Source organism: Actinokineospora xionganensis (genome assembly GCF_014323725.1).
GTDB lineage: Bacteria > Actinomycetota > Actinomycetes > Mycobacteriales > Pseudonocardiaceae > Actinokineospora > Actinokineospora xionganensis.
Genome location: NZ_JABVED010000003.1, coordinates 1 through 55671, shown reverse-complemented (window position 1 = coordinate 55671; position 55671 = coordinate 1). Strand labels below are relative to the sequence as shown.

General features: G+C 69.9%; 58 protein-coding genes (1 of these 58 only partly in view). 23 read left to right on the top strand and 35 right to left on the bottom strand.

What is annotated here, in order from left to right; translation table 11 throughout:
- The 3 genes in view from GPZ80_RS06505 to GPZ80_RS06495 are tightly spaced (at most 37 nt apart) and all read right to left on the bottom strand, a layout consistent with a single transcriptional unit that may run on beyond the window.
- A protein-coding gene (locus tag GPZ80_RS06505) for a DUF350 domain-containing protein (RefSeq protein ID WP_312880160.1) crosses the window boundary here: on the bottom strand, nt 1–226 show its 5' end (the start). It extends 263 nt beyond the left edge of the window; only the first 226 of its 489 coding nucleotides appear in the window; its start codon is at nt 224–226; its stop codon lies beyond the left edge, outside the window.
- A gap of 37 nt (nt 227–263) precedes the next feature.
- Entirely contained in the window at nt 264–1430 is a 1167-nt protein-coding gene (locus GPZ80_RS06500; protein WP_187219118.1) for a glutathionylspermidine synthase family protein, read from the bottom strand.
- Nucleotides 1431–2057 (bottom strand): hypothetical protein, encoded by a 627-nt coding sequence (locus tag GPZ80_RS06495; protein WP_222718973.1) that lies wholly within the window; start codon nt 2055–2057, stop codon nt 1431–1433.
- Nucleotides 2058–2192: 135 nt separating this feature from the next.
- On the opposite strand from GPZ80_RS06495, the gene GPZ80_RS06490 reads away from it, so the two are divergent.
- Both GPZ80_RS06490 and GPZ80_RS06485 read left to right on the top strand, forming a co-directional pair.
- Nucleotides 2193–3167, top strand: coding sequence for a septum formation family protein (locus GPZ80_RS06490; protein ID WP_187219116.1), 975 nt, complete (start codon nt 2193–2195; stop codon nt 3165–3167).
- 4 nt (nt 3168–3171) lie between these two features.
- A complete protein-coding gene (locus GPZ80_RS06485) occupies nt 3172–3522 on the top strand; it encodes a metallopeptidase family protein (protein WP_091384298.1) in 351 nt (116 codons plus the stop codon).
- A 116-nt stretch (nt 3523–3638) separates the two neighbouring features.
- Here the strand turns inward: GPZ80_RS06485 and GPZ80_RS06480 are convergent, their stop codons facing one another.
- From GPZ80_RS06480 to GPZ80_RS06470, 3 genes are all read right to left on the bottom strand, one after another.
- Nucleotides 3639–4796, bottom strand: a complete 1158-nt coding sequence (locus tag GPZ80_RS06480) for a macrolide family glycosyltransferase (protein ID WP_187219114.1) — start codon at nt 4794–4796, stop codon at nt 3639–3641.
- Nucleotides 4797–4951: 155 nt separating this feature from the next.
- Nucleotides 4952–6130 (bottom strand): RtcB family protein, encoded by a 1179-nt coding sequence (locus GPZ80_RS06475; RefSeq protein WP_187219112.1) that lies wholly within the window; start codon nt 6128–6130, stop codon nt 4952–4954.
- A gap of 45 nt (nt 6131–6175) precedes the next feature.
- Nucleotides 6176–7075, bottom strand: coding sequence for an AurF N-oxygenase family protein (locus GPZ80_RS06470; protein ID WP_187219110.1), 900 nt, complete (start codon nt 7073–7075; stop codon nt 6176–6178).
- 154 nt (nt 7076–7229) lie between these two features.
- Between GPZ80_RS06470 and GPZ80_RS06465 the strand changes: the two genes are divergently transcribed.
- Nucleotides 7230–7769: a glucosaminidase domain-containing protein gene (locus tag GPZ80_RS06465; RefSeq protein ID WP_187219108.1), complete on the top strand. Its 540-nt coding sequence runs from the start codon at nt 7230–7232 to the stop codon at nt 7767–7769.
- A 130-nt stretch (nt 7770–7899) separates the two neighbouring features.
- On the top strand, nt 7900–8547 hold the full coding sequence (gene shbA / locus GPZ80_RS06460) for an RNA polymerase sigma factor ShbA (protein WP_187219106.1): 648 nt from the start codon (nt 7900–7902) through the stop codon (nt 8545–8547).
- Between the two features lie 26 nt (nt 8548–8573).
- On the opposite strand, the gene GPZ80_RS06455 is transcribed toward shbA, so the two are convergent.
- A complete protein-coding gene (locus GPZ80_RS06455; protein WP_187219105.1) occupies nt 8574–8936 on the bottom strand; it encodes a nucleotide pyrophosphohydrolase in 363 nt (120 codons plus the stop codon).
- On the bottom strand, nt 8936–9331 hold the full coding sequence (locus GPZ80_RS06450; protein WP_187219103.1) for a PASTA domain-containing protein: 396 nt from the start codon (nt 9329–9331) through the stop codon (nt 8936–8938). Before GPZ80_RS06450 ends, GPZ80_RS06455 begins: the two co-directional genes overlap by 1 nt.
- A 304-nt stretch (nt 9332–9635) precedes the next feature.
- Between GPZ80_RS06450 and GPZ80_RS06445 the strand changes: the two genes are divergently transcribed.
- Complete coding sequence (locus tag GPZ80_RS06445) at nt 9636–10868, top strand: MFS transporter (RefSeq protein WP_187219753.1); 1233 nt, start codon at nt 9636–9638, stop codon at nt 10866–10868.
- A 17-nt stretch (nt 10869–10885) separates the two neighbouring features.
- Here the strand turns inward: GPZ80_RS06445 and GPZ80_RS06440 are convergent, their stop codons facing one another.
- The 4 genes from GPZ80_RS06440 to pheA all read right to left on the bottom strand — a co-directional run bounded on the left by GPZ80_RS06440 (nt 10886) and on the right by pheA (nt 14326).
- Nucleotides 10886–11695: an ABC transporter permease gene (locus GPZ80_RS06440; protein ID WP_187219101.1), complete on the bottom strand. Its 810-nt coding sequence runs from the start codon at nt 11693–11695 to the stop codon at nt 10886–10888.
- A complete protein-coding gene (locus tag GPZ80_RS06435; protein WP_187219099.1) occupies nt 11695–12702 on the bottom strand; it encodes an ATP-binding cassette domain-containing protein in 1008 nt (335 codons plus the stop codon). Before GPZ80_RS06435 ends, GPZ80_RS06440 begins: the two co-directional genes overlap by 1 nt.
- Nucleotides 12703–12803: 101 nt before the next feature.
- Nucleotides 12804–13406 (bottom strand): histidine phosphatase family protein, encoded by a 603-nt coding sequence (locus GPZ80_RS06430; protein ID WP_187219752.1) that lies wholly within the window; start codon nt 13404–13406, stop codon nt 12804–12806.
- Nucleotides 13407–13411: 5 nt separating this feature from the next.
- A complete protein-coding gene (gene pheA / locus GPZ80_RS06425) occupies nt 13412–14326 on the bottom strand; it encodes a prephenate dehydratase (protein WP_187219096.1) in 915 nt (304 codons plus the stop codon).
- Nucleotides 14327–14436: 110 nt separating this feature from the next.
- Between pheA and GPZ80_RS06420 the strand changes: the two genes are divergently transcribed.
- The 3 genes from GPZ80_RS06420 (at nt 14437) to GPZ80_RS06410 (ending at nt 16768) form a co-directional block, all read left to right on the top strand.
- Entirely contained in the window at nt 14437–15039 is a 603-nt protein-coding gene (locus tag GPZ80_RS06420; protein ID WP_376771648.1) for a macro domain-containing protein, read from the top strand.
- Between the two features lie 166 nt (nt 15040–15205).
- A complete protein-coding gene (gene coaA / locus GPZ80_RS06415; RefSeq protein ID WP_187219093.1) occupies nt 15206–16141 on the top strand; it encodes a type I pantothenate kinase in 936 nt (311 codons plus the stop codon).
- 9 nt (nt 16142–16150) lie between these two features.
- Nucleotides 16151–16768 (top strand): response regulator, encoded by a 618-nt coding sequence (locus GPZ80_RS06410; RefSeq protein WP_187219091.1) that lies wholly within the window; start codon nt 16151–16153, stop codon nt 16766–16768.
- 70 nt (nt 16769–16838) lie between these two features.
- Here GPZ80_RS06410 and GPZ80_RS06405 read toward each other — a convergent pair whose 3' ends face one another.
- Genes GPZ80_RS06405 through GPZ80_RS06385 form a run of 5 tightly spaced genes read right to left on the bottom strand, consistent with a single transcriptional unit; the run spans nt 16839 to nt 23953 of the window.
- On the bottom strand, nt 16839–17198 hold the full coding sequence (locus tag GPZ80_RS06405; RefSeq protein WP_187219089.1) for a PLD nuclease N-terminal domain-containing protein: 360 nt from the start codon (nt 17196–17198) through the stop codon (nt 16839–16841).
- 46 nt (nt 17199–17244) lie between these two features.
- Nucleotides 17245–18366, bottom strand: coding sequence for a GAF domain-containing sensor histidine kinase (locus GPZ80_RS06400; RefSeq protein WP_187219087.1), 1122 nt, complete (start codon nt 18364–18366; stop codon nt 17245–17247).
- A 14-nt stretch (nt 18367–18380) separates the two neighbouring features.
- Nucleotides 18381–21470, bottom strand: coding sequence for a thiol reductant ABC exporter subunit CydD (gene cydD, locus GPZ80_RS06395; protein WP_312880157.1), 3090 nt, complete (start codon nt 21468–21470; stop codon nt 18381–18383).
- Nucleotides 21467–22474 (bottom strand): cytochrome d ubiquinol oxidase subunit II, encoded by a 1008-nt coding sequence (gene cydB / locus GPZ80_RS06390; RefSeq protein ID WP_187219085.1) that lies wholly within the window; start codon nt 22472–22474, stop codon nt 21467–21469. Before cydB ends, cydD begins: the two co-directional genes overlap by 4 nt.
- A gap of 9 nt (nt 22475–22483) precedes the next feature.
- Nucleotides 22484–23953 (bottom strand): cytochrome ubiquinol oxidase subunit I, encoded by a 1470-nt coding sequence (locus GPZ80_RS06385; protein WP_187219750.1) that lies wholly within the window; start codon nt 23951–23953, stop codon nt 22484–22486.
- A 97-nt stretch (nt 23954–24050) separates the two neighbouring features.
- On the opposite strand from GPZ80_RS06385, the gene GPZ80_RS06380 reads away from it, so the two are divergent.
- On the top strand, nt 24051–24638 hold the full coding sequence (locus GPZ80_RS06380; protein ID WP_187219749.1) for a TMEM165/GDT1 family protein: 588 nt from the start codon (nt 24051–24053) through the stop codon (nt 24636–24638).
- A 17-nt stretch (nt 24639–24655) separates the two neighbouring features.
- On the opposite strand, the gene GPZ80_RS06375 is transcribed toward GPZ80_RS06380, so the two are convergent.
- From GPZ80_RS06375 to GPZ80_RS06365, 3 genes are read right to left on the bottom strand one after another with little or no spacing between them, the layout of a single operon-like run.
- Nucleotides 24656–25333 carry a helix-turn-helix domain-containing protein gene (locus tag GPZ80_RS06375; RefSeq protein WP_187219083.1) on the bottom strand — a complete coding sequence of 226 codons (678 nt, stop codon included), beginning with the start codon at nt 25331–25333 and terminating at the stop codon, nt 24656–24658.
- On the bottom strand, nt 25333–26523 hold the full coding sequence (gene fahA, locus GPZ80_RS06370) for a fumarylacetoacetase (RefSeq protein ID WP_187219081.1): 1191 nt from the start codon (nt 26521–26523) through the stop codon (nt 25333–25335). Before fahA ends, GPZ80_RS06375 begins: the two co-directional genes overlap by 1 nt.
- Nucleotides 26520–27386, bottom strand: coding sequence for a hypothetical protein (locus GPZ80_RS06365; RefSeq protein ID WP_312880207.1), 867 nt, complete (start codon nt 27384–27386; stop codon nt 26520–26522). Before GPZ80_RS06365 ends, fahA begins: the two co-directional genes overlap by 4 nt.
- A gap of 68 nt (nt 27387–27454) precedes the next feature.
- On the opposite strand from GPZ80_RS06365, the gene GPZ80_RS06360 reads away from it, so the two are divergent.
- Nucleotides 27455–28627 (top strand): homogentisate 1,2-dioxygenase, encoded by a 1173-nt coding sequence (locus GPZ80_RS06360; RefSeq protein ID WP_187219079.1) that lies wholly within the window; start codon nt 27455–27457, stop codon nt 28625–28627.
- Here the strand turns inward: GPZ80_RS06360 and GPZ80_RS06355 are convergent.
- On the bottom strand, nt 28585–29685 hold the full coding sequence (locus tag GPZ80_RS06355; RefSeq protein ID WP_187219077.1) for a hypothetical protein: 1101 nt from the start codon (nt 29683–29685) through the stop codon (nt 28585–28587). The two genes, GPZ80_RS06360 and GPZ80_RS06355, sit on opposite strands and share 43 nt — an antisense overlap.
- Before the next feature lie 118 nt (nt 29686–29803).
- Between GPZ80_RS06355 and GPZ80_RS06350 the strand changes: the two genes are divergently transcribed.
- Together GPZ80_RS06350 and GPZ80_RS06345 are read left to right on the top strand one after the other, a co-directional pair.
- Nucleotides 29804–30565, top strand: coding sequence for a DUF2470 domain-containing protein (locus tag GPZ80_RS06350; protein ID WP_187219076.1), 762 nt, complete (start codon nt 29804–29806; stop codon nt 30563–30565).
- A gap of 10 nt (nt 30566–30575) precedes the next feature.
- A complete protein-coding gene (locus GPZ80_RS06345) occupies nt 30576–31382 on the top strand; it encodes a CPBP family intramembrane glutamic endopeptidase (protein WP_312880156.1) in 807 nt (268 codons plus the stop codon).
- Here the strand turns inward: GPZ80_RS06345 and GPZ80_RS06340 are convergent.
- From GPZ80_RS06340 to GPZ80_RS06335, 3 genes are all read right to left on the bottom strand, one after another.
- A complete protein-coding gene (locus tag GPZ80_RS06340; protein WP_187219074.1) occupies nt 31379–31597 on the bottom strand; it encodes a hypothetical protein in 219 nt (72 codons plus the stop codon). The genes GPZ80_RS06345 and GPZ80_RS06340 overlap by 4 nt on opposite strands.
- 9 nt (nt 31598–31606) lie before the next feature.
- On the bottom strand, nt 31607–31786 hold the full coding sequence (locus tag GPZ80_RS32015) for a hypothetical protein (RefSeq protein ID WP_222718970.1): 180 nt from the start codon (nt 31784–31786) through the stop codon (nt 31607–31609).
- An 85-nt stretch (nt 31787–31871) separates the two neighbouring features.
- Nucleotides 31872–32144, bottom strand: a complete 273-nt coding sequence (locus GPZ80_RS06335; RefSeq protein WP_187219072.1) for a hypothetical protein — start codon at nt 32142–32144, stop codon at nt 31872–31874.
- Between the two features lie 146 nt (nt 32145–32290).
- Here GPZ80_RS06335 and GPZ80_RS06330 point away from each other — a divergent pair, with 146 nt between their 5' ends.
- From GPZ80_RS06330 to ligD (GPZ80_RS06295), 8 genes are all read left to right on the top strand, one after another.
- Nucleotides 32291–33142: a helix-turn-helix domain-containing protein gene (locus tag GPZ80_RS06330; protein ID WP_187219071.1), complete on the top strand. Its 852-nt coding sequence runs from the start codon at nt 32291–32293 to the stop codon at nt 33140–33142.
- A 2-nt stretch (nt 33143–33144) separates the two neighbouring features.
- Nucleotides 33145–33318 (top strand): DUF397 domain-containing protein, encoded by a 174-nt coding sequence (locus GPZ80_RS06325; protein ID WP_187219069.1) that lies wholly within the window; start codon nt 33145–33147, stop codon nt 33316–33318.
- Nucleotides 33319–33448: 130 nt separating this feature from the next.
- Nucleotides 33449–33916 (top strand): hypothetical protein, encoded by a 468-nt coding sequence (locus tag GPZ80_RS06320; RefSeq protein WP_187219067.1) that lies wholly within the window; start codon nt 33449–33451, stop codon nt 33914–33916.
- 7 nt (nt 33917–33923) lie between these two features.
- Nucleotides 33924–34520: a DUF3558 domain-containing protein gene (locus GPZ80_RS06315; RefSeq protein ID WP_187219065.1), complete on the top strand. Its 597-nt coding sequence runs from the start codon at nt 33924–33926 to the stop codon at nt 34518–34520.
- A gap of 1 nt (nt 34521) precedes the next feature.
- Entirely contained in the window at nt 34522–35757 is a 1236-nt protein-coding gene (locus GPZ80_RS06310; RefSeq protein ID WP_187219063.1) for a hypothetical protein, read from the top strand.
- Between the two features lie 3 nt (nt 35758–35760).
- Complete coding sequence (locus GPZ80_RS06305) at nt 35761–36519, top strand: ESX secretion-associated protein EspG (protein WP_187219061.1); 759 nt, start codon at nt 35761–35763, stop codon at nt 36517–36519.
- Nucleotides 36520–36648: 129 nt separating this feature from the next.
- A complete protein-coding gene (ligD, locus tag GPZ80_RS06300; protein WP_187219060.1) occupies nt 36649–38103 on the top strand; it encodes a non-homologous end-joining DNA ligase in 1455 nt (484 codons plus the stop codon).
- The gene (gene ligD, locus GPZ80_RS06295) at nt 38093–39001 is read left to right on the top strand and encodes a non-homologous end-joining DNA ligase (RefSeq protein WP_187219058.1); all 909 of its coding nucleotides are present in this window, start codon (nt 38093–38095) and stop codon (nt 38999–39001) included. The genes ligD (GPZ80_RS06300) and ligD (GPZ80_RS06295) overlap by 11 nt, the downstream gene beginning before the upstream one ends.
- 124 nt (nt 39002–39125) lie before the next feature.
- Here ligD (GPZ80_RS06295) and GPZ80_RS06290 read toward each other — a convergent pair whose 3' ends face one another.
- Complete coding sequence (locus tag GPZ80_RS06290) at nt 39126–39656, bottom strand: DM13 domain-containing protein (RefSeq protein ID WP_312880155.1); 531 nt, start codon at nt 39654–39656, stop codon at nt 39126–39128.
- A 196-nt stretch (nt 39657–39852) separates the two neighbouring features.
- On the opposite strand from GPZ80_RS06290, the gene GPZ80_RS06285 reads away from it, so the two are divergent.
- Nucleotides 39853–41037 carry an arginine deiminase gene (locus GPZ80_RS06285; RefSeq protein ID WP_187219746.1) on the top strand — a complete coding sequence of 395 codons (1185 nt, stop codon included), beginning with the start codon at nt 39853–39855 and terminating at the stop codon, nt 41035–41037.
- Nucleotides 41038–41354: 317 nt separating this feature from the next.
- A complete protein-coding gene (locus tag GPZ80_RS06280) occupies nt 41355–41888 on the top strand; it encodes a ferritin (protein WP_187219745.1) in 534 nt (177 codons plus the stop codon).
- Between the two features lie 477 nt (nt 41889–42365).
- Here GPZ80_RS06280 and GPZ80_RS32475 read toward each other — a convergent pair whose 3' ends face one another.
- The 8 genes from GPZ80_RS32475 to GPZ80_RS06235 form a co-directional block, all read right to left on the bottom strand.
- Nucleotides 42366–46124, bottom strand: a complete 3759-nt coding sequence (locus tag GPZ80_RS32475; protein ID WP_312880154.1) for a M28 family peptidase — start codon at nt 46122–46124, stop codon at nt 42366–42368.
- Nucleotides 46125–46285: 161 nt separating this feature from the next.
- Entirely contained in the window at nt 46286–49018 is a 2733-nt protein-coding gene (locus GPZ80_RS06265; RefSeq protein ID WP_187219054.1) for an AAA family ATPase, read from the bottom strand.
- Nucleotides 49019–49115: 97 nt separating this feature from the next.
- The gene (locus tag GPZ80_RS06260) at nt 49116–49925 is read right to left on the bottom strand and encodes a hypothetical protein (protein WP_187219052.1); all 810 of its coding nucleotides are present in this window, start codon (nt 49923–49925) and stop codon (nt 49116–49118) included.
- A gap of 6 nt (nt 49926–49931) precedes the next feature.
- The gene (locus tag GPZ80_RS06255) at nt 49932–50381 is read right to left on the bottom strand and encodes a SigE family RNA polymerase sigma factor (protein ID WP_246476861.1); all 450 of its coding nucleotides are present in this window, start codon (nt 50379–50381) and stop codon (nt 49932–49934) included.
- 201 nt (nt 50382–50582) lie between these two features.
- Nucleotides 50583–50879: a hypothetical protein gene (locus GPZ80_RS06250; protein WP_187219048.1), complete on the bottom strand. Its 297-nt coding sequence runs from the start codon at nt 50877–50879 to the stop codon at nt 50583–50585.
- Nucleotides 50880–50989: 110 nt separating this feature from the next.
- Nucleotides 50990–51331 carry a DUF952 domain-containing protein gene (locus GPZ80_RS06245; protein ID WP_187219046.1) on the bottom strand — a complete coding sequence of 114 codons (342 nt, stop codon included), beginning with the start codon at nt 51329–51331 and terminating at the stop codon, nt 50990–50992.
- Nucleotides 51328–52284 (bottom strand): DUF5926 family protein, encoded by a 957-nt coding sequence (locus GPZ80_RS06240; RefSeq protein ID WP_187219044.1) that lies wholly within the window; start codon nt 52282–52284, stop codon nt 51328–51330. Before GPZ80_RS06240 ends, GPZ80_RS06245 begins: the two co-directional genes overlap by 4 nt.
- A gap of 64 nt (nt 52285–52348) precedes the next feature.
- On the bottom strand, nt 52349–53071 hold the full coding sequence (locus tag GPZ80_RS06235) for a glycerophosphodiester phosphodiesterase (protein WP_312880153.1): 723 nt from the start codon (nt 53069–53071) through the stop codon (nt 52349–52351).
- 26 nt (nt 53072–53097) lie between these two features.
- Here GPZ80_RS06235 and GPZ80_RS06230 point away from each other — a divergent pair, with 26 nt between their 5' ends.
- On the top strand, nt 53098–54282 hold the full coding sequence (locus GPZ80_RS06230; protein ID WP_187219040.1) for a cytochrome P450: 1185 nt from the start codon (nt 53098–53100) through the stop codon (nt 54280–54282).
- A gap of 45 nt (nt 54283–54327) precedes the next feature.
- On the opposite strand, the gene GPZ80_RS06225 is transcribed toward GPZ80_RS06230, so the two are convergent.
- Together GPZ80_RS06225 and GPZ80_RS06220 are read right to left on the bottom strand one after the other, a co-directional pair.
- Nucleotides 54328–55236: a DUF4328 domain-containing protein gene (locus GPZ80_RS06225; RefSeq protein WP_312880152.1), complete on the bottom strand. Its 909-nt coding sequence runs from the start codon at nt 55234–55236 to the stop codon at nt 54328–54330.
- A complete protein-coding gene (locus GPZ80_RS06220; protein ID WP_187219038.1) occupies nt 55237–55578 on the bottom strand; it encodes a rhodanese-like domain-containing protein in 342 nt (113 codons plus the stop codon).
- Nucleotides 55579–55671: the final 93 nt, after the last annotated feature.

Genomic DNA, 55671 nt, shown 5'->3' with positions numbered 1-55671 from the left:
CGGTCACGATGACCGCGTTGGGCCTGCCGGTGCGGACCAACTCGGACAGCTTGCCCGGCGTGGTCCAGTCGATCGCGTAGAAGCCGATCAGCATCAGGACGAGGCCGACGATGGCGTAGAGCGCGATGGCGCCGATGCCTTTGCCGAGGTCGGCGCCGAATCCAGCCGGAAGCGCATACTGCGCAACGCCGGATGCATTCGACAGTGCGGCGAGTTGACTGGTCACACGTCCTCCATGGGCTTGCATGTCTTGCTGTCGGAAATCATGACTGCGGAATCCGGTGGGGGACGAACGCCGCGCCGTCGTCGGTCACCAGGCCCGCGGTTTCACGGATGCCGAGCCCGGCCGAGTGGTCGCCCACGATCCACGCGCCGAGCGCGGGACGGTAGCCGTCGAACTCGGGCAGCGGGTCGAACGCCTGGTAGACGAAGCCTTCTCGGCCGTACACGCCGGTCGTCTGGGTCTCATAGCCTGGCGCCACGATCTGGATGTTGGCGCCCTCGCGGCCGAGTTTGGGCTTGCGCACGTACTCGGTCAGCAGCCCCGGGTCGTCAAGGAACGCCGGGAGCAGATTGGGGTGGCCCGGGTACATCTCCCAGAGCACCGCCAGGATGGCCTTGTTGGACAGGAGCATCTTCCAGAGCGGCTCGACCCACAGGGTGCCGGGCAGCGACTCGACGACGCGCTTGCCGAACTCCTCGTCGACGACCCATTCCCACGGGTAGAGCTTCATCACCGACTTCATCGACACGTCGGCGAGGTCGACGAACCGGCCGAGGTCGGAGTCCCAGCCGATCTCCTCGATCGCCAGGCCGATGGTGTCCAGGCCCGCCTCGGCGGCGGTCTCCTGCAGGTAGGCGGTGGTGATGTGGTCCTCACCGCTGGGGTCGGCCTGCGACCAGGTGAAGTGCACTTCCTTCGACGGGAGCTTGTCGGCGATCTCCGCCCACCGCTCGACCAGCTTCTCGTGGATGGAGTTCCACTGGTCGTCCTCGGGGAAGACGTCGGTCTTCCAGTACCACTGCACGACGGCGGCCTCGAGCAGCGAGGTCGGGGTGTCGGCGTTGTACTCGAGCAGTTTCGCCGGGCCCCGGCCGTCGTAGCGCAGGTCGAACCGGCCGTAGACGTGCGGGTCGTGCCGTTTCCACGACTCGGCGATGTGCGGCCACACCCACTCGGGCAGACCGAAGTCGCGGTACCGCTCGGTCAGGACGACGTGCTCGACGGCGTCCTGGCACATCGAGTGCAGCAGTTCGACGTCGGCTTCGACCGAAAGCACGTCGTCGAGTTCGAGGACGTAGTGCACGGACTCATCCCAGTACGGCCGGGCTCCGCCGACACCGTCGCGCGCGGGGGTGCCGAACACGAGCCCCTGCGAAGCGATCTTCTGCCGCCAGTCCGGCCGAGGCGTTGAGCGCTCACGACGCACTCAGCTGCCCCCGCTCTTGCCGCCGCCGCTGCCGCCGACCCCGAGGCCGCCGCGCGACACCGACTTGCCGGACGCGGTCCGGACCGGCGTGTTGCCCGACGGCGCCACGTAGGTGCCGCCGGTGACCTTCTGACCGGGCCTGCCGGTGCCGCCGTAGTTGTAGCGGTACGAGCTGCCGCCGATGAAGATGAAGCCGCCGCTGTGGTAGCCGCCGTGACTGCGCGCGTAGTCCTCGTCACACAGGTTCTCTTCGACGACCACGCCGTTGCTGTCGGTGCAGGTCGCGGTGACCGGATCGGGCGTCGCGGCGGCGTACATCACGGCCACGACGGCGACGACGCCGACGGTCACGCCTGTGCCGATGAGGATGCGTTTGCGCTTCTTGCGTTTGCGCTCGGCCTCGAGGTACTCGGCTTCGGCGGCCTCCCGCTCGCGGCGCCTGGCCACCTCGCGGGCGCGCTGGTCAGCGAGGGAAGGCGCGCGCGGCGCGGTCTTCCCCGGTTCCTGGTAGCTCACCGAGCCGCGCCTTGCCCCTACCGCCTCCGGTGGCTCCGGTGGCTCCGGTGGCTGGTAAGGCGGTGGCTGCTTTGGCGAGCCGTCGTCGGTCGGCTTGTCGTTGTCAGTCATGAACCACTCCCGGCGCGAACAGTACCGATCCGAACGCTGTGACGTCGCATGATTGTCCTGATCGCAACCTCACGTCCAGCTCGGATCGGTCCCCGGTGGCCGCGCCCCGGACCGGGACACGGCATCATGGAATAGATGTCTGGAAGCAGCGAATGGTTTCGACCAAATGACGCGACGGCGAAGACACGGCTGTTGATGGCCGGGGCCTTCGCCGGTGCGCTCATTTTGCTGTGCACGAGCATCGTCTTCTCGTGGCCGGTCGAGGCCGGTCGCAACGACCCGGTGGCCATCGCCCAGGAGGAGCGCCGCAAGGCGTTCGACTCCCCCGCGGGCAGTTGCCTGCAGTGGACGCCGCCGGAGGGCGCGGACATGCGCCGGGTCGACTGCGCCCAGGCCCACCTGTTCGAGGTCACCAGCAACGTCGACATCTCCGCCGAGTACCCGGAGAACGCCCCGCCGCCGGACACCGAGAAGTGGCAGGAGATCGCGGTCGCCAAGTGCACGCCGGGCGCGGTCACCTACCTCGGCGGCAACCTGGACCCGTTCGGCAAGTTCAGCGTGAACGCGCTCAAGCCGACCAACGAGCAGTGGGCCGAGGGAGACCGCAAGGTCCGCTGCGGCCTGCAGAGCGCGGCACCCTCCGGCGCGCTGCTCACGACGGTCGGGTCGGCGGCCCGCCAGGACCAGTCCAAGATCCACGAGCCGGGCACCTGTCTGGCCCTGGTCGGCCAGGAGATCGGCGACCCGGTCCCGTGCGACCAGGTGCACGCCTTCGAGATCGTCGGCAACGTCGACCTGGGGGCCGCGTTCCCCGCCGAGTACCCGGCCGTCGAGGCCCAGACCGAGCGGGCCAGCGACCTGTGCGCCGAGGTCACCACCGCGTACACGGGCGGCGCCGATCTCGCCAAGAAGGGCCTCACCCCGTACCCGGACACGCTGCGCCCGGAGAGCTGGGCGGCCGGGTCGCGCAAGGTCGACTGCCGGGTCGGCGCGAAGCTGCCCGACGGCAGCGGACTGGCGCCGGTCACCGGCAGTGTCCGGGCCGTGCCCGCCACGCCCCCACCCGCCACACAGCCGCCGCCCGGCGCGCCGACGCCCTCCGGCGGCTGAGCGGGTGGCCGTGGAGATGCCCCGGCAGCGGTTCGACGAGCTTGTCACCGACGCGCTGGACCTGATTCCCCCGGAGTTCGCGGCCGCGATGAACAACGTCGTGGTGCTGGTCGAGGACCGCGACGAGCACGACCCGACCCTGCTCGGCCTCTACCACGGCATCGCGCTGACCGAGCGCACGTCGATGTACGGCGGTGAGCTGCCCGACCGGATCTTCATCTACCGGGAGGCCATCCTCGACATCTGCGACTCCGAGGAGGACGTCGTGGAGGAGGTCGCCATCACGGTGGTGCACGAGATCGCCCACCACTTCGGCGTCGACGACGACCGCCTCCACGAACTGGGTTGGGGCTAGAACTAGTCCGCCTCCCCGGAATTCACAGTGGTCACCCTCCGTGATGCGTGCGACCGGCGGTGACCGTCGTCGGTTTTCGTCACGGTCCCTTGGACGGCGGTCTTGTCGGCCGGTCGCTAGAGCACCGACTCGATAACCTCGGCTGCCTTGGCTGCCCCTCCAGCCGCCCGGACCTCGTCGCGGACGGCCTTCACCCGCGCCGCGATGTCCGGGTCGGACGTCACGTGCAGCACCGCCTCGCGCAGCCGGTCGGCCGTGGCCTCCTCCATGGGCACGTGCGCGCCGAGGCCGAGTTCGGCGAGGCGGGCGCCGTTCATGAACTGGTCGACGGCCTGCGGGACCGCGACCATGGGCACCCCGAAGTACAGGCCCTCCATGGTCGAACCCATCCCCGCGTGCGTGACGAACGCGCTCGCCTTGGCCAGCACGCTGACCTGCGGGACCCATTGGACGACCTCGAAATTCGCCGGGACCTCGCCCAGCTCGGCCGGGTCGATGGACTTGCCCACCGACAGCAGCACGTGCCAGTCCAGCCCGGTGAACGCGCGCACGCACTCCCGGTAGAAGTCCAGGCGGTCGTTGTACGCCGAGCCGAGGCTGACCAGCAGCACCGGCCGCTCATCCGGCGCGGTCCACTCGCCGACCCGGGTGTCGACGCTCGGGCCGACGAAGGTGTAGTGGTCGGCGACCTTGTCGCCCTTGAGCTGCCATGTGCGCGCGATGGTGACCACGCACCGTTTCGGCAGGTAGATCACCTCGTCGCGGGTGAGGTCGACGCCTTGGGCGGCGGCGAACTCGTCAAACTCGGCGATCAGCGCCGCCATCTCCGGGGTGGGTTCGGCGTCGAGGTCGATGCCGAAGTCCTCCGCCATCCCGTCGTAGGCGACGAAGGTGGGTGAGAGCTGGATCGCCGGGATGTCCCATTTCGCGGCAAGGATGGGCGCGTGCCAGGCGCCGATGTCGTAGACGACCACGTCCGGGCGGTCACCCGCGTACGCGGCTTTGACCTGCGGGGTGACCGCGACCATCTCGTCGTGGAACATCCGCTGCGCGGAGGCCAGGTCGTCCGGCTCGTTGGCGAGCTTCTCGACCGCGGTCGAGAACGTCGACTTGTAGGCCACGACTTCGGCGCCCGCCGCGCGGACCTGTGCGGCGAACTCGTCGTTGATGGCGAAGGTGACCCGGTGGCCGCGGTCGACCATCTCGGCGACCAGGGCAAGGCTGGGATTGACGTGGCCGTGCGCGGGCACGGCCATAAAGGCCACATGTGGCATGGGAGAACTCCAGGATTCTGATGGGTGCGGATGGGCGGCACGAGCCGCGCGGGCTCGTGGCCGGTATCAGAGGTAGAAGACCTGGAACGCCATGCCGGGAAATGTACAAGCGGGTCTGGACCCGCGCATCCGAATTGAATCCGGACGCGCGGGTCTCAGCCCTTCACGCAGATGACCTGCTTGAGCTTGGCGACGACCTCAACCAGGTCGTCCTGGTTGCGGATCACTTCGTCCAAGTCCTTGTAGGCCGCCGGGATCTCGTCGACCACACCCGAGTCCTTGCGGCACTCGACGCCCTTGGTCTGTTCGATCAGGTCGTCACGCGTGTAGCGCTGCTTCGCCTTGTTTCGCGACATCCGACGACCGGCGCCGTGGGACGCCGACTCGAACGAGTCCGGGTTGCCGAGGCCGCGCACGATGTAGGACCCCGTCCCCATCGAGCCCGGGATGACCCCCAACTCGCCGCGGCCCGCCCGGATCGCGCCCTTGCGGGTGACCAGGACCTGCTCGCCGAAGTGCGTCTCCTCGGCGACGTAGTTGTGGTGCACCGAGATCGGCTCGTCGAACTTCACCTGCCAGAACTGCTTGCGCAGCACGTCGCAGACCAGGCGCAGCATGACCGCGCGGTTGCGCCGCGCGTACTCCTGCGCCCACGTCAGGTCGTGCCGGTAGGCCGCCATCTGCGGAGTGCCCGCGAGGAACACCGCCAGGTCCCGGTCGGGCAGGTCCTGGTTGTGCGCGAGCTTGCGGGCCACCTCGATGTGGTGCTGCGCCAGGATGTTCCCGATCCCCCGAGAACCCGAGTGCAGCATCACCCAGACCTGCTTGGCCTCGTCCAGGCAGATCTCGATGAAGTGGTTGCCGCCGCCGAGGGTGCCCATCTGCTGGTGGGCCTTGCCCTCGTTGCGCCGCACGACCGGGGTGAGGTCGTCGAACGCCTTCCAGAACGTGGGCCAGTCCGCCGCGTCGCGTCCGGTGAACGCCTCGGCCTTGTGCGCGGCGAACCCGACAGGCACGGCGGCCTCGATGTCGGAGCGCAGCTTGGCCAGGCCCGCGGGCAGGTCGTTCGCGGTGAGCGACGTGCGGACCGCGCTCATCCCGCAGCCGATGTCGACGCCGACCGCCGCGGGCGAGACGGCGTCGCGCATGGCGATGACCGAGCCGACCGTGGCGCCCTTTCCGTAGTGCACATCGGGCATGACCGCGACGTGCTTGAAGACCCACGGCAGCGCGGCGATGTTCTGCAGCTGCGCCATCGCCTGTCCCTCAACCGTTTCGGGCTGGGTCCACAGGCGAATGTCGACGTGCTTGCCGGGTATCGTGGTCGCTGACATGGGGAAAGCCTAAGCGTGCCTTGGGTTTTCGCCGAACGAATTACTTCAGCGCAGCAGATGCGCGCGGCGCAGGATGGCTTTCGACGGGCCGCCGACCATGCCGACGTCGGTCAGGAATTCCATCACCTTCTCCGCCATCCACCGCCGCGTCTCGTGGAAGTTCGGGTTGGCCAGCGCGGCGGCCCGACCTTCCCTGGGGTCGATCCCCACCGACAGGTAGACCCGCGGATTGATCAGCGAATCGATCACGGCGAAGGCCACCACGGCGGTCGCGAGCCGGTGGAACTCCAACTGCGCCCTGCTCAGGTTCGGCACCGAGCGGATGACCTCCTCGCGGGCGAACCGAACATGCCGGGCCTCCTCCACGACGTGGATTCGGTTGACCATGCGGATGAGCGGCTGCATCTCCGGGTTGTCCATTGTGGACCGTTGCAGCCGGTCGGTGGTCTCCTCGGCGACGAGCACCGCGGCGAACATCGACGGACCGCCCGCGATCGTCTTGTAGATCCGGCCGAGTTCGTGGATGGCCCGGCCGGGCCCGTAGACCGGGGCGCCGAACCGGGCGATCGCCTTGGCGAACATGATCGAGTGCCGGGTCTCGTCGCCGATCTCGGTCAGCGCGTACTGCGCGTGGGGGCTGGTGGGGTCCAGGTCGTAGGCGTAGCGCACGAGCAGCTGGATCAGGATGATCTCGAACCACAGCCCGACGCCCGCGATGCTGGCGATCTCGTGCTTCGACAGCTCGATCCGCTGCTCCTCGCTGAGCCCGCGCCACAGGTCGGTGCCGTAGAGGGAGACCCGCTCGAACGGCATGTAGGCCTTGCCCACGGCCAGCGGCGCGGCCCAGTCGATGTCGAGGTGCGGGTCGTAGCTGTTGCGGACGGATGCTTCGAGCAGCCGGGCTCCGACCTGGTCGGAGTCCTTGGGTTCGAGAGCACGAGCCATCGGTTTCCACCTCTCACGGCCGCGTCGCCGTTATCTGTTACGACTGGTAACAGTTACTTCTTCAGGCTGGCGCGGCCGCGCGCGGATGTCAAGACCCACTCGTCCGAGTGACGCGCGGTTGCGTCGTCGGCGCACCGCGCCGACGCTTCTTGGCATGCGAGCCACAGTTCTCGCCTTGGCCATGCTGGTGCTGTGGTCCGCGCCCGCGGCAGCCGAGGACGACACCGACGAGCAGTACCTGGCCGTCGCGATGCCCGCCGCCCGCTCGGTCGCCGCGGAATTCGCGATCCCGGCATCCGTGACTGCCGCGCAGTCCATTCTCGAATCGGCGTGGGGCCGCAGCCCGCTCGCGACGGGTTCCGGCAATTACTTCGGCTACAAATGCAAGGCCCCGGGCGACCCGGGCCCGATCGCGGTCGGCTGCGTCGAGCATCCGACCACCGAGTGCACGCCCGACTGTCACCCCACGGTCGGCGAATTCCGGGTCTACGCGTCGATGACCGACTCGTTCCGCGACTACGGCAGGCACCTCACGACCAGCCCGTACTACGCCGCCGCGCTCCCGCTCGCCGCGGATCCCGACGCGTTCATCACCGAGGTGGCCAAGCGATACGCCACCGACCCCAGCTACGCCGAAAAGGTCATCCGGCTGATGCGCAAGCATGATCTCTACCGCCTGGATGCCCCCCAGTGACCGCTTGAGAGCGCTCCGCTACCGAATCACGAAAATCCGCCCAATCGGTCAGAAAGAACCACCCGGCATGTATTTCGCGTGTCCTGCCCGGCTCTCTTAGGGGTGAGAGTCACTGGCGCAGGAGGACGCGATGTTGTGCACGGTGGAGCTTGACGACGAACTCGCGGAACTCGAAGCATCACTTCGGGCCGTGCGAACCAGACCGCGCTTCTCGGGGCCGGTCGACCGCCAGAACGTCGAAGAGGCCGTGGCGGCCGCCATCGCGGGCGACGGAGGTGCGACCGACGCGCTGCTGCTGTTCCTGCGGCCGCTCATCGTCCGCTACTGCCGGGTGAAGCTCGGCCGCATGCCACGCTCCTTCAGCAGCCCGGACGACGTGGCCCAGGAGGTGTGTGTGGCCGTCTTCCGAGCCCTGCCGGGCTACCAGCAACTGGGCCGCCCGTTCCTGTCCTTCGTCTACGGCATCGCCGCGCACAAGATCGCCGACGTCCACCGCGCCAACACCCGGGACAAGTCCGACCCGACCGCGGAGAACCCGGACGTCATGAGCCTTGACGACGGGCCGGAGCAGATCACCCTGCGCCACGAGCTGACCGAGCACACCGGCGCCCTGCTGCGCACCCTCACCCAGCGCCAGCGCGACATCCTGATCATGCGGATCGTGATGGGCATGTCCGCCCAGGAGACCGCCGACACGATGGGCACCACCGCCGAAGCCATCCGCGTCGCGCAGCATCGGGCGCTCAACCGCCTGCGCAAGACGCTCGCCGTCGCCTAGCGAATCGATTCACCGCACCGGCCGACTCAGCGGGTGGAGTCGCCCGGGACCCGGCGCAGGCCGCAATGGGCGCCGTCGCCCACCGGGAAGCGGTGTTCGTTCCGGTCGATCTTGGCGTTGGCGGCCTCGATCAGGTCGACGCCGAGGGTGTCGGCCAGGCGGACCAGGTAGAGCAGGACGTCGGCGAGTTCGTCGGAGATCTGGGGACGCAGCGCGGGGTCGGCGCCCGCCGCCGCGGCCTGCTCCGGGGTGAGCCACTGGAACAACTCGGTGAGTTCACCGACTTCGCCGGTCAGGGCCATGACCAGGTTCTTCGGCGTGTGGAACGGCTCCCACTCGCGGGCGGTGATGAACGCGCGCTGCCGCTCGGCGAGTTCCTCGAGAGTCACTAATCCCCCTTCTTCTTCGACCGCAGCAGGATCTTCTCGGTCTTCGCCACCATGGTGCCCGCCGCCGGGACCTGTTCGACTACCACCCAGTTGCGGTCCGACACCAGCAGCCTGCCCTGGCCGGTCGCGTCCTCCTCGGTGAGGTAGTAGAAGCCCGCCGCCTGCAGCGCGTCCTGGGCGGACTGGTGGTTCATGCCCACGACGGCGGGCAGCGCGGCCACGTCCGCGGGGGCCGGAGCGGGCGACGTGCCGGGGACAGGTGACTTGCCGGGGACGGGTGACTGGCTGGGGACGGCGGACGGGTCCGCGCTCACCGCGGGCAGCGGCTCCGGGGCCGAAGTCGTGCCGCACGCGGACAGCGCGGCGAGAAGGATCGCGATCACGGCAACGCGCATGACGTCTCCTGGGTCGGGGACGGTGATCTTCCAGTCTTGCAGTGATCACCAGCCCGCCGCGCGGTGACGCGCGCCCGGATCGTCTCCTTCCACCGCCCCGATATCCCCCTGACCTGCGACGAGTCGCGGCTGCGCCCGCGTCGGGTTACTTTCGGAATTTCCGGGCGGGCGGGCGCACGTGCGGACGTTCGGCGCAATCGCCGGGGAGGGACAACGCCCGTTCGGAGGTAGTAACCGCGCGTGAGCCCTCAGTAGCGTCCTCGGCATGGTGGGAACCAGCTCGGCACGATTACCCGTCGTGCCGATGGGGGGCGACGGAGTGAAGGACAGGCGACTGCGCTGGTTGCTGGGTTCCAGTGCGCTGTCCAACCTCGGCGACGGCATCGGCAAGGTGGCTTTTCCCCTGCTCGCGGCCAGTATCACCCGGGATCCGATCTTGATCGCCGGTCTCTCGGCGACGGCTTTTCTCCCCTGGCTGCTGTTCGCCACGGTCAGTGGAGCGCTGGTCGACCGGGTGGACCGCCGCCGGGCGATGCTGATCGCGAACCTCTCCAGAGCGGCGATCGTCGGCGGTCTGGGGTTGCTCGTCCTGGCCGACGCGACCACAATTTGGCTACTCTACGTAATGGCGCTCCTGCTTGGCGCCGTTGAGACCGTGGCCGACAACGCGGCGCAAGCGCTTGTCCCGGCGGTCGTGCCGCGCGATCAACTCGAGTCGGCGAACGGGAAGCTGCAGTCGGTCGAGATCGTCGGCCAGACCTTCCTCGGCGGCCCACTCGGCAGCCTCACCTTCGCCGTGTTCGCCGCCATGCCGTTCCTGCTGAACTCGGCGGGCTTCGCGATCGCGGCGGTCCTGCTCATCGGCATCAACGGCCGCTTCCGACCGGTGGCCACCGGCCCGACCCAGTCGCTGCGCGTGCAACTCGGCGAGGGCGTGCGCTGGCTGCGCGGCAACGCCCTGATGGTGCGGCTCGCCGTGTGCGCCGCGACCATGGCGCTCGCGACCGAGCTGGCGCAGGCCCTGCTGGTGCTCTACGCGCTGCAGGACATCCACCTCAGCGAGGCGACGTTCGGCGTGTTCGCGCTGGTCGGCGGCGCGGGCGGGATCATCGGCGCGTTCGTCGCGCCCCGGTTGACCCGGGCGCTGTCGCGGCGGACGGTGCTCGTCGGGTCGATCGTGGGCTGCGGGCTGGCGTTCACCGCGATGTCGGTGTCGAAGGACCCGGTGACGGCAAGCCTGCTGTTCGGCGGCTTCGCCGCGGCCGTCGTGGTGGTGAACGTGATCCTGGGGTCGCTGCGGCACGCGCTGGTCCCCGACCACCTTTTCGGCCGGGTCCTCGGCGTCTGGCGGACCGCGGTGTGGGGGGCGATCCCGGTCGGCGCGCTGCTCGGCGGCCTGCTCGCGACCTGGCTCGGCACCCGGGCCGTGTTCGCGATCTCCGGCCTGCTGCAACTCGCCCTCGCCGTGGCGGTGTGGTTCGCCCTCGCGGGACACCGCGGCGAGGTCGACAGCATGTCGGCGGCGGGCGCCCCGTAGGTCGCCCGCCGGACCGACTACTTGCTGGCCACCTTGCGGTACTTCGCGACCGCGATCGGCGCGAAGATCGCCAGGATGGCCAAGCAGGACACGATCGACCACAGGACGGAGTGCTGCGCGGGCCAGGAGTCCGACGTCGCCTGCAGGATGCCGGGACGCGGGTTGCCGAACAGGTCGCGGACCGCGTCGGCCACCGCGGTGACCGGGTTCCAGTTGGCGATGACCTTGAGCGGGCCGGGCATCGCGTTCGCGGAGACGAACGCCGACGACACGAACGTCAGCGGGAACATCCAGATGAAGCCCGCGCTCTGCGCGACCTGGACATTGCCCGACGCCATGCCGACGAACGCGCCGACCCAGGACATCGCGAACGAGAACAGCAGCAGGATCGCGTACGCGAGGACCGCGTCGAGGAAGCTGCCCCGGATCCGCCAGCCCACGAGCAGGCCGCAGATCGACATCACCAGCAGTCCCAGAGCGCTGACCGCGAGGTCCGCGGTGGTGCGCCCGAACAGCACGGCCCCGCGCGACATCGGCAGCGACCGGAACCGGTCGATGACGCCCTTCTCCAGGTCGGCGGCCATGCCGAGGGTGGTGTAGGCCGAGTTGAACGCGACCGTCTGGGCGAAGATGCCGCCCATCAGGAACTCGCGGTAGGCGTCCGGGTTGTCGCCGATGCTGCCGCCGAACACGAAGGCGAACAGCAGCACGAACATGATCGGCTGGACGGTGGCGCCCAACAGCAGGTCCGGCTGGCGCCGCACGTTCATCAGGTTGCGCCAGGTCACGACACTGCTGTCGCGGGCGCCCGCGGTGATGACACTCATCAGGAGGCCCCCTTCTTGCTCTTGCGGCCCTTGGGCTCGGGTTCCACTGCCTCTTCGGCGGCGTGGCCGGTCAGCGAGAGGAAAACGTCGTCGAGCGTCGGGCGGTGCAGCGCGACGTCGAGGATCGAGATGCCCTCCTGGTCGAGCCTGCGCAGGGCTTCGACCAGCGCTTTCGGCCCAGTGTCGACCTTGACCGACACGCGGCGCTGGTGGTCGTCGACCGTGGGTTCGCCCGAGCCGAGGCTGAACAGGATCTGACGGGCCTTCTCGACCTCGCCCGCCTCACCGACCACGACCTCGATGCGCTCGCCGCCGACGCCGTTCTTGAGCTGGTCGGGCGTGCCGCCCGCGATGACCTTGCCGTGGTCGATCACCAGGATGTTGTCGGCCAGTTGGTCGGCCTCTTCGAGGTACTGGGTGGTGAGCAGAACGGTCGCGCCGTCGGCGACGAGTTCGCCGATGACCTCCCAGGTGTCCAGCCTGCCGCGCGGGTCGAGCCCGGTGGTCGGCTCGTCGAGCACGACGACGGTGGGCTCGGCGACCAGCGCGCCCGCGAGGTCGAGCCTGCGCCGCATACCGCCGGAGTACGTCTTGGCCGGGCGCTCGGCGGCGTCCTTGAGCCGGAAGCGGTCGAGCAGCGCCCGGGCCCGGGCGCCGGAATCGGACCGCGACATGCCGTAGAGCCTGCCGACCATGTAGAGGTTCTCGTAGCCGGTGAGGTTCTCGTCCACGGCCGCGTACTGGCCGGAGAGCCCGATGCTGCGCCGCACCGCGGCCGGGTCGGCGAGCACGTCGTGGCCCGCGACGAACGCCCGGCCGGAGTCGGGTTTGAGCAGAGTCGTGAGGATCCGGACAGTGGTGGTCTTGCCTGCGCCGTTGGGACCGAGCAGACCGAGCACGGTTCCGGAGCGGATCTCCAGGTCGACACCGTCGAGGGCGCGGGTGGACCCGTAGGTCTTCACCAGCGCCTCGGCGTGCACCGCGACCTGGGACGCGGAGGGGGGCATGAGCGAGTCTCCCGTGCGTTTGGTCGAAGAATGAATCACTCGCGAGGCTAGACCGACCCGCCGACAATTCCCTCCGAATTTCGCACAGAGCTGGATTCGGGCTAGATGTCGACCCCAGTCCACTCGACACAGTGCCAGCCCGATTCGCGAGGTTCGAGCAGAACGTGTCCGGTATTGGGGATAAGGCCCGCATTGGCGAGCTGGGGTCCGACGTTGTCGGCGAGGTACTCGGCGATCAGCCGGATGACGCCACCGTGCGTGGCCACCACGACCACGCCGTCGGAGTGCTCTTCGCGGACCGTCATGACGGCCTTGAGGAACCGGTCGTGGATCTCCTGCCCGGTCTCGCCGCCGGGCATGGCCGCGGCCAGATCGCCCGCGGTCCAGCGCAGGAAGATCTCGCCGAAGCGGCGGATCGAGTCCGGGTCGGAGAGGCCCTCGAGGTCGCCGACCTGGACCTCGTGCACGCCTTCGAGCACGTCGACCGACAGGCCGTGGAACTTCGCGACCGGCTCGGCGGTCTCCTGCGCGCGGATCGCGGTGCTCGCGTAGACGGCGACGACCGGGTGGTCGGCGAGCCGGTCGGCCAGGGCCTCGGCCTGCCTGCGGCCGAGTTCGGTGAGCGGTGGGCCGGGTGGGCGGGAGTCGAGCACGTGCCGGACGTTGGACGGCGTCTCGCCGTGTCTGACCAACATGAGCCGCAGACCGCTCACTCGGACTCCCTTCTTCGCAGCGTGGCGAGCCACGCGGCGGACGCTTCGTAATCGGTGTCTTGCGAGCCGGGCACGGCGACCGATGCCGAGCCGTCGGCCTTCGGGTACGAACCGAGGAAGCGGACCTCCTGACTGCGGCGGTGCAGCGCGGCGAGAGCGTCGCCGACGCGGGCCTCGCTGACATGGCCGTCGAAGTCGAGGTAGAAGCGGTACTCGCCGAACCGGGCGCGCAGCGGGCGCGACTCGATGCGGGAGAGGTTGAGCCCGCGCAGCGCGAACTCGGTGAGCATCGCGGCCAGTTCGCCCGGCCGGTGCGACACCACGACGATGACCGACGTGCGGTCGGAGCCGGTCGGCTCGGTGGGGGTGCCGGGCGGGGCCAGCAGCAGGAACCGGGTGACCGCGTCGCCCTCGTCGGCGAGGTCGGAGGCCAGGACCGTCAGCGGGTAGTGCTCGGCGGCGACGGGCGCGGTGATCGCGGCGTCGAACTCGCCGTCGAGCACCCCGACGGCGGCGGCCGCGGTGGACGTCGCCGCGAGCTGCCGGGCGCCGGGCAGGTTCTTGCCCAGCCAGTCGCGGACCTGGGCGAGCGCATGCGGGTGGCTGGCCACGGTCCCGATGTCGGCCGCGGCGGTCCCCGGCCTGGTCAGCAGCGAGAAGCGGATCGGCAGCACGTGCTCGCCGATCGCCACGACCGGCTCGTCGGCGGCGAGGGTGTCCATCGTGGCCGACACCGACCCCTCGACCGAGTTCTCGATGGGCACACAGGCGAAGTCGGCCGCCCCAGCGCGCAGCGCGGCGACGACCGTAGGGATCGTGGACAGCGGCACGAGGTCGGCGTGCTCGTCGAACGCACGGGCGGCCTGTTCGGTGAACGTGCCCTGCGGTCCGAAGTAGGCGATTCTCGGCACGGCACCACAGTACGCAAGACCGGGTCGGCCAAGGCAAACCACCCGAACGTGTGGTGTGCCGGTCAAATGGCGGTTACCCGGCGGGCCGATCGGATGTCATGCTGGGAGTTGTGACCGCGGATTCGGAGACCGGACAGGTGACCGACCTACGACCGCGCGCCGACACCCTCGATCTGGTGCTGTGCGCGGTAAGCGACGCGATGGCCGAGGCATGGGCGACCGCGTCGGCGGGCCGGGCCGAGATCCGCCTGCACCGCGGCTCCATCGTGGACTCCGGGGCGGACGCGGTGGTCTCCCCCGCCAACTCCTACGGCTGGATGCGCGGCGGCATCGACGCGGTCTACGCCGACACCTTCCCGGCGATCGAGCAGCGGGTGCGCAGCGCGGTGCTGGCCACCCACGGCGGCGAGTTGCCGGTCGGCGAGGCGCTGATCGTCCCGACGGGGGCGGCGGCGCCCGCGTGGCTCATCAGCGCGCCGACGATGCGGGAGCCCTCGACGGTCCTGCCGCCGGACACCGTGCACCCCTATCTCGCCGCCCGTGCGGTCTTCCGCCTGTGGCGCGAAGGCGTCCTCGACGACGGCACCCCGGTGCGCGCGGCGGTCACGAAGATCGCGATGCCTGGCCTAGGGACCGGTGTGGGACGGGTGGACCCGAAGATCTGCGCCCGCCAGGTGGCGGCGGCCTGGGACGAGGCGTTCGCCGCCGCCTGAGCTGTTCGCGCAGCTCAGAGCACCTACCACATGATCCATCCATAACTCGCCGTCATGTGCGACACACCTTCTGTCCCTCAAACGGTGTAATCCGTCACAGCGAAAACCCCTCCGCAACGCCTACGTTTGCGCGGTAAGTCCTCACATCGCAGGCGAGGGAGTCCCTATGGCGCGGGTGCGCGAGCTGAGCCCGTACGTCGAACTCCGTCGCGAGCAGTGGCGGCAGCTGCGCAAATCGACGCCGCTGCCCCTCACCCTCGACGAGCTCGTACGGCTGCGCGGTCTTCGCGACCCAGTCGACCTCGAGGAGGTCGTCGACGTCTACCTGCCGCTGTCCCGGCTGATCTCGCTGCAGGTCGCGGCCCGGCAGCGGCTCTACGAGTCGACCACCGCGTTCCTCGGCGAGGACATCCACGAGGCGACGAAGGTCCCGTTCGTGATCGGCATCGCGGGCAGCGTCGCCGTCGGCAAGTCGACCACCGCCCGACTTCTCCGCACGCTGCTGGCGCGCTGGCCGGACCACCCGCACGTGGACCTGGTGACCACCGACGGCTTCCTTTTCCCGAAAGCCGAGCTGATCCGGCGCGGCCTGATGAGCCGCAAGGGCTTCCCCGAGAGCTACGACCGCCGGGCGCTGCTGCGGTTCGTCTCGGAGGTCAAGGCGGGCGCGGACGAGGTGCGCGCGCCGGTCTACTCGCACCTGCTCTACGACATCGTGCCCGGCGAGGAGCAGGTCGTCCGCCGCCCGGACATCCTGATCGTCGAAGGCCTCAACGTGCTGCAGCCCGGCCCCCGCCTGGCGGTGTCGGACCTCTTCGACTTCTCGATCTACGTCGACGCCCACACCGACGACATCGAGCGCTGGTACATCGACCGCTTCCTCGCCTTCCGTGGCACCGCGTTCGCCGACCCGGCGTCGCACTTCCACCACTACGCCGCGCTGAGCGACGAGGAGGCCCAGGAGGAGGGCAGGCGGCTGTGGATGCGCACCAACCAGCCGAACCTGATCAACAACATCCTCCCCACGCGCCCGCGCGCGACCCTGGTGTTGCGTAAGGGCGCCGACCACCGGATCAGCCGAGTGCGACTCCGCAAGCTCTAGGCTTCGCACATGATCCGGGTGCTGTTGGTCGACGACCACGAAGTCGTCCGCCGTGGCCTGCGCGACCTCATCAACAGCGAGGACGGCATCGAGGTCGTCGCCGAGGCGGGCTCAGTCGCCGAGGCCCTGGTCCGGGCAGGCGCGACCACCCCGGACGTCGCGGTCGTCGACGTCCGCCTCCCCGACGGCGACGGGGTCGAACTGTGCCGGTCGCTGAGGGCCATGGAACCCGCCCCCCACTGCCTGGTCCTGACCGCCTTCGACGACGAGCGAGCCCTGGTCGAGGCGATCATGGCGGGAGCGGCCGGATACCTGCTCAAGCAGGTGCGCGGCCAGGACTTGGTCACCGCGATCCGCGAGGTCGCCGCAGGCAGATCACTGCTGGACCCGGTGACCACCGCCCACGTCCTCGACCACATGCGTCGGCCCGACGACCTGGCAGGTTTGACCGACCGCGAGCGTGAGGTGTTGACGCTGGTCGGGGAGGGCCTGTCGAACCGGCAGATCGCCGAACGGCTGTTTCTGGCGGAGAAGACGGTGAAGAACTACGTGACGAGCGTGCTCGCGAAACTGGGCATGCAGCGCCGAACCCAAGCTGTGGCCTGGGTCGCACGGCGCAAGCCTTAGGCGGCCGAAGTCCGGACACCACCGGGCACGGCGACCGTCCGACCCGGCCCGGGCCGAACCCCCGACAGGTCTAAACCCCGTCGCCCTCGCGCCCCTTGCGTCGCTGCTCCTCAGCCCGCTCCCGGCACCGGCGAAGAAACTCCTCGTCATCGTCCGGACTCCCGGCGGCGAACCGCCCAGGCCGGTCGTACTCCGGGAAACGCGACGTCTCCCGCTCGTACGCCCCCCGCCGAACCCGCCCGGAAGTCTGCGGACGCCCGGCAACGAACCACACGATCGACCCCACGAGCGGGAACAGCAGCACCAGAATCAGCCAGCCGAACTTCGGCAGGTTGCGGCAGGACCCCTCGTCGGTCGTGATCACGTCCACGATCGCGAAGATCCACAACGCCAGTGTGATGATGCCGAGGAAACCACCCAGATAGAACATTTGACCCCACTCCCCAGTTCGGTGCGCCGAAATCTTGGCACAACGATCAAGGAACCGGAACCGCCCAGGTCACCGACGTGCCCGACCGCGGTGACGACCGCACCTCGCAGCGTCCGCCGACAAGTTCGGCGCGCTCGCGAAGGTTGTTCAGGCCGCGCCGGCTGACACCTTCCGGGATGCCGCAGCCGTCGTCGGCGACGGTCAGGCGCAGGATGCCGTCCTCCCGTCGCAGGTGGACGGCGACGCGCAGGGCGCCCGCGTGCCTGACCACATTGGACAGGGCTTCGCGCAGGGCGGCCCTGACGTTGTCGGCCACCGCTGGGGCTAGGTCGTCGAGTTCGCCGACGAGGTGGAAGGTCGGGGCGAAGCCGAGCAACTCTCGAGCCGTCTCGATCTCCGCGCGGGCGGAGTCGGACAGGCGCGCGGCGGGTTGTTCCGGGTCGGGTTGGCGCAGGGTGCGCACGACGGCACGGACGTCCTCGATGGCGGCGTCGAGCTGGTCGACGGCGTCGCCGAGGCGGGTCGCGTCGGGTTTCGCGAGCTTGCGCGACGGTTTGCGGGCGAGCAGGTCAAGCTGCATGCCTGCCGCGTAGAGCCGTTGCACGATGACGTCGTGCAGGTCGCGGGCGATGCGTTCGCGCTCCTCGTAGAGGTCGACGCGCTGGCGGGCGGTGGCGCCCTCGGCCAGCACCAGGACGAGCCCGGCCTGCGCGGCGAACGCGGTCAGGACGTCCACCGTGGCCGGGGTGAACGATGGCCCGCCGCGGCGGCGGTAGACCGTGAGCGCACCGAGTCTGCGCTCGCGCGTGCCGAAGGGCGCCGCCGCGAACGGGCCGTAGCCCTGCAGTTCGCGCGGCACGTACGGCGAGGTCCGCGGATCGGTGGTGACGTCGTCGGCGACGATCGGCACACCCCCGCGCGCGACCCGCGCCGCCGAGGAGCGCGGCGAGAGCACCAGCCCGATCGGCTCCCGGGCGCCGTGGGCGGCTTCGACCGTGAGCGAGCCGTCGGCGCCGCGGGCCATCACGAGGCAGAGATCGGCTTCGGCCAGCGCGGCGGCACTGCGCACGACGAGGTCGAGCACGGCCTCGGGATCGTCTCCGGACAAGGCGGCGGTGGCGATCTCGGTGGCCGCGGTGAGGGTGCGCGCGGCGAGGCTTGGGTCCATGGTCGAGTTCAACTTTAGGCCCTCACCAGCAGTTCGCCGTCGGTGATCTCCACAACCAGGTCAGCCGCCGCGGCTTCCTCCGGCCGGTGCGTGACGTGCACGACGGTGCCGCGGACATCCCGCAGCCCGGCCAGCACCCGCCCGGCGGTCGCGGCGTCGAGGTGCGCGGTGGGTTCGTCGAGCAGGAGAAGATCGGCGTCGGCGAGCAAGGCGCGCACGAGCGCGACCCGCTGCGCCTCGCCACCGGAGAGGGTGGCGGCCTGGGCGTCGAGCAGGTCGGGCAGGCCGACCCGGTCGAGCGCGGCCACCAACTCGGCGTCGGAGGCGTGCGGCTTGGCTAGCCGAAGGTTCTCCCGAACACTCGTCGCGACGAGCATCGCGTCCTGCGGACACCACGCCGTCGACGACGGCAGGCTGGCTTGCCCACGCTCTGGTTCGAGGAATCCGAGCAGCAGGGCGACCAGTGTCGACTTCCCAGCCCCGGACGGGCCCACCACCGCGACATGGGATCCGCCAGGCAACCGCAGATCGACCCCGCGCAGCGCGGGCACATCCGCGCCACTCCACCGGATGTCCGCGCCGACGAGGTGGACCTCGTCGAGATCGGGAACAGGGCTCTGGTCGCGGAGCGGCGCTCTCGGTTGAGTGCGGTCATCTCCCAGCAGCGAGGTGATCCGGCGGTGTGCTGAGCGCAGCGGGGTCAGGTGGGTCGCGGCGGTGGGGAGGGTGGCGAGCGCGTCGGAGAGCGCCAATGGGAGTAGGGCGACGATGGGGATCAGGACCGGGTCCAGCACGGGAATGGCCAGGGCGATGGAGGCGAAACCGGCCAGGCCGAGAGCCAGGGTGATGAGCGCCGTACCCGCCCCGGCGCCGAAGGCCTGGGTGCGGGCGCGGTTGGTGAGGCTGGTGTCCAGGGTCGCGATGGCGTTTCGTCGGGCGGTGTCTCGGCCGAACGCCGTGAGGTCGGCGGCGCCGTCCAGCAGGGTGAGGACTCCGGCCGCAAGCACGCGGCGGTCGCGGGCCATCGCCGTCGTGGCTCGGCGGTCGAGGAGCAGGGTCAGGGCCGGTGCGCCGATCAGGGCGACGAGCGCGGCGACCGCGAGGGCCAGTCCGGCGGCGGGCAGGATCGCTGTTTGGACGGTGACGGCGGCGGCCACCACGGCAACCGCGATCAGCGGTGGGACGAGGACACGCGGGGTCAGGTCCCGGACCTGGTCCACGTCGTCGACGAGTCGGCGTTGCCCCTCGTCGTTCCTGGGCAGCCGTGCGGGGCCGCGCGCGACCAGGGCGGTCCACAGGCGCACCCGCAGGTCCGTCGCCGTCCGGAACGCGGCGTCGTGGGTGACCAGACGCTCCGCGTAGCGCAGGCCGGCGCGGGCCAGGCCGAACGTGCGGACACCCACGATCGCCACGGACAGCACCAGGATCGGCGGTTGCTGCGCGGCCTTCGCGATCAGCCACGCCGACAGCGCCGTCAGGGCCACGCCGGAGATCAGGGCCGCCGCGCCCAGGGCCGCGCCCGCGACTGTGCGCCGGGTCAGCAGTGTCCACAGTGGAGCACCCGGGCGGTCGGCGGTGTCCGTGACGGTGACGGCCGCGCCGCTCACCCGGGTCTCGCCTGCCTCCACCGCGCGGTGGGTGGCGAGCAGCACCGCGACGCCGCTCTCGGCCGCGCGTTCGATCACCGACATCACCTGGGCGGCCGTGGCCGGGTCCAGATGGGCGGTCGGCTCGTCCAGGATCAGCAGCCGGGTGCCGGGCCGGGCCAGGGCGCGCAGCAGGGCGACGCGCTGGCGTTCGCCTGCCGACAGGTCGTCGACCCGCCGGTCCAGCAGGTGTGCGACAGCGAGGTCGCGAGCCAGTTCGGCCGGGTGTGGGCCTACCTCGTCGGCCACGAATGGCTCCGCGAAAGTCGGTCGCTGCGGCACCCAGGAGACGATTTGCCGCCATGTCGACATATCGACAGATGTCAGCGGCACCCCGTCTACCAGCACGTTTCCGGCGGTCGGGGACACAAAGCCGAGCAGCACCGCGAAGAATGTCGACTTTCCGCTACCGCTGGGCGAGTCGAGTCGGACGATCTCGCCGGGCCTGACCACCAGCGACAGCCCGTCGGGCGCGAACCCCTCCCGCCGCTCGACCCGGAGGTCCTCGACCCGGAGTTCGCCGAAGCCGGTCACCGCCGGTCCCTCGACGCCCGCCCGCTCCGGCACGGCGGCGACGCGGCGGACGGCCTCCACGCCGTCCTCAGCGGCGTGGTGCGCCGCCCCCGCCGCGCGCAGCGGCAGGTAGCACTCGGGGACGACGATCAGCACGAACAGCCCCACGGCGAGCGTGAGGTCGCCGGTCACCAGACGCAGCCCGATGACCACCGCGACCAGGGCGACCGACAGGGTCGCGATCAACTCCAGCGCGAGCGCGGAGACGAAAGCGGTCCTGAGCACGCCGAGCGTGCCGAGCCGGTGGGCCTCCGACGTGCGGCGCACCGCCTCGGCCTGGGCGGCGGCGCGTCGGAACGCGGTGAGGACCGGCAGCGCCCGGACCAGTTCCAGGAGGTGACCGGACAGCCGCTCGGTCGCGGCGGCCGCGCCCGCGACCCGGTCCTGGGTGTAGCGGCCGATGAGGATCGCGAACAGCGGGACCAACGGCACCGTCAGCGCGACCACCACCGCCGATGGCCAGTCGACGAACAGGATCACCGCGCCGACGCCGATCGGAGTCACCGCGGCGGTGACGAGCGCCGGGAGGTAGGTGCCGAAGTAGTCGTCGAGCGCGTCCAACCCCTTGGTGGCCAAGGAGGTCAGCTCGCCGGGGCCGCGCGCGGCGATCCACTCGGGACCGGTGGCGAGCGCCCGGTCGAGGAGCACCGCGCGCAGTTCCGCCTTGGCGCCCGCCGCCGCCCGGGCGGCCACGACCTGGGTCACCCAGCCGAGGAGGCCGCGCGTCACGACCGCGACGGCGAGGGGAGCGAGCGGTCCGCCCGTGATCGCGGACGCGAGTGCCCACGCCTGCCAGACGACGGCCGCGCCGGACGCCACGGCGAGCACGGCGCAGGCCGCCAGCGCCCGGCGGGCCGAGGCGGACAGCTCGCGAAGCGGCTTCACGGGACGTGCACCGGCGGGATGTGCGCGGCGCTCACCCGCTTGCGGAACACCCAGTACGTCCACCCCTGGTAGACCAGCACCGCGGGCGTCCCGAACAGCGCGACCCAGCTCATCACGGTCAGGGTGTACGGGCTCGACGCGGTCTGCGCGACCGTCAACGAGAAGGCCGGATCCAAAGTGGATGGAAGGACGTTCGGGTAGAGAGCGCCGAACAGTCCCACGACCGAAGCCGCGATGACCACGCCGAGCGCCGCGAACGCCTGTCCCTCGCGCCCCTTCTCCAGCCGCTCGAACGCGCTCGCCGCCGCCACGACCACCGCGGCGACCGCCAGCCACGTCCACACCGACCCCGAGTCGACCTGCACCCACACCAGCAGTGCGCCCAGCGGCAGCAACGCGAACGGGCCGAATCGGGTGGCCAGCCGCCTGGCCCGCAGCCGGATCTCGCCGTCGGTCTTGAGCGAGAGGAACACCGCGCCGTGCACCAGGGAGAACCCGGCGAGCGCCACCGCGCCGAGGACTGTCTCCGGCCGGACGGCGGCGAGCACCGAGCCGACCCGGTTCCCGTTCTGGTCCAGCGGCAGGCCGAACACCGTGGTAGCGATGATCAACCCGAAGCCGAGGGCGGCGATCCAGGAACCGGTGATGATCATCCGGTCCCACCCGCGCCGCCACCGGTCGGTGTCGACCTTGCCCCGGTACTCGAACGCGACCCCGCGCCCGATCAGCCCCAGCAGCACCACCAGCAGCGGCAGGAACGCGGCGCTGAGCAGGGACGCGTACCACCCGGGGAACGCGGCGAAGGTCGCCCCGATCGCGACGATCACCCACACCTCGTTGCCGTCCCAGACCGGCCCAATTGTGTTGATCATGACTCGGCGTTCGGTGTTGTCCTTGGCCAGCACCGGAAGCAGCATGCCGACGCCGAAGTCGAAGCCCTCCAGGAACAGGTAGCCCAGCCACAGCACGGCGATGACGCAGAACCAGACGACCGCGAGATCCATCGTCTCTCCTCAGTACGCGAACGCGAGCGTGTCGCTCGGCTCGTCGGGCTTGTCGGGCTTGTCGGGCATCACGCCAGCCACCCCGGCGCGCACGTAGCGCGCGATCAGGAACACCTCGACCGCCGCCAGCGCCGCGTAGACCAGCGTCAGCGCGATCAGCGACGTCAGCACCTCGCCGACGGTAAGTCCGGACACGGCGCGCGCGGTGAACATCCAGACACCGTCCACACCGGACGGGTTGGGCACGACGACGAACGGCTGGCGGCCCATCTCGGTGAAGATCCACCCCATGCTGTTGCCGATGAACGGGGTCGCGATGCCTGCCAGCGCCAGCCGCGGGAACCACTTCGTCCGCGGCAGCCTTCCCTTGCGGGTCAGCCACAGCACGGCCAGGCCGATGAACGCGGACACCGCGCCGAACCCGATCATCAGCCGGAAGCCCCAGTAGGTCACCGGCAGCACCGGCACGTAGTCGATCGGCTTGCCGGACAGCTCGCCGAGCCGCTCGTCGACGGGGTAGTTCGTGCCGTACTTCGCCTGGTACTCGACGACGAGGTCGTTGACCCCGCGGACCTCCGTGTCGAAGTCGTTGTGCGCCAGGAAGGAAAGCAGCGCGGGCACGGTGATCGACTTTACGCTCTCGCAGTCCGGCCTGCTCACGTCGCCGATCGCGAACACGGAGAAGCTCGCAGGCTGCTCGGTGTGGCACAGCGCCTCGGCGGCGGCCATCTTCATCGGCTGCTGCTCGAACATCAGCTTGGCCTGCATGTCCCCGGTGACCGCGAGCGCGGCGAAGGAGACGACGCCGACCCAGCTCCCCAGGCGGATCGACGCGCGCCACACCGGCTGGTCACCGCGGTCGCGCCACAGGTGCCAGGCCGCGATGCCGACCAGGAACGCCCCCGCGACCGCGAAACACCCCGCCACCGTGTGAGGCACGGCCGCGAGCGCGGTGTTGTTGCCCAGCACCGCCCAGATCGACGTCAGCCGCGGCCGTCCCTCGTCCATGACCACACCCACCGGGTGCTGCATCCACGAGTTCGCCGCCAGGATGAAGTACGCCGATGCGATCGTCGCCAGGCTGAACGCCCACGCGCAGGCCAGGTGTACCCGCTTGGGCAGCCGGTCCCAACCGAAGATCCACAGGCCGAGGAAGGTCGACTCGACGAAGAACGCGACCAGGCCCTCCATCGCCAGCGGGGCGCCGAAGACGTCGCCGACGAACCGGGAGTACTCGCTCCAGGACATGCCGAACTGGAACTCCTGGACGATGCCGGTCACCACGCCCATGGCGAAGTTGATCAGCAGCAGCTTGCCCCAGAACTTGGTCATGCGCAGGTACTTCTCGTCGCCGGTGCGCACCCAGGCGGTTTGCATTCCCGCGACGAGCACGGACAGGCCGATGGTCAGCGGGACCATGAGGAAGTGGTAGACGGTGGTGATGCCGAACTGCCACCGCGCGAGATCAAGTACGTCCACCAGCTCAGCCTCGGGCACCGACGGCCCGGCCGCCATGTCCCCGGGTCCTGCCTGACCGGGACCTAGGTCCCGGTTAGGGTAGGTCGTGGGTACAGCATTGATCGCCTTCGCGGCCGCGTTCGGCCTGGTCTTCGTCGTGGAACTGCCCGACAAGACGCTGGTCGCGACCCTGATCCTGACCACCCGCTACCGGGCGTGGCCGGTCTTCCTCGGCGTCAGCGCGGCCTTCGCCCTGCAGGTTGTGATCGCCGCCGCATTCGGTGGCGTGCTGACGCTCCTACCGGATCGGGTGGTGGCCGCCGTGGTCGCCGCCCTGTTCGGCATCGGCGCGGCACTGCTGCTGCGCGAGGGGTTCTCCAACCAGGACGAGGACGGCCTGGACGAGGCGGGCCCCAGCGTCCCGGTGTCGTTCTGGCGGGCCGCCCTGACCTCCTTCGGCGTCCTGTTCGCCGCCGAATGGGGCGACGCGTCGCAGATCGCCACGGCGGCGTTGAGCGCGCGGTACGCCGAACCGGTATGGGTGGGTCTCGGCGCCTGGGTGGCGCTCGTGTCGGTGGCGGGGATCGCGGTGCTGGTGGGCAGCAAGATCGCCGAACGGATCAAGCCACACCTGATCCAGCGGGTGGCAGGCCTGGTGTTCGCCGGATTCGCGCTGCTGGCCGCCTACCAGGCGATCTTCGGCTGAGCCAGGACATCCGCCCGCTACTTCAACGCCTCCGCCACCGCGGCAGCCGCGGCGATCACCTTCGGCCCGACGGTGGCCCCGTCCAGCGGTTCGAACGTGACCACGCCGACGCTGGCCCGCAGGCCCGGCACGCCCAGCACCGGCGCGGCGATCCCGTGCGCTCCGTGCTGTAGCTCCCCCGTGGTCCCGACCCAGCCCTGCTCCTCGGACCGGAGGCCGATCGCCTTCCCCGAGGCACCCTTGTGGAGCGCGTGACGGGTTCCGACGCGATAGGCGACGTGATAGGCCGTCCACGACGGCTCGACAACGGCCACCGCCTGCGCCTCGTCACCATCGGCCACCGTCAGGTGCGCCGTCGCGCCGACCTGCTCGGCCAGCGCCCGAAGCGCGGGCAGCGCGGCGATCCGCAGCTGGGGAGCCACCTTCGCGGCCAGTTGCAGCAGCCCCAGGCCCAACCGGACCCGTGACCCTTCCCGCCGGACCAGGCCGCGCGCCTGCAGTGGCACGAGCAGCCGGTAGATGGCCGCGCGGCTGGCGCCGATGGAGGTCGCCAGGTCGCTGATCGTCGGCGCCTCGGTGTCCGAGTCGGCCACCGCCTGCAGCAGCGCCAGGCCCCGATCGAGGGTCAGCGAACTCTCCTTGCTCGCCGGGTTCGCCTGGCGGGCTATCGGACCGGTCGACCGGATGCCGGGCATCAGTTCGCCGCCAGCACGGTTCCGGCGACCTCGGACAGGCCGACCACCGAACCCTCCGGGCCGGGCGCGGTCGCGGTGATGACCACGGTGTCGCCGTCCTGCAGGAAGGTGCGCTCGCTGCCGTCGTCGAGGGTGATCGGCTCCTTGCCGCCCCAGCACAGCTCCAGGAACGAGCCGCGCTGGTGCTTCTCCGGGCCCGAGATGGTGCCCGAGGCGAACAGGTCACCCGGCCGCACGGTCGCTCCGTTGACGGTCATGTGGGCGAGTTGCTGCGCGCAGGAGAACGCCATACCCGAGAACACCGGGCGGGAAACGACGGTGCCGTTCCACTCCACGGTCAGCGACACGTCCAGGCCCCACGGCTGGTCCTCGACGAGGTACTCCTGCCGGGGGTGGCCCGGGTCGGGCACGGGGATCCGCGCTGCGGCGAACGCCTCCAGCGGGGTGATCCACGCGCCGACCGACGTGGCGAACGACTTGCCGAGGAACGGGCCGAGCGGCACGTACTCCCAGGCCTGGATGTCGCGCGCGGACCAGTCGTTGACCGCGGTGACGCCGAAGATGTGCTCCGCCGCCGCCGAGGTGGACACCCGGCCCGCGACCGGCCCGCCGCAGACGAAGCCGAGTTCGGCCTCGATGTCGAGGCGGGTGCTCGGGCCGAACACCGGCGCCGGGTCGTTCGGCCCCTTGCGCTGGCCGTGCGGGCGCACGATGTCGGTGCCCGAGACGACGACCGTGCCCGCGCGGCCGTGGTAGCCGACCGGCAGGTGCGTCCAGTTCGGCAGCAGCGGTTCGCCGTCGGGGCGGAACATCTTGCCGACGTTCTCGGCGTGGTCGCGCGAGGAGTAGAAGTCGACATAGTCGCCGACGGTGAACGGCAGGACGGGACGCACGTCCGACAGCGGCACGATGACCGCTCCCTCGGGCGCGGTCGTCGCCGTCACCAGCTCGCGCAGCCGCGCGCGCAGCGCCGACCACGTGGGACGTCCCGCGGCGAGCAGCGGGTCCAGCGTGTCGGCCGCGACGAGCCCGGACAGCTCGCCGAACGCGGCCGCCATGGGCCGCAGGGGCAGCGCGTGGTCGCCCACGCGCACCGCGACGCCAAGACCGTCCAGGACGCCGTAGGGCAGCGTCTGGGGGCCGAAGGGGCGGTCCGTGGCGAACGCGGGGTCTTCGATCCAACTACTCACAGCAAGCCCAATCCCTCAAGGTCCTCGACCGGCTCGGTCAGCGAACAGGAGCCGTACGAGCCGAACACCGCGCGGACGGCGTGCGCCGCCTGGTCGGAGAGTTCGGCCGCCTCAGCCGCGAGCGCCTCGCCGTCGGTGATCGACAGCGCCTCGCGGACGTCGCCGCCGGAGAGCAGCCGGGCGGTCGCGACCAGCAGGTTGAGGAACCCGTGGTGGACGAACCCGGTCGCCTCGTCGGCGTGCCGCACTGCGTTGTGCAGGCCCGCGGTCGCCTTGAACGAGGCCTCCCCCGCGCTGATGACCGCCAGGAAGTCGGCGATCTCGTCGACGCTGGGGAACTGCTCGTGGCTCAGCCCGCCGCAGCGGATCTTGGGCCAGCTGCCGTGCTCGACGACGCGGCGGATGCCTTCGAGCCACTCAGGTCCGCCGCGGCGCGGCTCCACGACCCGGATGACGTCTTCCGGCACGAACTCGTTGACCCGCTCCAGCCAGACGTCGTCGACGTCGGCGGGGGCGGGCATCTCGACCATGCGCAGCGCGAGCAACTCGGCACGGGACTCGACGATCGACAGCGCCTTGGGCACGCCGCCCAGGCCGGTGTCGATGACGAGCGAAAGTGCGACGGGTTTGCCAGGCTTGGCCTTGATGAGCTCGGTGATCAGCTCTGGCAACCGCGAGGCCTGGCAGAGGAAGACGCCCATCACCCCCGAGCGTTCGCCGTCACGTCCGGCGAGGTGCAGACGCACCGCGTCGGGCATGGCGGCGTTGCCCGGTGGGAACAGGGCGGCGTCGTCGACAAGCCGCGCGAACAGGGGCGGGATGCCACGGGGACCGGGCGCTGGGAGTGGAACGGCGCTTGACACGGCTGACACGCTAGTAGTGTATCGGCAACTGAACAAAAATGTTCGGAGAACGAACGCCCGGAGGAGCAATGCCGTACTACCGCCGAGTCGGGGAAATCCCCCCGAAAAGGCACACCCAGTTCCGCTCACCGGAGGGCAAGCTCTACGCCGAAGAGCTCATGGGCGTAGAGGGCTTCTCCTCCGACTCCGCACTGCTCTACCACCGCCATCTGCCGACGGCGATCGTGAACGCCGAGGTCGCGGACGATTTCCGCGGGCCACTGGTGCCCAACCACCCGCTCAAGCCGCGCGCGTTCCGCTCACAGGACCTCAAGTGGTCCGGCGCGAACGCGGTGACCGGCAGGCGGACGCTGATGGGCAACTCCGACGTCGTCATCGGGTTCGTCGTGGCGACCGAGCCCAGCCCGCTCTACCGCAACGCGGTGGGCGACGAGCTGCTCTATTGCCAGGGGGGCACCGGCACCGTCGAAACGATCTACGGCGCCCTGCGCGTCGAGGACGGCGACTACGTCGTCCTGCCGACGTCGACCACCTACCGCGTGGTGCCCGACGACGAGCTGCGCCTGATGACCATCGAGGCGAGCGGCCACGTCGGCCCGCCCCGGCGTTACCTGTCCACCAAGGGCCAGTTCCTGGAGCACGCGCCGTACTGCGAGCGCGACCAGCGCGGCCCGACCGAGCCGCTGCTCGTCGACGGCGAGGATGTCGAGGTTCTGGTCCGGCACCGCGCGGGGCTCACGAAGTTCACCTACGCGAACCACCCGTTCGACGTGGTCGGCTGGGACGGCTGCCTCTACCCGTGGGTGTTCAACATCCGCGACTTCGAGCCGATCACCGGCCGCGTGCACCAGCCGCCGCCCGTGCACCAGACGTTCGAGGGCCCGAACTTCGTGGTCTGCTCGTTCGTGCCACGCAAGGTCGACTACCACCCGCTGTCGATCCCGGTGCCCTACAACCACGCGAACGTGGACTCCGACGAGCTGATGTTCTACGTGCGGGGCAACTACGAGGCGCGCAAGGGCTCGGGCATCGAGATCGGCTCGCTGTCGCTGCACCCCGGCGGGTTCACCCACGGGCCGCAGCCCGGCGCGGCGGAGGCCTCGATCGGCGCGGACTTCTTCGACGAGACCGCGGTCATGATCGACACGTTCCGCCCGCTGGAGCTCGGTGAGGCCGGGACCGAGAGCGAGGACCCGCGCTACGCCTGGTCCTGGGCCAGGCGCGGCCCCGACTGGTCCTGAAACACCGCGATCGTCAGGAACGGGTAGCCGGGAAGGCCGGCGGCGGCCTTGCCGTCGGTCGGTCCGGCTATCCACAGCAGGCCGGTGGCCTCGACGTTGGCGCGCAGTTCCTTGGCGCCGTGGCCGAGCTTGACCGTGGCGGTCTCGCCGTCCTCCAGGGTCGCCAGGTAGTCGTGGCCGTGGACCGTGACCGGCACAGAGCGCCACGGTCCGCTGCCGAGCAGGCGGTCCAGCGTGGTCCAGTAGCGCAGCTTGTGGATCCGCCACCCCAGCAGCGCGGCCAGGGCGAGCGTGCCGATGCCCAGTCCGATGGACGCGCCCAGGTGCGCGCCGTAGGCCCCGCGCTGCACCAGGTCGACGACCAGCACCAAGGCGATCAGCAGCAGGATCACGGGACCGAGGAGGTCGGTCTTCGCCCGGCGACGCGGGGTCGCGGTGGACTTGGCGACGACGGCGTCCGCGGCGGCCATCGGGGCCTTGAGCGGCGCCTCCTGCTCGACGGCGATCTCGTAGCCGTTGGAGACGTCCTCCTTGACGACCTGGGCCGGGCCGAGCGGCAGCGCGAGTCCGGCCGAGCGGATCGCGACCCAGCCGTCGGCGCTCGGGCCGACGATCCAGATCCGGCCGGTCCGGGCGAGGACCTGCTGGGCGGTCCACGGCAGGGCGTTGGCGCGCAGGCTCAACTTGGTCGTGCCGTCGTCGACCCGCATCTTGGTCCGCGGCAGGCCGCGGGAGGACCGGTAGACCTTCACCGACGCCTCGCGCCACGACTGTTCCCTCAGCAGTCTGTCGGCGGGCCGCAGCCAGGTGCCGACCAGGCTGAAACTGACCACCGTGGCGAGGAGGAACGCCAGCGCGATGGCCCCGAGGACCGCCGTGGCCACCCAGCCTGCCCGGAGGAAGATCGCCGGGATACCGAACACGACTGCGCCGACGGGCAGTCCGAGGAGCGGAAGGCGCAGGTCACGGTAGGCGCGGGCGGTGTGCGGGTCCGCCATGGCGGGGATGTCCGTCGGCGGTTCCACCGCGGGAGCCTCGCGCCGCTGTGCCTTGCCCATCGGTCCTCCGATCAAGTGGTGCCGAGCCGGCAGCGTAACCAGTTCGTGGGATATCCGGTGTAGGACTTCCCACCCGGCCACCCGAGAAGTTAGGGTTACCTAACTCAGGAGGTCGAGTGTGAGCAATCAGCGTCCCCCGGCACCACATCCAGCCGAGCGCGCCCGCACGATCGCCGCCCTGGGCGGGCGCGCCACACTGCTGCCCGCCTGCGGCGCCGACCGCATCACCCCGTTGCTGCACCACGTCCACGGCGACGGCGCGGTGAGCGTGCTGATGACCGACGACCACCCGCTCGTCGGCGCCGCCTGGCAGGCCCCGCGCGGGGAGCTGCCGACGATGGTCGAGATCGCCGACCAGGCGCCGGTCCCGCTGCGCGAACCGGTGCGCGGGCTGCTGTGGATCACCGGCTGGCTGCGCGCGCTGTCGGCCGACGAGGCTCGGGCGCTGGCGGTGCTGGTCGCCGAGGACCGGCCCGACCCGCGGCTGCTCGATCTCGGCCACGGCTCCACGCTGCTGCGGCTCGACCCGGCCACCATGGTCCTGGCCGACGCCGAGAGCACGCACTCCGTGCAGCTCGACTCCTTCGCCGACGCCACCCCCGACCCATTCGTCACGTTCGAGGCGGGCTGGCTGCGGCACCTGGAGATCTCGCACACCGACGTCGTCGGAGCCCTGGCCCGGCACCTGCCCAAGGAACTGCGCGGCGGACACCTGCGCCCGCTCGGCCTCGACCGGTTCGGTCTGCGCCTGCGGGTCGAGGCGATCGACGCCGACCACGACGTCCGGCTGGCCTTCTCCCGCCCCGTCAGCACCCCCGACGAGCTGAGCGACGAGCTGCGCAGGCTGGTCGGCTGCCCCTTCCTGGCGGCGCGCGGGTAACTTCCCGTCCGTGGCGAACCTGCGTGCCTGGCTGGCCCCGGAGCGACCGGGCGACGACCTGATCACCGACCAGCGCGAGCGGCGCATGGTGTGGACCGAGCTGGTCATCGTCTTCGCGGTGACCCTCGGACTCTCGGGCCTGAGCAGCCTGCTGTCCCTGATCGATGCGCTCTTGCAGCCGGTGGCGCTGAGCGACCAGACGGTGGCGATCAACGTCCCGCAGGCCGATCTCAGCCTCATCGACATGCTCAAGCAGTTGCTCGGCGCGGTCCGGCTGATCGCGTGGGGCGGCCTGGGCGCCTACCTGCTCTACCGTTCCGGGATGCGGCTCGCGGCCGTGGGACTCGACCGCACCCGACTGGGCGCCGACGCCGCCGCCGGGGTCGGCCTGGCCGCGCTGATCGGCGTGCCGGGCCTGGGCCTCTACCTGCTCGCCCACGCGCTGGGGCTGAACCTCGCGGTCGCGCCGTCCACCCTGGACGACACGTGGTGGCGGCCGATCGTGCTGACCATCCTCGCCGCGGGCAACGCATGGGCCGAGGAGATGCTGGTCGTCGGCTACCTGATCAGCAGACTGCGCCACCTCGGCTTCCGCGAGAACACCTCGCTGGTGACGGCAGCACTCGTTCGCGGGTCGTATCACCTGTATCAGGGATTCGGCGGGTTCATCGGCAACGTGATCATGGGCCTGGTGTTCGGCCGGATCTGGCAGCGCACCAACCGGCTGTGGCCGCTGGTCATCGCGCACACCCTGCTCGACTTCGTCGCCTTCGTCGGCTACTCGCTGCTGCGCGGCAAGGTGTCCTGGCTGCCCTAGGTGACGTTCGGACCGGTTGGCTCCGCGTCGGCGATCGCGACGCAGGCCGAGCACTTGGCGAAATCGCCTTGGGCCGCGAGGTCGGCCACCAGCAGCGCCCCGCAAATGGCGATGCCGACTCGGGTGTCGCTGGTGGTGAGGGTGCGCGGCACACCGTCGCGGGTCTGGCGGATGTGCCCGCGACGGGCGTCGAGGATCGAGCGTCCCCAGATCACGTGGTGCTCCTAAGCCAGTCGGTGCTGTCCATGCCAGGACAGTGCGGTGTCGACGGTGACGGCGAGCGCGGGACCGTCGGGACACAGCGGGCAGACGCACCACCACCGGCGCAACGTCAGTTCGGGGAACCGGACATCCTGGTGCTCGCGCCAGTCGTGGGCACCGTCATTGCAGCTCGCGCAAAGCATCGGATCTCCCGGTTCCTCGGGTGGCGCGGACGGTGTCGGCGGGGAAGGCACCGCCCGCGCCGCCAGTCGGGGCGGCTGTCGGGGGTCAGCCGCCTGGGGCGCGCACCGGGAGCAGTGAGTGGCTGATCTCGGTGCGGAGGCAACAGGTCTGGCCGCCGCACACCGTGCACCGGCCCGAGGTGTCGAGGGCGTGGTCGCGCAACGCTGCAAGAACGGCGCAGACGCGCCGATGCGTCTCCATCCGCGCCAATGAGAGAACCTGGCTGTCGCTGCCGCATTGGGTTCCCGTCAGCAGCATCGCCAAATGGGTGCGGACATTGTTGTCCAACACCAGTGCGGTTCGCGTATCGGCCACCATTTGACGCCCCCCGGATTCGGTGACATCAGCTTCACGGTTCGCGGCAATTCATTGCAACTGCACGAACGGGCGATCTTTCTTGGCGCACCGAACGTTCTCGGATAGCGTTTTGGTGTCACATTTTGCGCACATCGCAAGGGGGATTGGTGAATAGAATCAGGCTCGGCGTGAATTCCCGGGGTCTCGGCGCGGAACTGTGCCGCTACCGCAAGGACGCCGCGATGACGCTGGAGCATGTGGCGGAGCGGCTGGGCACGTCGGCGAGCACTATCTGCAGGTTGGAGACCGGGAAGCGGGAACCGACGCTGGAGGAAGTGTCGGCCATCCTGGCGATCGTCGGCGTGGTAGGGCCCGAACGAGATCGACTGCTGGGCCTCGCACTGGGGCGTTCGGGCGGTTCGGGAATGGTCGAGTACAGCAAGACGTCCGCCCAGAGCCGCTCGTATCTGTACTTCGAAAGCTACGCCACGGTGATCACGAACTTCCAGCTGATGCTGATTCCCGGTCTTGCGCAGACCGCTGATTACGCACACGCGGTGGTGTCAGCCATTCAGGTGGACGAAGAGGATGACGACATCGAGATGCGCATCGGCAAGCGGATGTCCCGCCAGAAGATCCTCACCCGCCGCACCCCGCCACGACTCGACCTGATCCTGAGCGAACACGCCCTGCGAGCCCCGATCGGCGGGCCGAAGGTGATGGGCCGACAGCTTCGACACCTGATCGACCTCGCTGACCGCGACAACGTCTCGCTTCGCGTGATCCCCCGGGAGGTCGCGGTTCACCCGGGTCTGATGGGGCAGTTCGTCATCCTCGACTTCGCCAAGGACCCGACGGTCGTGTTTGTGGAAGCCCGCACGACTGGTCTCTTTCGGGATGATCCAGACGAGGTCGCCCTCTATAGGCTGACCGTTGAGAGGCTGTTGGCGGTCGCGCTGGACGAGCCGAGCTCACTCGGGCTGCTGCGGTCCATCGCGGAGGACTTCGATGGAGGCTGAGTATGGAACTTCGCTGGCGCAAGAGCAGCTACAGCGGCAATGACGCCGACTGTGTCGAACTGGCCTTGGCTACCCCTCACGCCCTGGTCCGGGACTCCAAGAACCCAAACGCCGGGTTCCTGACACTCCCCACCTCAGCGTTCACCAACCTGATCCGAGTCGCCAAGACCCACTGAAACCCGGACGGCCCGTGCCACGTCAAAGTGGCACGGGCCGAACCATGTCGATTGCACAGTACGCAACGCAGCGGCTCCGCAGAGTGGGTAAACTCCCGACCCGGGAGCAGGCATGGGACGAGGGGGAACGATGCCTGAGGGCACAGAACCGGGGACAGTCGACCAACAACTCAACGCCGAGGTCGGCATGGGCCACGTGTACAACACCGTGGCCGAGACCATCGGCAAGCTGCCGTGGGTCAACACCCCGGCACACATCACCGCCGGCGGCGGCGGCGAAGGCGGCAAGTTCTACATCGCCAGCGTCGCCGAACTCGACTCACTCATCGCCCAGTGGACAGTCATCCGCGACAAGATCGACACCAGCGGCGAAAAGCTGCAGGATGCGGTGTTCCGGGTCGCTCCTCCTGCCGACGACGAGATGAGCCGCAAAGAGGCCATGGCCACAGAGGAAAGCCTCACCATGGCCATCGAGCACAACCGTGCGATGCGCGACTACGCCGAGGGCTACATCAACAAGCTCATTGATGCGCGACATAGGTACGAGAACACCGAAGGCCACAACACCTCAGCCGTGAAGCACTCGGACGGAGCCTGACAACGCGATGAACACTTCCACCCGATTCGCACTCGCGATCGCCGCGTTCGCTCTGGCCGGATGTACGACAGCACCGGGCACGCCGGTTCCGGCCAGCGAACCGTCGACGCCTACCTCCGCGAGCAAGCCGTCCAAGGACAAAGACAACGGTGCACCCGAGGTCGCAGACCCGATCGATGCGAAGAAGTTCATCGAAGCACCCTGCACCCTCCTGACTTCCGCGCAGACGACCAAGCTCGGGCTTGAGAGCAAGGGCAGCCAGGCCGGTGGAACGAGCGCTCCGTACTGCAGCTGGAATAACAACGCGGGTGAGAAATACGCCGTCGGCTTTCAACCGGACAACAAGGGTGGGCTTTCCGACAACTACCGAGCTGAGAAAGACGGCAAGTGGGAGTACTTCGAACCCACAACCGTGTCCGGCTACCCGGCAGCGTTCTTGGATGCCGTGGAGGGTCGGGATAGAGGATACTGCGGCCTCGTAGTGGGCGTTCGTGACGAGCTGACGTTCAATATCTCGTCTCGGGGCGGACCTGGGCGGCAGGCGTGCGACAAGATCAAGGAGATCGCCGGCGAAGTGATCGCGACCATGAAGGCGGGAGCGTGACATGAATGGCCAACAGATCTTTGAAAACTTCCACGCTGGTCGCGGGCCTGGGCAGCTCAACGAGGCTGCCGACATCATCCGACAGGTCGAGGCCGATTACGAGATGTGGGCCGCCGATGTTCGGGAGCTGACGGCCAAGATGGAGGCGGCTTGGTCGGGTGACGCGGGTGGGGCGGCGAGGCGGGGTGCCGGGCCGTTGGTGGTCGAGCATGAGTTGGCGCGCCCCGAGCTGACCACGGCGCAGGATCTCACCATCCGTCAGGTCGATTCCTATGACCAGGCCAAGAACTCCGTGCAGCCCATCCCGAACCAGCCGGAGAAGCCGGGCTTTTGGGACAACGTCACCTCCTTCGGTGGCGCGAGCGACGACTACGAGTCGCAGATGCGGAACTACAACGGCGCGAACGACCAGAACGTCCAGGTCATGCGCCAGTACGAGGACTCTTCGAACTACAACGCCTCGGGCATGCCCCAGTCGTACGGCAACCTGACCCCCGACCAGTCCGAGATCGTCATCGGCAGCGAGCCCAAGACCCCGCCGCCCGACGATGGCAAAACGCCTCGACAGTGGGAACCGCCGCGCGTCAACGGCACTGACACGGGCGGAACCAACAGCAACACACCTCCCGGGAGCTGGAACACCCAGCCGTCGCAGACGACCACCCCCAATGGGTGGACACCGCCGCCCTCGACGTTGCCGGGGCAGCCTCCCGTGGGAACGCCTCCGGTCAATACCCCGCCGAACGTCGGGCCGGGTTACCCGCCGCCCGGCGGTTGGCCGCCTGGGACTCTTCCGCCCGGTTCTCGGCCTCCTGGCAGCCAGCCGCCGGGTTCTCGCCCGCCGGGTGGCGGCGGGCCGCGCGTCGGTCCTGGATCTGGTGGGACCGGCGGACCTGGCTCCGGTCAAGGCATGCGCGGCGGCGGCGGCGGTGGCGGCTTCGGGCCCGGTGGATCCGGTTCCGGCGGCACCGGCGCGGGCGGTGGTCCCCGTTCGGGCGCCATGGGCGGATCCGGTGGCATGTTCGGTGGCGGCGACCACCACGCCAACCAGGGCCGAGGCGGCGCCGGGGCCGGTGGCCGTGGTGGCGGCGGCATGCCGATGGGCGGCGGTGGCGGCGCGGGCGGCCGGGGCGAGGACGACCTCGAGCACCAGTCTCCCTCGTACCTGGTCGAGAACGACCCGGACGCGATCTTCGGCACCGACGAGATCACCGCTCCCCCGGTCATCGGGGGTTAGCGGGTGCTCGACCGACCTGTCACCCTGCCGGTGTCGGCATTGGCCCGCACGATCCGCTCCAACAACCTCGGCGAACTCCACATCACGCTGGCGCCCACCGCCTCGTGGGCACCGCGCGAAGCTGAACAGGCCGCCGACGATCAGGCACGCGCCGAGATCGCCCGGCTCGGTCTGATCGACCGGCGTGGGCGGCTCGACGCCGATCTGGAAGCCAGCCTCACCCTGCTCTGCAAACCCCGCGCCGAGTTCTACGGGTGGATCAACGAGGGCGACAACACCATCGGCGTCCTGGCCGCGGCGACAGGCCGCGACGCCATCCTGGCCGCGCGCGACGGCGACACGGTCCACCTGGCCCAAGCCGAGCCGGAGCGACTCCCGGACTTGCTTGTCGCACAGACACCGCAGGTCGCGCCCGCGCGCGGGCAGGCGATCACCGTGGCACTGGCCGACCTGCGGCCCGCGTCGATCGGCCGGATGACGGTGGGCGTGGGCACCCGCCAGGGCTCGGCCGAGTCGCGGCTGGCCGAGCGGATCATGGAGACGCCGACGACCGGCGGCGGCCAGCTCTACACCGCTGTGCGGGACAGCATGGGGCGCAGGCTTTCCGTCGACCACCCACTGCGGTACGCCGACACGATCCACGGCCGCTGGCTCAACCTCACCGTCGCGGGATCCGAGCCGCGCGTGATCATCGCCCCGGCCGACCGCCGTGCCCTCGTCGGGCGGCTGCACGACCTGCACGTCGGACTCACCCGGCGCTGAGCCGCCGGCCGAGCACGCCATCGAGAGCCGGCGGGACGCCACCCGCGCCTGCAAGATCACGCCGTTATGTAACGTCGTTTCCATATGTTTGTGTGGCAGCGACGCCCGCACCCAGGTACCAATGACGGCATGGCAGGCCTCGGCGAATACCGCCGGAAGCGGGACGCCGGGCGGACGCCCGAGCCGATCCCGACCGACGACGCCCTGCCGACCGGGAACAACGACACCTTCGTCATCCAGGAGCACCACGCCAGCCGCCTGCACTGGGACGTCCGGCTCGAACGCGACGGCGTGCTCGTGTCCTGGGCGGTGCCCAAGGGACTGCCGACCGAGCAGGGCGACATCCGGCTCGCGGTCCACACCGAGGACCACCCGATGGAGTACGCGACCTTCGAGGGCGAGATCCCGAAGGGCGAGTACGGCGGCGGGAAGATGGTCATCTGGGACCGGGGGCGCTACGAGACGCTGAAGTGGAGCGACCGCGAGGTGGCGGTCATCTTCCACGGCGAGCGCGCCGAGGGTCGCTACACGTTCTTCCACGGCGGCAAGTCGGCCAAGGACTGGATGGTCCGCCGCTCCGAGCCCGCGCGGCGCACCGACGGGGAGCCGCTGCCCACGACGCTGCTGCCGATGCTCGCCACGGCCGGATCGCTGCCGCCGACCGACGACGACGAGCTGTGGGCGTACGAGTTCAAGTGGGACGGCGTGCGCGCGCTGGCGCGGGTCGAGGGCGGGCGGATCCGGCTGCTGTCCCGGGTCGGCAACGACGTCACGAACAGCTATCCCGAGTTGCGCGCGCTCGGCGAGGAGCTGGGCAGCACGCGGGTGTGGCTCGACGGTGAGATCGTCGCGTTCGTCGACGGGAAGCCGTCGTTCTCAGCGCTGCAGAAGCGGATGCACGTCTCCGATGAGCGGTTGGCCCGCAGGCTGGCGACCGATGTGCCGGTCACGTACATCGTGTTCGACGTGCTGCACCTCGACGAGCACCCGTGCGTCAACCTGCCCTACAGCGAGCGCCGGGAACTGGTGGAGCGGCTGGAGCTGCGCGGGCCGCACTGGAACATCTCGCCGAGCTTCCCCGGGCAGGGCGCGGCCGTGCTGGAGACCGCCCGCGAACAGTCCCTCGAAGGCATCGTCGCCAAGCGGATGAGCTCGCGGTACTACCCCGGCAAGCGCTCCGGGGAGTGGGTCAAGATCGCCGAGGTCCGGCCGCTCGAAGTGATCATCTGCGGCTGGCGGCCAGGCGAGGGGCGGCGCAGCGACGTGTTCGGCTCGCTGATGCTGGGGCTGCCGACACCCGATGGCCTGCAGTACATCGGGCAGGTCGGCACCGGGTTCACCGAGGAGATGCTGCGCTCGCTGACCGCCAAGCTGCACAAGCTCGAGCGCAAGAAGTCGCCGTACCACGGCGAGGTCCCGCGCGACCGGGCCAAGGGCGCGCACTGGGTGAAACCGGAGCTGGTCGGCGAAGTCGTGTTCCGCGACTGGACCAACGACGGCAGGCTCCGGGCGCCCGCCTGGCGCGGGCTGCGGCCGGACAAGCGGCCAGAGGACGTCGAAGGGCGGGATCCGGATGGCCGGTGACGTGCTGGTCCAGGTCGAGGGGCAGCGGCTTCGACTGTCCAATCTGGACAAGGTGCTCTACCCGGAGGACGGGTTCACCAAGGGCGAGGTGATCGACTACTACAGCCGGATCGCGCCGGTCATGCTGCCGCACCTGGCCGAGCGGCCGGTCACGTTCCGCCGTTTTCCCGATGGCGTGGGGAAAGCGGGATTCTTCGAGAAGAACGCCTCCCGGCACGCGCCGGAGTGGGTCCGCACGGTCACGATCGACACGCCGGGCAGCAGCACCGGGGCGGAGAGCCTCGATTTCGCGGTTCTCGGTGATCTCGCTTCGCTGGTGTGGGCGGCGAATCTCGCCGGGCTGGAACTGCATGTTCCACAGTGGACGGTCGGGGCGCGCGGCGCGGCCCGGCGGCCGGACCGGCTGGTGTTCGACCTCGACCCCGGCGCGCCCGCGACGATCGTGGAGTGCGCCGAGGTGGCGCTGCGGCTGCGTGAGTTGCTGGTGGAGGACGGGCTGGAGGTGGTCGCGAAAACAAGCGGGTCCAAGGGGATGCAGCTCTACGCCTCAGTCACCACGTCCTCGGCCGAGCGGACGTCCGACTACGCCAAGGGGCTCGCCGAGCGGCTCGAGGAGGAGCTGCCGAAGCTGGTGGTGTCCCGGATGGCGAAGGATCTGCGGCGACGCAAGGTGTTCATCGACTGGAGCCAGAACAACCCGAAGAAGACCACCGTGGCGCCCTACTCGCTGCGCGCCCGTCCCAAGCCCACCGTGTCGACCCCGGTGACCTGGGACGAGGTCGCCGCCTGCCGCAAGCCCGCGGACCTGTCGTTCAGCGCCGACGAGGTCCTCGACCGCGTCGACGACCACGGCGACCTCTTCGAACCCCTGCTAACCAAAGGCCCCAAACTCCCCTAACCCCCACTCGCGAGTCCGACATTGGGAACATCACGCCGCGGCGCGATCTCGCGAACGTTGGTCTCGATGTTCTGAATGTTGGACTCGTTGTCCTGAACGTTGGACTCGCGACGCTTGGGGCGGGTCAGAGGGGTAGGGGGGCGGCGCCGAAGGCGACGTTGAAGCGGTCGCACCAGATGACGACGCTGGACAGGCCTGCCAGGTCCGTGCCCGCCGGGATCTCGTAGTTCTGGTTGCCGTCGGTGGCCTTGAGCTCGCCGAGCTTGACGTAGCGGCCGTCGTCGAAGGCGCCCTCGGCGGCGCCCGCCTTGGCGTCGCTGAGCCAGACGTGCACGTCCGGGCCGTCGGAGGTCGAGAAGCCTTCGAGCCGGAGCAGGCGGGTGCCGTTCTGTTCGAGGACCCGCGCGGTGCCCGCGGTCGGGTGCTCGTGGCTGACGAACGCGCCCTCGGCCAGGACCTTCGGGCCTGCGGGAGGCGGCGTAGTGGTGGGCGCAGTCTGCTCGGTGCTTGCGGGGGCCCGCTGGGTGCTCGTCGCGGCGAAGCCCGCCGGGAGCGCTTCGTCGACGGTGCTGCGGGTGAAGATCTTCCAGGGCTGGAACGCCCACAATCCGCCAGTCAACAGCACCAGCGCGGCGACGAGCACCACCTTGGTCACCCTTCGACGCAACAAGTCGCGCATCAAACCGACCTTTCGCTTAACGTTTCGAGTACTCAAACCGCGATGCCTGGCGTTCTTCTCCATTCTGCCCGTTCACGGGCCGCATTTTCCTTACCGAGTGGTTACGCTTCGACTTGTGACAGGTCAGATTCCGGACGTCCCCGACGCCGAGCAGGTGGCCCCCGCGCCCCGCGTGGACAGCGAAGTCGGCCCACTGCGGGCCGTGCTGCTGCACCGGCCGGGCAACGAGCTCAAGCGGCTCACCCCGCGCAACAACGACCAGTTGCTGTTCGACAGCATCCCGTGGGTCGACCGCGCGCAGGACGAGCACGACGCGTTCGCCGACATCCTGGGCGGCCGCGGGGTCGAGGTGCTGCGGCTGTCCGACACCTTGGTCGAGGCCCTCACCGACGAGCGGGCGCACGCCGCCGCCGCCGCGACCGCCGTCGACCGCCGCAGGCTGGGCAACGAACTCGCCGAGTCGCTCGCCGGATATCTGTCCACAGTGGACGCCAAGGGCCTGGCCGACGTGCTCACCGCGGGCATGACCTTCGAGGAACTCCCCGCCGCCGAGGGCGCGTCCCTCGTGCGCAAGATGCATCACCCACACGACTTCGTCGTAGATCCGCTGCCCAACCTGCTGTTCACCCGCGACTCGTCGGTGTGGATCGGCAACCGGGTGGCCATCGCGTCGCTATCGATGCCCGCCCGGATGCGGGAGACCGCGCTGCTGGACCTCATCTACGCCTACCACCCGCGCTTCCGGGCCGCGGGCCGCGCCTACGGCGCCCACTCGGCCCCGGTCGAGGGCGGCGACGTGCTGCTGCTCGCGCCCGGTGTGCTCGCCATCGGCGTGGGCGAGCGGACCACCCCGGCGGGCGCGGAATCCCTTGCCCGGTCGGTGTTCCACGACGGGCTGGCGCACACGGTGCTGGCGGTGCCGATCGCCCAGGACCGCGCCACGATGCACCTGGACACCGTCTGCACGATGGTCGACCGCGACGCGGTGGTCATGTACCCCGCCGTCCGCGACACCCTGGTCGCCTACTCGATGCGACCCGACGAGTCGGGCGGCGTCCACGTCGAGGGCCCCACCCCGTTCCTGGAGGCGGCGGCCGCCGCGATGGGCATCGATCGTCTCCGGGTGATCGACACCGGCCTCGACCCGGTCACCGCCGAACGCGAACAGTGGGACGACGGCAACAACACGCTGGCGGTCGCACCGGGTGTGGTGGTCGCCTACGAGCGCAACGTGGAGACGAACTCAAGGCTGGAGGACGCGGGTATCGAGGTCCTGCGCATCAGCGGCTCGGAACTCGGCACCGGCCGCGGCGGCCCACGGTGCATGTCCTGCCCGGTGTCCCGCGACGCGATCTAGACCGGTGAAACGCAGCGCGACACCACGGTGACCTTCTGGAGTTGAAGGGTTGTCGTGGCGCGCGCACCGGCTACGGGGTGATCAACCCAACAGTGCGCGAATCACCAGGAATGTCACCACGCCGAACACCGCGAGCAGCGCCAGCACCGCCCCGGTTTGTGCGGTACGCATCATGAGCGCCAGTCCGTCACCATGGGAAACCTCCGTTGTCCGGCCGATCGTGGCACTCGGTGGGAGCCCGCGCCGGACGGAACGGTTCCCACGATTCGGTGAATCCGGTGAACGCGGTGGGTGAGCGCCGGGCGTATCGTCTTGTCATGACTTCCCAGTTCCACAAGCTGCTGCAGGCACAGATCCGCAACGAGTTCACCGCGTCCCAGCAGTATGTCGCCCTCGCGGTGTGGTTCGACAGCCAGGACCTGCCGCAATTGGCGAAGCACTTCTATCGCCAGTCGCTTGAGGAGCGCAACCACGCGATGATGATCGTCCAGTACCTGCTGGACAACGACATCCCCATCACCATCCCCGGCGTCGACGATGTGCGTAACGAGTTCGAGGAAGCCGCCGAACTGATCGCCCTCGCCCTGGAACAGGAACGCGGCGTCACTGATGACGTCATCGCCTTGGCAAAGGTCGCCAGGGACGAGGACGACTACAAGGGCGAACAGTTCATGCAGTGGTTCTTGAAGGAACAGGTCGAGGAAGTCTCGTCCATGTCCACCCTGCTCAATGTCGTCCGACGAGCAAACGGCAATCTGTTCGACGTCGAGAACTACCTGGCCCGCGAATCGGTCGGTCCCCAGGCGCCGGACCCGTTGGCCCCTCGCGCGGCAGGTGGAACAGTCGCCTGACGATCAGAACCAGATCCACCCGGATCAAGGACAAACCCACCGCGCGGCCGCCCACCCCGGACGAGCGAGCCCTCGGGAATGCCCTTTCCCAGCACCCCCGGACAAGCGAACCTTCTGGAACAGGCCGTTGCCCTTGAGCTCCGGACGGGGTCACTTGCAGCGACGGCTCTTCGCTCCTGCACTTCCCGTTGCCCCTCGTCCTGGCCGCTTCAATTCTCGATCATCGCTGAGTCAAACGATCGAGTCAGACGGGCTCACCCCGACATGGCCCCGAGTTCTTGTCGGCACCAAAGGGAAGCCTCAGGGGACAGAGCAGGGATCAAAGCCAAAGCCAAAGGCCGCCAACGCAACTCCTTTCGGTGGTCGGGCGGGGCGGCTTGGCAGGTGCTGGGTGTGGGCGAGTGTGCGAGGTTTTGTTCCCCGCAAAGCAAAAGCGCCGCCACCCGAGGGTCGGGGTGGCGGCGCTCTTGCTTGTCGCTAGAGGTTCAGCGACCAGTTGTTGATGCGACCGGTGTCGTTGGTCGCGATGTCCTGCACCCGCAGCTTCCAGGTGCCGTTGGCGGTTTCGCCGGACAGGTTGACGGTGAAGGTCTGCTTCACATCATCCGCACTGTCGTTCGAGCTGGAGTTCTTCAGCCTGAACGTGGTGCCGTCCGGTGCGACCAGGTCGATGACCAGGTCACCGCGCCAGGTGTGGGTGATGTCGACCGGGATGGTGGCCGTTGCCGACGGGGTCGACGAGCAGCCGGAGATCACGATCGAGCTTTCCACCGTGGTGTTGTCCGCGATGGTTACCGGCGTGGTGTTGCTTGCGGTGCAGCCCGGGGGCGGCGGGGTGGTGGTGCCGCTGACGGCCTGCTTCCACAGGGTGTACGCGATACCGTCAGCCGCACGGTTGAGGTGCGTGGCGCTGACATTGCTCGTGGTGTCGCATGACTGGTGGTAGCAAGCGTCGTATGCGGCGCCGGAGGTGCCGCCCCACTTGGTGGCCTGCGCCGAGGTCTTGCGGGCGCTGGCACCCATGGCGTAGCCCGATGTCGGGATTCCGCCCTGCTGGAACGAGTAGTCGTCCGAGCGGCCCTGGCCTTCGGTGTTCTCCTCAGGCTGCAGGTTGAGCGAGTCGTAGTACGCCTTCATCGGGGCGGAGGCGGTGGAGTTCAGGTTGTTGATGAAGTACCCACCGTTCTTCGACCCGATCATGTCGAAGTTGTAGTAGGCCTTGATCTTCGCCTTCTCCGTCGACGACAGGTTGTTGACGTAGAACTCCGAACCGTTGAGGCCCTGCTCTTCGTCGGTCCACCAACCGAAGCGGACCCGGTTGGTCATGGTCGGGTTCTTCTCCGCCAACACGAGAGCGGTCTCCAGCAGAGCCGCCGAGCCCGAGCCGTTGTCGTTGATGCCCGCACCAGCCGAGACGCTGTCGAGGTGCGCGCCGAACATGTAGACGGTGTTCGCGTCACCGTTCGGCCATTCGGCGATCAGGTTGTTGCCCGAGCCGCTGGTGCAGCCCGAGGTGCAGGTCTGCTCGGTGACCGTGTAGCCGGCCGCCTGCAGCTTGCCCTTCACGTACGCCACCGACGCGCGGTAGCCCGCACTGGTCGAGCGGCGGTTGCCGCCGTTGTTGGTGGCGATGGTGTTGAACTCGGTCAGGTGCGCCTGCACCTTGGCGATGTCGATGTCGGGGATGCCCGGCGTCGGCGTGGTGCCGGTGACCGTCAGCGAGTAAGACGCGGTCTTGGTGACCGAGCCGGTGCCGGTGATGGTGATCGGGTAGGTGCCCGCCGCCGCGGCGGCCGTGGTGGCCAGCGTGAGGGTGGACGAGTTGCCCGAGGTGACCGTCTGCGGGCTGAAGCTCGCGGTCACACCCGTGGGCAGGCCGGACGCGACGAGCGAGACGTCCTGCGCGCTGCCGCTGGTGGTGGTCGTGGAGACCGTGGTGGTCGCCGAAGCGCCCGCCGCCACGCTGCCCGAGGTGGGCGAGACGGCCATGGAGAACTCGTTGGCGGGCGTGCCGGTGCCCAGCGTCAGCGACCACGTGTTGATGCGGCCGACGTCCTGCGTCGCGATGTCCTGCGCCCGCAGCTTCCAGGTGCCGTTCGCCGTCTCGCTCGACAGGTTGACGGTGAAGGTCTGCTTCACGTCGTCCGCGCTGTCGTTCGAGCTGGAGTTCTTCAGCCGGTAGGCCGTGCCGTCCGGGGCGACCAGGTCGAGGACCAGGTCACCGCGCCACGTGTGCGTGATGTCCACGGGGACCGTGCTCGACGCCGAGGCGGCGCCCGAGCAACCGGAGATGGTGATGGAGCTTTCCACCGTGGTGTTGTCCGGGATGTTGACGTCGGTGTCGTTCGTGCCCGAGCAGGTGCCGCCCGGGTCGCCCGAACCGATGGTCAGCGCGAACGTCGCCGTCCGGCTGACCGCGCCCGCGCCGGTGATGGTCACGTTGTACGTGCCCGCCGCGGCCGCCGAGGTCGACGTCAGCGTCAGCGTCGACGAGGAGCCCGAGGTGACCGACGTCGGGCTGAAGCTCGCGGTCACACCGGACGGCAGGCCGGAGGCGGAGAAGTTGACCGTCTGCGCGGTGCCCGAGGTGGTGGCGGTGCCGATCGTGCTGGTCACCGAGCCGCCGCCGGCCGGGATGGTGCCCGAGGTGGGCGACGCGCTGATCGAGAAGTCGTTGCTCGGGGTGCCCGTGCAAGTCGGCTCACCGGTCTGCGCCGGAACCGAGACCGCCAACCACGCGTCCTTGGTCCGGTTGAAGTTGGTGCAGTCGTTCGGCCACAGGTTCTTCGCGGCGTTCAGCGTGGCGACGCGCGCCTTGGCGTGGGTCCACGACGAGGTCTTCGCGAGCAGACCGTTGTAGAAGATCTTGCCCGCGTTCTGGATGCCGATGCCGGTGACCGAGGCCGGCCCACCGGAGCAGATCGGGCTGGCGGGCTTGCCCGCTGGGGCGGAACCCTCGGCCAGCAGGTAGAACCAGTGGTTCTGCGGACCGGCCGCCGCGTGCACCGCGGTGTTCGGGATGGACGACGAGTAGCAGTTCGGGTGGTTCTTCTGCGACGGGTCGTACATGTTGCGGATCGGGCCGTTGCCGCTGACGTTGACCATCTCGCCGACGAGGTAGTCCGGCGCGTCGTTCGGGTGGTTGACGTACTGCTCCAGCATGGCGCCGAAGATGTCGCCGGTGGACTCGTTGAGGCCACCCATCTCGTTGCCCGAACCGGATCCACCCGGGGTGGTCTGGAAGATGCCGTGGCCGTACTCGTGGCCGACGACGTCCATGACGGTCAGCTGCTTGGTGTTCGCGCTGTTGTTGCCGAACTGGGTGCCGCTGCCGGTCCAGTAGGCGTTGACCGCGCCCAGCTTGACCTCGGCCTGGAAGCCGCGGCCCGAGCCGTCGATGCCGTTGCGGCCCAGCCACTCCGACAGCATTCCCCACTGCTTCTGCACGCCGTAGAGGACGTCGACGCAGGCGGTTTCGCCGTCGCCGGCGCTTCCGTTGCCCCAGCTGTTGTCGGTGCCGGTGTACGTGGAGCCCTGGTACGGCTTACAGGTGATACCCGGGCGGTTTGGGTCGGTCATCGAGTACGACGTGCCGGAGCCCGAGGTGTCGATGGTGACGTTGCCGTAGTGGTTGCCGTTGCCGTCGCCAGCCTTGACCTCGTCGTACTCGTCGATGACGTAGCCGGTGAGGGCGTCGACGAACACGTGCAGCACGCTCGGGTCGGTGGCGGTGCTGCCTGCGAGCACGATCTCCCAGGCCAGCTTCGGCGTGCCCCAGGCCAGCACGACCAGGCGCGCGTCCCGCTCGCTCTCGACCCGCGGCAGGTGCCGCTTGGCGGTCGCGCGCGCGGCGTCCACGGTGATCCGCGGAGCGACTGCGACGTTGAGCGGACGGTCCTGCGCGACGCTGGAGCTGACGACGTTCGCGCCCGCGTTGGTGACGACGACGAAGTCGCCGCCGACGACCGGCAGGCCGCGGTGCTTGCGCTCGTAGGCGATGTAGTTGAGGCCGTTCTGGGCGCTCGTGACACCGGTCTGGAGGATCTCGTCGTCGTTGGTGGCGTGGTACCGCGCGCGGTTCGCCGCGATATGCGCGTCAGCCGCCGACGCGGCGGCGGCTTGCGCCTGCTGTGCCTGGCTCTGCGGCGGCGGCGCGGCCCCAGCGGGCAGGGATACGACGAGCGCCCCGGCGGCCACCACGGCCGCCAGGAGTGCTGTCGACATGCTTCGTCTCACGACTTACTCCTTTCACCCGGTGTGCCGGGTGATCAGGTGTGCAGGGTCGGCGGGCCGGTCTCGTGTTTCCCTCGCGTGACCGAACCCACCGTGAGCGAAGCTATTGACAGCCATCGGGACAGGGATGCCGGGGAAACCCTTGGCCAATTCCCATTTGATGTTCAGTGAACGTGGATATGCCGTATCAGCTGAGCCCTGGACCGAATTCCCAGTTTCCGGTAGATGCGCGTGAGTGTCGCTTCCACAGTTTTACGACTTAGAAAGAGCTGGTCGGCGATCTCCTGGTTTGTCGCGCCCTCACCCGCCATCGCCGCGATCCGGGCCTCGGACGCGGTGAGCGCGCCGCCCGTGTCGCCGACCTCGGCGAGCCGGACGAGCAGGGCGTTCGACTGCTCGATCCACGGTTTCGCGCCAGCCGCGGTGAACAGCTCCTGCGCGGCCTCGGCGGCGACGCGCGCCGCCGTGTAGTGCCTGCGTCTGCGCTCGATCTTGGCCTCCACGAGCAGGCAGTGCCCTTGCTCGATCGGCTGCCGCAGCACGGCGAACGTCGTTTTCGCGCTGGTCAGCAGTTGCGTCGCGGCCGGGTAGTGGCCCTTGGCCGCGGACACCGCCGCCTCCGCCCGGTCGAGGGACGCCGCCACGCCCGGGCCGTGCGGACGGGCGGCGATCGCCTGGCGCACCGACGAGATCAGCTCATCGGCTTCCTCGGGCTCGCCCAGGGCGATCAGCCCGGCGACCAGATCGCCGTGCCCGCGCAGCGTCGCCGGGTCCTCCCAGCCGTGCGCGCGTTCGAATTCCTGGATACGCCGGAGAGCGTCCACTCCGCCCGCGGTTTCGCCACACCGCAATTTGACCTGGGCCAAAAGGTGTAAAAGTCTGCGCTCATAGAGCACATCGGCTTCCTGCCGGGACGCGACGATTCCGCGTTCGGCGTAGGACCGCGCACGAATGAGACTTCCGCCCGCCAGTTCGGCTATCGCGCCCGCGCACCAGGCGGGGCCCGGGCTCAGCCCCGCCTCACCACTGAGGTGGATCGCACGATTCGCGAAGTCGAGGGATTCCCGACAGCGGCCGAGTTTGGCGGCGACCTCGGCGAGCCCGCACAGCACCGCGACGAGTTCCTCGGCGGCACCCGACTCCGCCAGCGCCAACATCCCCAAGAGGTCTTCGCGGGCCTCGTCGAGCCGGTCTTCGAAGGTGGCGAACCGGGCCGCGGCGCACCGCGGCCCCAAGTGCCGATAGCCCTCGACGGAGAGCGCGGCAAGCCTCAGGCCGCAGTCGAGAAACGTCCGGTAATCCCCGTGTCCCAACAGGTTCCGTGCCTGGGCACGCACCGCGTAGGCCATCGCCTCCGTGCCCGCCTCGCCCGCGGCCCGCGCGTGTTCGACGGCGAGGGCGGCGTCATCGTCGGCCGCGCGTGGCGCGCCGCCGATCACCGAAGCCCACGACCGCCAGAGGTGGATCAGGGCGGTGGCCGCCGGGTCGCCCTCGGCGTCGGCGAGCGCGGCGGCGACGGTCTCCTCCAGCAGCCCCACCCCCTGCCCGGCCACCGACATCAGCGCGAGCCGCGTGCGAAACCGCTGCGCGGGCCCGGCGCCCGCGCCGAGCACGGCGCGGGCGGCGTGGCGCACGATCTCCGGCACGCCCGCCGAAGCCCCGACCTCGGCCGCGGCGACCAGCCAGTCGGTCCGCAGGTTCGCCAGGTCCGGCGGGGTGCGGTCGGCGGCGAGAAGGTAGAGCTCGGCGGCCAGGCCGCGAGCGCCGCCTCGCAGGGCCACCACGGCCGCGGCGACCAGCGACCGAGCCACGGTCTCGTCCGGGTCGGCGCAGGCGAGCGCGCGGTGCCGCTCGGCCTCGGCGCCGGAGATGGCCACCTCGGCGAGGTGGAGGTGAAGCCGGGAGCGGTGTGCGGCCGGGGCGCCGCGCGCCACCACGGTCGCCGCGTCGGGCGGGGTGAAGCGGATGTCCACACCGTCGGACACCACCAGTCCGGCTTCGGCCGCGGCGGCGATGTCGGCTTCGGCTTCCGCACGGCCCGCGCGCAACAGCAGCCGCATCGACGGGCGCGCGGCCAACGCGCAGACCAGCAGCGTCGCGCGGACCTGGTCGGACACCCCGCGCAGTTGGTCCTGGATCAAGGCCGACAGCCGCGGGGAAGCCAGTGCGGCCGGACGGCCGTCCGCGGCCAACGCGAGCGCGAGAGCGGGATTGCCCGCGGAATCCGCGTGGATCTTCATGGCGGCGCGGGCGGACAGGCCGTGCGGGTCGAGCAGTTCGGCGAGGTCGTCGGCGTTCAGCGGCGGCACCGTCGCCTCGGTGACCGGCGGCGGGACGAGCGCGTGCGGCCGGTGGCCCGCCTCCGACCCGCGGCCCGCGAGGACGATCCGCACCGGGAGCCCTTCAAGCCTGCGGGCCGCGTAGGCGAACACGTCGGCGGTGGCCGCGTCGAGCCAGTGCGCGTCGTCGATCAGCAGGAGCACCGGGGTCCGCGCGGCGCTCTGGGTGAGCAGCGTTTGCCAGGCAAGCCGCCGGACCACCCGGGCGCGGCCGTCGCCGCCGGACCGCTTCCCGCGCCGCACCGCCCGCAGCGCGAGCCGGTGTTGGCTGTTCAGCGCACTGAAGTGCTCCTCGGGCACTTGGCCGAGCAGGTCGGCCAAGCCCTGGTAGACCATCCACCGCTCCGACTCCGCGCCCGACGCGCGCAGCACCAGCTCGCCACGGGCGCGGGCCGCGGCGCCGATCGCGTCGAGCACGGCGGACTTGCCGATGCCGTGCGGCCCGTCGAGCAGCAGGCTGTCACCGGCGGCGAGGCATGCTTCGAGGAGCACCAGCAGCTCGTCCCGGCCGACCAGCGGTCGGCCGGGCGGTCTCGCGGATCGAAGCGTTGGCGTCACAGGGTCGACGGTCCGTCTCACTCTTCGCTGGGCGGAAGCGTCGACACAGTACAGATGTGCGCATATGTGCATCAAGGGATGTGAGTACTGCTCACAATCAGACGTAGCAGTCCTGAACCGCGAGTTCCAGGCGCATCGCCGAGACCTTGCCGTCGCGCACGAGGAACCAGTACCGCTTGTCCTCGTGCCCGGGGACCTGCGTGACCCATTCGCCGACCGCCCCATGGCTGCCCGCCGACGTGGGATACGCCTTCTTCATGTCGCTCTCGGACGACCCCAGAATGAGCGACTCGGCGGTCAGCGGTCGCGCGGGCCCGTTGGCGAGGCGGACCAGGCCGTACTTGGGCGAGATGACGACGGCGTAGCGGGCCGCCTCCTTGGGCGCGCCCTTGTAGTCGTACCCCTTGCAGCCCTTCGACGAGATCGGCTGCACGTTGGGCGTGATCAGCCCGGTGGCCTCGGCCTGCTCGGCGGTCATGCCCAGACGCAGCGCGAGATACCCGTCGGGGCCGAACGGCATGGTTCCATCGAAGCCGTTTTCCGGCTGCGAGCCCGCGGGCGTGGAGGTCGTCGGCTTCCCGGTGACCGAACCGACGCGCGTGCCGCTGATGCCCGGCGCCTGCACGGAGGTGGGCGCGGGCTCGTCGCTTCGCTCGGTGGCCGTGACCTCGGCGGTCGCGCTGACGCTCGCGCCGGGCACCGACTGCGTGGGCCCGGGCTTGACCAGCATGATCGCCGTGCCCGCCAGCAGGCTCAGCGCGGCCGCGCCGCAAACCGCGCCCGTGGCGATCCGGCGCCTGCGGACCCGGCGCGCGCCTGCCACGACAGCCTCCGTGGCGCCAGGGCGAAGGGGGACGTCGAGGCGCTCGTCAGCGAACAACCGCTGGAGTTCGTCATCGAGGTTCACGACCGGTTACCTGCCTTCGACTGTCGCGGCGAGTTTCGTGCGCAGCGTGGCCATCGCCTTGCTGGCCTGACTCTTCACCGTGCCCTGGCTGACGCCGAGGGTCTGGGCGATCTCGATCTCGGACAGTCCTTCGTAATACCGCAGCACGACCACAGCGCGCTGCCGCGGCGGAAGGTCACGCAACGCGTGCCAAAGCGGCTCATCCTCGAACGCATAACGCTCACGGGTTGCCGCCGTGTCAGGGATATCGGAGACCAGGCTCTCGCGCCTCGACCGCCGCCAGCGGCTGACGTGCGCGTTCGCCATCGCCCGCCGCGTGTAGGCCAGCGGGTCACCCGTCTTGCGCACCACCAAGCTCCACCGCGACCCGATCTTCTCCAGGACTCCCTGGACAAGATCCGCCGCGTCGTGCGGATTGCCGGTCAGCGCGTGCCCATACCGAAGCAGTCCGGGCATGGCCGCGCCGACGAAATCGGCGAAGTCGTCCACCGTCGCCGTACCTTTCCCCCAGTCGACGCCACTGAACCACGTGGCGCCCCCAATCAACTCGGGGGAAATCGTAGCCATCGGTGGGCCTCCTCCCCTCGGTGTGTGCTCGCAAAGTCCACGCCCGGAGGAGGCGGCCGGTTGCCTCCCCCAGGGAGTGATCTGGGTCACTCAGCCGAAGCGGTCCTGGTCCTGGACCACCAGCGACATCGAACTGACGACACCCGTGGCCGCGTTGTCGACCTGGAAGAGGTACTGGGTGTTCGCGCCACCGGGCGCGGCCACGATGTACGCGTTCGGGTTCTTGACCAGGGCGCGATAGGCCTGCTTGACCTTGTCGATCGAGTCGCCCTCGGCGATGCCCTCCGGGTGCGGACGCCCGCGGGCGCGAAGACCGTCACGAGGCCCGGCTTCGGCGAGACGTAGACGCCGCTCTCCGGGTAGCCGACCATGTCGTGCACGCCGCACGAGGTGCCTGCGGGAGTGCTCGACTTGGCATCGATCTGGCCGGTGGCGACCGCGTCGGCGAGCTTCATCCCGATCTTGAGCTTGCCGAACCCTCGTGATCCAAGCGAGATCTAGCGTTTGGCGAGCGACTCCGGAAGCTCGAAGTTCCCGGTCGGCCCCGGCACGAAGTCATGCACCGCGACCACGGCCTCCGCCGGAATCGGGCCGTAGACATGCGGGAACCACGGCCCGTTCTCGATCGCGGGCACACCGGGCTCCCACCGCACCGGAACACCGAGCAGAGCCGGGTCGATCTCCAGGAGCACCAGGTCGGTCCGACCGGCGAAGATCCGGTTCGCGGGCAGGTGCACCGTGCCGGGGTCGGAGCAGTGCATGAACCCCTCGGACTCCAGGCTCGCCGCCGTGATCTCGGCGGCGGGCCAGGAGTCGCGAGGGAGGATGTGCAGGATCAACGGATGGTGATCTGCCTGCCGAGCAGACCGTCGCGGGAGCGGCGCTCCGCGACGGTCAGGGGCTCGGCATCGAGGGAGGCGAGGGCGGTGTCGAGACGCTTGCCCAGGTCCTCGGCGCCCGCGACCCACTCGCGGGCGTGCAGCTCGCGGTCGAGGTCCCAGACCGGGACGAGCAGGCCGTGCGCGCGGAACGACCCGGCGTAGCGCGAACCCTCGCCGAGGGTGAGTTCCCCGCGCGCGGCAAGGCGGGCCATGGCGGCGAGCAGCTGCTCCTCCGGCTCCGGCCGGACCCAGCGCAGGTGCGCCTTCTCTCCCGCGTCCACCCAGTAGGCCGACGGGCCGATGCGCTCGGTCGGCAGGATCGCGCTGTTGGCGCGCTCGAGCGACAGCGCCACCTCGCTGGTGGGCTCGGTGCCCTCCGGCATCCACCAGGTGAAGTCGGCGTGCACCTCCGGCTCGAACGCGGCGTCCGGGTCGATCAGGTCCTGCAGGCGCTCACGGTCCTCGACGGCCTCGGTCTCGGGGCCGACAACCGGCAGCACGTCGCCGGGTTTGGCGTCGAGCACCCAGCGCAGGGCGCGGGCCAGGTCGCGGCTGATGTCGTTGGACCGGGTCTGCACCTGCAGCCCGATGAACGCCACGTCGTCGGCGCGGACCAGCGCGGCGGCGGCCATCGGCAGCACGGTCGCCAGGATGACCTCCCGGCCACCGTCCTTGAGCGTGAGCTTCGCCGTGCCGGACGGGACGAACTCGCGCAGCGCGATCAGCTCCGTCTCGCCCGCGAGTCCCTCGAACGGCCGGGCGACCGGGACGTCGACGACGCCGCCCGCCAGACCGTGACAGGCCTTGTAGCGCTTGCCCGAACCGCAGGGGCAGGGTTGGCGCGGGTTGATGCCCGATGAGTCCTCTGCCTTGACCTTGCGGGTGTTCTTCACCGCGGTACGCCTGGACATCGTCGAACTCCTTGCCGGCCGGTCAATTGATGCGCTGGACGCTACCCAACCGTCCGCACACCGATCAGGCCAGGGCGGTGCGGGCGGCGGCGGGGTCGTTGGTGGCCAGCCACCGCACACCGATGTCACGGCAGAAGCGGATGTCCTCGGGGTCGTCCACGGTCCAGACGTAGGTGCCATGACCGGCGGCGGCGGCGCGGGCGACGTAGCCGGGGTCCGAGCGGACCAGGGACAGACCGGGGCCGGTGTAGTCGGCGAACGCGGGCTGGGCGCCCGCCCGCAGCCACGGCCACATGCGGTCGATCAGCAGGACGGTGGGCACGCTCGGCGCGAGTGTCCGCATCCGCCGGACGGCCCGGGTGGAGAACGACATCATCACCACGGGCGAGTCGTCCTTCGCCTGCTGGTCGGTGAGCCCATGCTCTTCGAGCAGGGCGACGAGCTTCGTCTCGACCTGGCCGGCGAACCGCACGGGGTGCTTGGTCTCGATGAACAGGCCCGCCTTGTGGTCGAGGGCCAACTCGACGAGCGTGCGCAGGGTGACGACACCACGCTCGCCACCGAAGTCGAGCTCGGACAGCTGCGCGAGGGTGAGTTCGGAGACGACGCCCGTGCTGCCGGTGGTGCGGTTGACGGTTCGGTCGTGCACGCAGACCAGGTGGCCGTCGCTGGTGAGCCGGACATCGCACTCCAGCGCGTCCGCCCCCTGTTCCAGGGCGAGTTCGAACGCGGCGAGGGTGTGTTCGGGCCGGAGGGCCGACGCGCCCCGGTGAGCGACTAGCTGCACGCGAGGGATCATGCCACCGTGGCGGCATGACGTTCGACCCGAGCGACCCCGCCTTCGTCGCCGACCCCTACCCGGCGTTCGCCGAACTGCGCGCCCGAGGGCAGGTGCACTGGCACGACGGCCTCGGCATGGCGGTCGCGGTGTCGCACGCGGCGTGCTCGACCGTCCTGCGCGAACGCGCCCTCGGTCGGCTGTGGACGGACGCGGCACCGGCGGAGGCCTTCACGGCGTTCAACCTGGTGCACCGAAACTCGTTGCTGGAGAACGAACCCCCGACCCACACCCGGCTGCGCAGGCTCATCTCGACGGCGTTCGCCCGCGGACACACCGAGCGCCTGCGACCGTGGGTCGAAGACCTCGCCGACCGCATGGTCGCCGACCTGGCGGCGCACATCGACGCCGACGGGCACGCCGACCTGCTCGCGCACGTGGCGGCCCCGCTGCCGATCGAGGTCATCGGCGAACTGCTCGGCGTGCCCACGGCCGACCGCGGGCTGCTGGGCCCGTGGTCGAACGCGATCGTGAAGATGTACGAGTACGGGCTCACCGACGAGCAGACCCGCGCGGCGGAGGCAGCGGCCCAGGAATTCGTCGACTACCTGCGCTCGCTGGCCGACGAACGCGCCCGACACCCGGGCGACGACCTGGTCAGCGACCTTGTGTCGGTCCGCGACGGGAGCGACCGGCTCAGCCAGGACGAACTGGTGGCGACCGCCATCCTGCTGCTGATGGCGGGGCACGAGGCGACGGTCAACGTGATCGGCAACGGGGTGTACGCGCTGCTGACTTCCCGGGACCAGTGGGAGCGGGTGGTCGCGGATCCTGGCCTGGTGCCCACGGCGGTCGACGAGATGATCCGGTTCGACGCGCCTTTGCAGCTCTTCGAGCGGACCGCTACGGAGAGGGTTTCCGTCGCCGGGTACGTGGTTGAGCCCGGGCAGAAGATCGCCGCGCTGTTGGGGGCCGCTGCGCGCGATCCTGGGGTGTTTGATTCGCCGGATCGGTTTGAGGTGGGGCGTTCGCCTAACCCGCACTTGGGGTTTGGGGCGGGGATTCACTACTGCGTGGGGGCGCCGCTGGCGAAGGTGGAGATCGCCGCGGCTTTGGGGGCGTTGCGGCGGCGGCTTCCGGGGCTACAGGTTGCTGGGGAAGTGGTTCGGCGGCCTGAGTTCGTGATTCGGGGGCTGCGGTCGTTGCCGGTCTCGGTTTGAGAGTGGTGCGGCGAGAGTGGCGCCGCTGACGCCGATATGTTCTTTCTAGCGCGTCGAGCCCGGCTGTCGTGATGTTCGCAGTGGCGGGGCGGGGGCTCCCTCGACCCGGACCACTCGCATCAACCGTGCCGATGCGGTGTCGACCGGGGCGAGCAGCGCCGACAGCCTGGCCACCAGCGCCACCGTCATCCCGGCGAACACCGCCGCCGCCACGTCCGTCGCCGCCGTCAGCAGCACTCCGTCCGCCAACGCCTGGACGCCATCGCGTAGTCGCCACAGCAGGGTTGCGACGAACAGGGCTCCGCTGACACAGAGAGTGGCCCACCACCAGCGGACCAGTGCGCTCGGTGCCGGCCGTTCGTCCGCGGGCCGTCGCAGGGCGGCGTGTTCGAGTTCGGCCGCGGCGGCGCCGGGGACGAGGAGGTTCAGGCCCGGTGTCAGCAGGGCGAGGGCCACGTGGGTGGCGGGACGGGCGGACTCGTAGCCGGAGGCTTCCGCGGCCGCCTGCCTTGCGGGTACCAACCACCACAGGGTGGCCGCTATCGCCGCGGCGCCGAGGAACAGGGTCAGGTAGGCGCCGGTGATCACCAGGCTGTCGGAGACGTCCACTGTCCCGCTGCGCAAGGCGCTGGTTCTGGCCTCGACCAGCAGGACGTAGCGCCAGATCTCGGCGGCGGCGGTGAGCACGGCGAAGACCGACAACATCGTCAGCGTCACCACCGCGAGCCTGGCCCGGACGCGCAGGCGTTCGGCGACCGGGGCCGCTTCGGTTCCGGTGGGCACCGTTGTCGGCCAGCGCCAGGCGAGGGCCGGGAAACCCCAGCGTGGCGGGGTTCGGTACGACGGCGGGCCGGTGTACCGGGTGAACCGGCGCGGCGGTGCGGGCAGCGGCGGGCCCGGTGGCGGGGTGGCCACCCAGTCCATCGGCATCCGTCGCGGCGGTGGGTACTGCACTTAGAGGACCTCGGGCTCCTGGTCGGACGCGCACTCCATCGGCCTGCTGCTGTGCGCCCACGCCTGCATTCCGCCCGCGACGTTGGTCGCGTCCCAGCCGTTGGCGTTGAGGTACTGGGTGACCCTCGCCGACCGGCCGCCGGAGCGGCAGATCACGTAGACGGCGTTGTCCGCGGGCAGCTCGTCGAGCCTTCCGGCCAGCTCGCCCATCGGGATGTGCAGGGCGTCGGGCGCGTGGCCCGCCTCCCATTCGTCCTGTTCGCGGACGTCGAGGAGCGTCACCTCTTCGGGCAGCTCGACGGGCATGTCCGGGACGTCCACGCTCGGCACGTTGTTAGGCATCACAGCGACGATGCTGCCACGCCCACCCGTAGGACGGCGTGAAGGCTCACGGACTAGTTGTACTGACCCGTGAGGTTGGGGACGCGGCTGGCG

Excerpts from the sequence above, each read along its gene's own strand:
- GPZ80_RS06495 (WP_222718973.1), bottom strand. The coding sequence starts at position 2,057 with ATGACTGACAACGACAAGCCGACCGACGACGGCTCGCCAAAGCAGCCA.
- GPZ80_RS06490 (WP_187219116.1), top strand. The coding sequence starts at position 2,193 with ATGTCTGGAAGCAGCGAATGGTTTCGACCAAATGACGCGACGGCGAAG.
- GPZ80_RS06480 (WP_187219114.1), bottom strand. The coding sequence starts at position 4,796 with ATGCCACATGTGGCCTTTATGGCCGTGCCCGCGCACGGCCACGTCAAT.
- GPZ80_RS06475 (WP_187219112.1), bottom strand. The coding sequence starts at position 6,130 with ATGTCAGCGACCACGATACCCGGCAAGCACGTCGACATTCGCCTGTGG.
- GPZ80_RS06470 (WP_187219110.1), bottom strand. The coding sequence starts at position 7,075 with ATGGCTCGTGCTCTCGAACCCAAGGACTCCGACCAGGTCGGAGCCCGG.
- GPZ80_RS06465 (WP_187219108.1), top strand. The coding sequence starts at position 7,230 with ATGCGAGCCACAGTTCTCGCCTTGGCCATGCTGGTGCTGTGGTCCGCG.
- shbA (WP_187219106.1), top strand. The coding sequence starts at position 7,900 with ATGTTGTGCACGGTGGAGCTTGACGACGAACTCGCGGAACTCGAAGCA.
- GPZ80_RS06450 (WP_187219103.1), bottom strand. The coding sequence starts at position 9,331 with ATGCGCGTTGCCGTGATCGCGATCCTTCTCGCCGCGCTGTCCGCGTGC.
- GPZ80_RS06445 (WP_187219753.1), top strand. The coding sequence starts at position 9,636 with ATGGGGGGCGACGGAGTGAAGGACAGGCGACTGCGCTGGTTGCTGGGT.
- GPZ80_RS06440 (WP_187219101.1), bottom strand. The coding sequence starts at position 11,695 with ATGAGTGTCATCACCGCGGGCGCCCGCGACAGCAGTGTCGTGACCTGG.
- GPZ80_RS06435 (WP_187219099.1), bottom strand. The coding sequence starts at position 12,702 with ATGCCCCCCTCCGCGTCCCAGGTCGCGGTGCACGCCGAGGCGCTGGTG.
- coaA (WP_187219093.1), top strand. The coding sequence starts at position 15,206 with ATGGCGCGGGTGCGCGAGCTGAGCCCGTACGTCGAACTCCGTCGCGAG.
- GPZ80_RS06410 (WP_187219091.1), top strand. The coding sequence starts at position 16,151 with ATGATCCGGGTGCTGTTGGTCGACGACCACGAAGTCGTCCGCCGTGGC.
- GPZ80_RS06405 (WP_187219089.1), bottom strand. The coding sequence starts at position 17,198 with ATGTTCTATCTGGGTGGTTTCCTCGGCATCATCACACTGGCGTTGTGG.
- GPZ80_RS06400 (WP_187219087.1), bottom strand. The coding sequence starts at position 18,366 with ATGGACCCAAGCCTCGCCGCGCGCACCCTCACCGCGGCCACCGAGATC.
- cydB (WP_187219085.1), bottom strand. The coding sequence starts at position 22,474 with ATGGATCTCGCGGTCGTCTGGTTCTGCGTCATCGCCGTGCTGTGGCTG.
- GPZ80_RS06375 (WP_187219083.1), bottom strand. The coding sequence starts at position 25,333 with ATGCCCGGCATCCGGTCGACCGGTCCGATAGCCCGCCAGGCGAACCCG.
- GPZ80_RS06360 (WP_187219079.1), top strand. The coding sequence starts at position 27,455 with ATGCCGTACTACCGCCGAGTCGGGGAAATCCCCCCGAAAAGGCACACC.
- GPZ80_RS06355 (WP_187219077.1), bottom strand. The coding sequence starts at position 29,685 with ATGGGCAAGGCACAGCGGCGCGAGGCTCCCGCGGTGGAACCGCCGACG.
- GPZ80_RS32015 (WP_222718970.1), bottom strand. The coding sequence starts at position 31,786 with ATGCTTTGCGCGAGCTGCAATGACGGTGCCCACGACTGGCGCGAGCAC.
- GPZ80_RS06335 (WP_187219072.1), bottom strand. The coding sequence starts at position 32,144 with ATGGTGGCCGATACGCGAACCGCACTGGTGTTGGACAACAATGTCCGC.
- GPZ80_RS06325 (WP_187219069.1), top strand. The coding sequence starts at position 33,145 with ATGGAACTTCGCTGGCGCAAGAGCAGCTACAGCGGCAATGACGCCGAC.
- GPZ80_RS06320 (WP_187219067.1), top strand. The coding sequence starts at position 33,449 with ATGCCTGAGGGCACAGAACCGGGGACAGTCGACCAACAACTCAACGCC.
- GPZ80_RS06315 (WP_187219065.1), top strand. The coding sequence starts at position 33,924 with ATGAACACTTCCACCCGATTCGCACTCGCGATCGCCGCGTTCGCTCTG.
- GPZ80_RS06310 (WP_187219063.1), top strand. The coding sequence starts at position 34,522 with ATGAATGGCCAACAGATCTTTGAAAACTTCCACGCTGGTCGCGGGCCT.
- ligD (WP_187219060.1), top strand. The coding sequence starts at position 36,649 with ATGGCAGGCCTCGGCGAATACCGCCGGAAGCGGGACGCCGGGCGGACG.
- ligD (WP_187219058.1), top strand. The coding sequence starts at position 38,093 with ATGGCCGGTGACGTGCTGGTCCAGGTCGAGGGGCAGCGGCTTCGACTG.
- GPZ80_RS06280 (WP_187219745.1), top strand. The coding sequence starts at position 41,355 with ATGACTTCCCAGTTCCACAAGCTGCTGCAGGCACAGATCCGCAACGAG.
- GPZ80_RS06255 (WP_246476861.1), bottom strand. The coding sequence starts at position 50,381 with ATGCCCGGACTGCTTCGGTATGGGCACGCGCTGACCGGCAATCCGCAC.
- GPZ80_RS06240 (WP_187219044.1), bottom strand. The coding sequence starts at position 52,284 with ATGTCCAGGCGTACCGCGGTGAAGAACACCCGCAAGGTCAAGGCAGAG.
- GPZ80_RS06230 (WP_187219040.1), top strand. The coding sequence starts at position 53,098 with ATGACGTTCGACCCGAGCGACCCCGCCTTCGTCGCCGACCCCTACCCG.
- GPZ80_RS06220 (WP_187219038.1), bottom strand. The coding sequence starts at position 55,578 with ATGCCTAACAACGTGCCGAGCGTGGACGTCCCGGACATGCCCGTCGAG.